This window comes from Pirellulales bacterium (assembly GCA_019636345.1).
Taxonomy (GTDB): Bacteria; Planctomycetota; Planctomycetia; order Pirellulales; family Lacipirellulaceae.
The window spans coordinates 403,701-444,332 of the sequence record JAHBXQ010000005.1 but is presented as its reverse complement, the minus strand read 5'-3'; the positions used below and the strand labels follow the sequence as shown (position 1 = coordinate 444,332).

The window sequence follows — 40,632 nt, the reverse complement described above, 5'->3', positions numbered from 1 at the left end:
CGCGATCGAGACGCTCGCCGGGGTCGAGCAGTCGGCGCTGGTCGGCGCCAAGACCTACATTCCCGAGCGCGACACGAAATGGAACTGGGACGACAAGCCGCCCGAGCAGAAGCGGACCGTCATGAACAACCGGGCCCGCACCCAGCGCGGCTACGGCAAGCGGCTGCAACGCAAACGGAGCGAGCGGGTCGAACGGAGCTTCGCTCACGTCTGCGAGACCGGCGGCGGCCGGCGAACTTGGCTGCGGGGCCTGGCGAACGTTCGCAAGCATCATCTCGTGAAGGCCGCCGCGCACAACCTGGGCCTGATCCTCCGCAAGCTGCTGGGAACGGGCAAGCCGCGGGCTTACGCGGCCTGCTGCGCGCTCGTGCAGTTACTGCATTTCGCCCACATTACGCTCCGCCGCTGCCTACGCTTTCTGGACGGCTCGAAACTGAACTCCCGGCACTCGCCGCTACGCTTGAGTGCCTAGTTTCACGACCCCGACAAAACCGGCTTCTTCAACGGCCTGCTAGGTGATCGAGATTCTCTTGCGCCGCCCGAGCCGCCGTCTTCTCGCACTCGGCGTGCATCGTCGGCAGTTTTAACGTTTTCAGGTGATGCTTCACCAGGACTGTGCACTTCGTCTCGGTCTTGCTCATGACGCGCCTCCTTCCAAGAGGGCGCCGTAGGCGGCGACGTCGGTCGTCTCAACCGCCACGGTCCGCAGATGGGGCCGACCGTCGAGCGAGAACAAGGCGACGGGCTCTTCCTGGCGGTGCTCGGCGATGACGCGAATGGCGTCGGCGTCGATGACGCCGATGTCCAAGGCGTAGTCGACCGCGTTGGTCAGTTGGCGCAACGGAAAACGTTCCAAGAGCCGCAGGACGCGGATGAATTCGCGGGTCCCCAGGCCGTCGGCCTCCAGCAGCCGCCGCAATTCGTCAAAGCATCCCGGCAACTGCCAATCTTCCAGGGGCTTGGCGTGGTCGAAGCCCCCGGGCTTCTTCTCCAGCGGGGCCAGGTAGTGGACCGGATTGTAAACATCCTGCTCCCGCTTCCAGGAGCGCGGATGGGTCGCCACGAGTCGGCCAGCGTCGATGAGCCGCACCTCGTCGACCGTGGCGACGATCGTGATCGGCCGCCGGGCGTGGGCGACCGGCACGCTGTAGCGGTTCGCGTCGAAGCGGACCAACGACAATCCACAGGCCGCGGCCTGCGTCACGCGGCGGGCGTCGAACGATTGCGACGGCAACGACCGCATGGCGGCTTGGTCCTCGACCAGCAGCTCGCGTTTGGAGCCGCTCTGGCCGCGGAGCGTCCGGTCGAGGTCGGCGTCGCACCGCCGGGCCAGTTCGTCGTTGAGCTGCTCCAGCGAGTCCACTTGCGGCACGGGGACGAGGAAGTTCCTTCTCCCGAAGCCGACCAGCCCCTCGACCTTCCCCTTCTCGTTCGCCCGCCGCACCAAGCAGAAGTGATGAGCGAACAGGTAATGGCTCGCCAGCCGCAAAAACTCCCGCGTCAGCTGGCGCTCCCGGCTCCCCGTGATCTTGGTGACCGCGATCTTCGAGTTGTCGTAGCTGATCCGCGTCGGCGCGCCGCCGAAGAACTCGAAGGCCCGCTTGTGGCCCTCCTGGAACGCTTCGGTGCATTCGCGCGGGAACGCCTGCATGTAGAAGGCGTCGCTGTACGGCAACGTCAGCACGAACAACGCGACCTGCGTCCGTTCGCCGGCCAGGTTGATCTCCGCATAGCCGAAGTCGACCTGGGCTTCCCCCGGCGGATGCGACAGCGGCAGGAAGACTTCCTGCCGCCCCTGACGCCAGGCCCGGACGGCCTCCTTGACGCTCTCGTAGCTGCCGTCGTAGCCATGTTCTTCGCGCAGCCGGTCGAAGATTCGCTTCGCCGTGTGCCGCTGCTTCTTGGGCGCCGTCTTGTCGGCCTCCAATATCTCCGCAATCCGCGGCAGAAACGGCTCCAGCTTCGGCCGCGCCCGCGGCGCCGTCCGCCGGTACCCGGGCGGTTCGACGTGCCCGACGATCTTCACGACCGTCCGGTAGTTCAGCTGATATTCTCGGGCCGCCTGCCGGCGGCTGATCTCGCCAGTCAGCACGCGACGCCGAACTTCTGTCCATAACTCCATGTCTTGCAGCACTTTCTGACGCGCCTCGCTTCCTGATCCACGATCCGTTGAGGATTCACGGCACGGGGCCTCCGGCCCCGACCACGATCCCTCACCATCGCAAATCAACAAGCCAAACGCACCAAACGCGCTGCACGATTACGGCGCCAATTACGGCCCGCCGGGCGCTGCACGATTCCAATGCCACTCACAGTTGTCGCTGATGATCCGCGGCGTGACGCCGGGGTGTTTTTCCAAAGCGCGTTGGACGATCGTCTCGACGTCCCGCTCGGTCATCGAGGAGCGGATCTCACAGTGGACGATGTAGCGGCTGTAGCCGTCCAGCAAGCTGCACAGGCAGTAGAACGTGCCGCCCAGGTTCAGGTAGCTGATATCGACGTGCCAGTGCCTGTGCGGCCCAACCGGCTGCACGAAACCGGTCCCTTTCTTCGAGGCCTTGCGGTTCCAACGATCGAGTCGACCGGCCGCTTTGAGAACCCGGTAGACGCTTGACGGGCTGACCGCCACGACGACGTCGTCGAGCATCATGAAAGCCAGCCGACGATAGCCTTCGAGGGGATGCCGGTCGTGGTAGTCGAGGATCGCTTGTTTTTCCCAATCTTCCAGCCATCAGTCGCGAGGAACCTGGCCGTTGTGCTCGTTGGCCTTGCCGTAGCGGCGTTTCCACTGGTGGTGCTTGCTCGTCGCCAGGCCGAGCCAGCCCAAGAGCCGCTTGGCGAGCAACTCGGTCCGCTCCGTCCAGTCCCTCACATAGTCGACGATTGCGTCCAGAGTGTCGTGGGGAACCCAGCGTCCCTTCAGAGTTCCCCATTGGCTTTTTTGCCTTGACGTTCTCCTCCATCAGCTCGGAGATCACCTCGTTCTTGTCGGCCAGCTTGGACCGCAATTGCTCGATCTGGCGGTCTTTGAACTGTTCGGCCTGGCGATTCCCCGGGGACTGCTCGAACGCCTTGTCGGCCTGATCGAGCACCTGCTTGACCCAAGTGTGAATCTGGCTGGGCTGGACGCCAAGTTCATCGGCCAAGTCGGAGACCGCCTCCTTCCCGCTCAAATGACGACGCACCGCCGCGGCCTTCTGCTGGGCCGTAAAGTGCCTGCGCTTTCTCGACATGGAATCTTCCTCCCGTGGGCGCTATGCTAACGTCCGCGGGATGAAATTCCAGTTCCATGAGAGGCAAGACAGAAGCCGTCGCCGATTCTGGGAAACAGGCCGTTGAGTAGCGTTGTTGAGGTCAATTCATTCGGATCAGGAGGGCTTGCTCAAGAATTTCCGTTCCAAGCCGTCACGACATGCACGCTCGAATCGCTGCTGTGGGCATCGCCGACTTTTTTTGCCAGGGAGACGAGGTGGTCGTGGTGCGTGAAGAAGAGCACTTGCGTACGAGTCGATAGTTCCATCAGCGCCCCCAAGGTCGCTTCCGCCCGAGCATCATCGAAGCTCAACAAGACATCGTCAACAATGAAGGGGACGGGCTCGTGATGATCGAACCAGTGTTCGAGTGTCGCCAACCGCAACGCGAGATAGAGTTGGTCGCGCGAGCCTTCGCTCATCCCTTCCACGCGTAACACGCCACTCCCGTCCGCTCGTACACCGACCAGGATGTCCTTGCCGGATTCGTCGTAGTCGGCTTTAAGGCCAGCGAACGCTCCGCAGGTCAATTCTTGGAAGCGATCGCTCGCCAGAGATAAGACGGGTCCTTGCGAGCGCTCTTGGTACCTCTCGATCGCGCGCCGCAAGAGAGTCGAGGCCACGGTTGTCACAGCGTATTCACGCACGTCGACTTCTACCTTGGCCAGCAGCGACTGTCGCAGGGCTTCTTTCTCGGCGGCTGCGTCGCCGCCGTCGAACCTCGCCAACGCGCTCGTTTCGCGCTGGGCCGCTGTTAGCGACTCTTCTCGCTTCTCCCTCAGTCCAACGATGACGCTTTCAAGCTCCGCGACCTTGCTAGCCAAGCGGTCAGGGTCTTCAGTCGCCGCGTCGGCCTGGAACTCTTCCAAGGTCTGCCCGCCGCAGTGGGGAGTCAGCTGAGTCTTCAACTCCTCGACTTGCTGTTGCAGCGACCGCTTTTGAGCCGAACGCTCGATCGCTTTCGACAGTTCCTGTGTGTTCGTGCACCCCGCTTCGCTGAGTAGCCCATCCAATACCGCCTGAGACTTCGCGGCGCTCGTCTCGGCGTTACGCACCAGCCCTTCCTGCGTTGCCCGTTGTTCGGTCAGCGTTTTGACCTGTTGATCGATGCGACGCGCCTCACTGACCCGAGTATTTAGCGTGGCGACTACCTCTTCTACCGGTCGACCCGCGAGGTCGGGAGCGATGACCGACGCGAGGTCGGCAGCAGCCTGCGCAAACTCTTCGGCGGTTTTTTTGATCCCGTAGATCCGTTTCTCAAAACCGTCCGCCTCGTCGAGTTCGCGAAACAGTTGCTCAAGATTCGAGAGCATCGACTCGGCTTCTTCAGGAAGCGCGTCGCCCGGCAACTGGAGCAGAGCCATCACCTCAGCCCAAGCCGTCCGCCACGCGCCAAGAGACTCCTCCGCTTCACGTAGTTCCTCGCCGGCTTCGTCAGATTCCACTTTCACCCGCTCGATGTCGGCCGCTAGCTGCTCTCGACGCGACCGCTCCCGTCGCGAACTTTCGATGTGTTCGTGGGCGTGGTCGGCGAGTCCATCCAGGTCCGTGGATACCGCTTCCATGCCGGCAGACTCTAGCTCTTTCAACAAGGACGTTCTTGCCGACTCGCATCGTCGCTCGTCCGCGTCAAGCGTCTCGGACTGCGAAGTGACCTCGCTAGCCGCTTCCAGCAGTTGAGCGTGCTGACGCAGCCACGAACGCATCTCGGGTGGTGATTGAGGAGTCAGACCGCTCTGGGCCCACCGGCTGTTCCACTCTTCGGCGTAGCATCGCTGCTCGTCTTCGGCGGCCGCGATGCTCGATGTGATAATTTGCTTCTGACGCCCGAGCGAGTCTTGCTGACTGACCAGTTGGGCCTTTGCAGCGACGTGGTCCGCCTCGCGCCGCAGGCGGTCGACCACCTCGTCGGCCCTCAGCACGCTCGGACCGAGGGCCGTCGATAACCCCTCTCCCTCTCCGGCCTCGCCGACGTATTCATCGACTTCCGTCGCATTCGGGACTCGCCCCTCAAGGGTATCGACCGCGAGGCGCACGCCACGGTCGCGGATCGCTCGGGCTTCCAGAAGCTCGGCTTCGGTCGGAACCGCGTCCCCTTTCTCGAGAGCCGCCAGCTTCTCCAACAGGTTGGCTTCGCTCTCGGTATTCTCTTGCAGTCGTCCCTGGAGAGCATTCAGTCGCGTGGTGATGTCGCGTCGCCGCTCGTCGAACTCTTCGACGGCCGCTTCTGCCGGCGTCTTCATCCGTCGCAGCTCATCCAGCGTGCCACTCCACAACGGAAGACGAGCCAGCGCTTCGTCCACTTCACGCCGGAGTCGGCTTATCGTATCCCGTCTCGCCTCGAGCCCTGCGAAGACTTCTAGCACCGCATTTGCCTCAGCCAACGACTGCGTGAGCGCCTTGATTTCGCTCCCGACCGATGCGCCGGCAAGCTGCTGCTGCAGTTCTTGAAGTCGCTTGGTCGACTTAGCGCTGAGCTTCTTCGCGCTGCTGAGCCGCTGGACGATCTCGCCGTGTTGTTTCGCCAGCGAGCGGATCGTGACCTTCTTGTGGTCCGCTAGGCGGCTTTTCTCGACCTCTTCGAGGGAGACGCTCCAGCCCAGCCTTTCGACCGTCTGCCGGGCGTTGTTCCGGGCCGCTCGCCTTCTCGCTTCCAGCGTGCCGCGGTCTTCGGCGTTCTTCTCGTGGCTTCCGAGTCGTCGGTAGAGCTGGTCGATACGTTCTTGCTCCCCCAGGACCGCCTCGGGCGTCTGAAGTTCTGCCAGCTTATCATTGACCCGCCCCAACTGCTCCTGGGCTAGCCGAAGAGTCGAGTGAGCCAGACTCAGCTGCTCGTTTGCGTCCGTGCGCCGCTTCTCGGCGTCCATGGGCAGCAAGATGGCTTCCTCCAACGCCTGGAGGTCTTCGCATTTCGCCCTCCAGCTACTGAGCGTCGGCCACGCCGCGCTGATCCGTGACAGCCGTTCCTTGGCCGCTTCGGCGTCGGCCAGTTCGGTTCGCAGTCGCTCCGCTTGCTCCAACAGCCTGGTTCTCTCGGCGTCGTGCCGTCCCCATTCCTCCAAAGAAACCTGGGCTTCTCGCACCTCGGCGCGGAGCTGGTCTAAGCGAGCCACCGCGCTGTTGATGCTCGGTTGCTGTGCCCTTGCCCTGAATAATTGCGACGTTTCCGTTTCGAGCTTCTGCTGGATCTCGCGCAGGTGGGAGACGCCGCCAGCGGCGAACAACAACTCGCCGACCCGACCTTCCCCGCGAATCACCTCTTCTCCCCCAGCTCGGAGCCGCTCGTGATCGATCCCAAAGACCGAGCGGAAGAAATCCGCGTCGACCGCTCCCAAGAACCGGTCGAGCACGCTCTCGTCCAGCTGTTTGTCGTCCTCACCGTCTCGCAGCGTCGCCTTATTCCCCTTACGTCTCACGCACTCCAGCCGCTGGTCGTCTCCCCGAACTAGCACGCCGCCGACCCGAAGTTGCCCGTAGCTATGCAGGAAATTATCCGCCGTCCGCGGGGGAAAGCCAAACAGCAACGAGTGGATCGCCCGCAAGGCCGAACTCTTACCCGCCTCATTGGGCCCGTACAAGATGTTGAGCCCCGGGCATAGACTCACGGAGCCTCCCGTGAACGGGCCGAAAGCTGTAAGTCGCAACTGCTCAATGTGCATGGTTCACCCCTTTAGCTCCGCCAGCAGCCGCGACCGAGCCTCGCCCAGAACGTCCCGCCACCAATCCGGGTCAGCCGTCCTGAGTGCGTCCGCAAGTTCGCTGGGTAGTTTCAGTTGGAGGTCGCTGAGGTCCACGCCGATGTCGGCGCCGGCAGTCGCCGACACCAATAACTCCTCAACCAGCGAGGCGACTTCCGCCCGCGGCGTGTCCTCTTCGGCTGCGGCCCGCCGATCGACCGGCGAGGTAGTCTCGTTCACCACTTTTTCAAGCCAGACCCTCTCGGCACCGATGTCGAGCGCCAGCGCCCGGACGTCCGCCACCCACTGGCGACCCGCGGCGGCAATCGCCTCAGAGAGGGAAGTCGCCCCCTCCAGGACCACGCGAACGGCAACGAGCCGGCCCTCGGCTTGTTCGACTAATTGACTGAGCGCGTCCCTCACTCGGTCAAAGGCGTCGCTGAGACTTTCGGCGTCCTCCAGTCCAATTCGGGCGACTTCCCACCTGAGTACGTCGAGCGGCTGAAACACCGGGTCAGCGGCTAGGTTGTCATTGACGTGTACGACCAAGCAGCCTTTGGGGCCGTTCTCACGGATGTGCCGCCCCTGAATGTTTCCGGGGTAGGCGATCGTCGTTGCGCCCGAGAGGACTTCCCGCTGATGAATGTGACCCAACGCCCAGTAGTCGTAGCCTCGGTCGCGAAGGCAAGCCTCCGAACAGGGAGCGTAGCTCCCGTGACCGTCTCGCCCCGTCATGCTGGTGTGCAGCACGCCGAGATTGAAGACGCCGGAGAGGGCCGCGGGATAGCTCTTCGCCAAGTCGTCTGTCGTGCATTGCTCCGCAAAACTCTGGCCGTGGATCGCCACGTCGACCCCGACAACGCGAACCGTCGTCGCCTCCCCGGTTGGGAACCAATGAACATTCTCGGGCAAGGGGAGGCTGCGTGTGATCCGGCTCGTCGCGTCGTGATTGCCACTGACCGCATACACAGGGATGCCCGCCTCCTTCAGTCTCGCCATCTGTTTGACGAAGAAGAGCCCCGTGTTGAAGTCCCGCCAATCCCCATCGTAGAGATCGCCCGCGAGCACCACGAAGGCGACGTCTTCGCGCAACGCGACCTTGACCAGATTCTCGAAAGCCCGGCGAGTCGCGCCGCGGATCTGATCGGCCGGCGCGCCCTCGTACCGATCCAATCCCCTCAAGGGGCTGTCCAGATGAATGTCCGCCGCGTGCAAGAACTTGAACACCGGTAACTACTCCCGCCCTACGCGTTGCAAGTAAAGACGATGAACTCGGGGAATTGAATGGATAGGTGCATCTTGCCCATGGCGGGCCGAACCAGCGTCGTTACCGATCGGTACTGCAAGACTCCAATGCTTCCTCCAGCCGCTCCCTTGCCGAGCGGGCGAGTCGCGCAAGCCCGATCTCCCGAGCCAACGCGAGCGCAGGATCGTCGCTCGCCACGAGGTCGGGACGCCCGCGAACGAGGCCGACAAGCTCCGGCATGGCGACCTCGTTGATGCTGCGACGCTCCGCGTCGTCTGCCGAGTAGCGAAAAGGGATCGATTCTTGGGCGGCGCCGCCGGGCCACAGGAACGTTCCTACCGGCTCGACAGTCGAGGTGACGCCGGGCAATAGCTGCAATACCCGCTGCTTGATCCGGGCGCTCGTTCTGCCAATCCCGTGCGCCCTGGCCACCTCCCGCGCCAACGCGTCGTCGAGAATTGGTCCTTGCGACTCGAGGACGGCCTGCGCCATGCCTTGAAGCGTTTCGGTATAGTCGTCGTCAAAGAAGCGGTCTTGATTAGTCGATGCGTCAGCCAACGCGGCGCGGACGTAGCGCGGCCGGTCTGCCCGGGGCGATTGCTTCGCGACAAGTTGAGGGCGTGCAACGGTCTCCGTCGCTTGCACCTCTCCAAACTCTGTAACGTCGTCGTCCGCCGGCAAGTCGCCCGGTTCGCTGCCGCCGGGCGCCTTCGGCAAAGAATCAAGTGGCTCCTCCCCATCGTTGCTCAGCGGTGTCTCGAAGCCGTCGGCAGGCGCCTCATCAGCCGCTGCTTGGCGAGTCAGTTCCAATTGCTCGTTGAGGGCCTCGTGGATCAGCTCAATCGCCGACTCCGGGTCGTACCACCAGTCGGTGGACCAGACCCGCAGGATCGTCCACCCCAAGTTCTCCAAAACCTGCTGCCTGGTCTTGTCACGATCCCGCGCCACCGCCGAGCGATGATACGTCGCGCCGTCGCACTCGACGCCCGCGAGGTAGGCTCCCGGCTTGTCAGGATGCAGGACCCCTAGATCAATCCGGAACCCGGAAACGCCCACCTGGGCGTCGAGGCGCCAGCCCCGCTCTTCCAGCGCCGCGGCGACCGCTTCTTCGAGCGGCGACTCGAATCCCCCCAACGACCCCTCGACCCGTGCGACGATCGCTTCGGGCCCTTTCTCGGCGTATTCCAGAAACGCCTTGAGGTCATGGACGCCGCGGGCGCCCGACCGTTCGGCGCGAAGCTGGTCGGGCAAGAAGCAGGAGAAGACCACCAGCTCTTGCCGCGCCCGGGTGACCGCCACATTGAGGCGACGCTCGCCCCCGTCGCGATTGATCGCCCCAAAATCGACCGGGAACTTCCCCGCCGCGTCGAAGCCAAACGTGATTGAGAACATCATCACGTCCCGTTCGTCTCCCTGGACGTTTTCCAGATTTTTTACGGCCGTCGGTTCGATGCGATCGTCGGAGAAGAACCACTCCAGCTCGGGGTGCTGCCGCTGCGCCTCATCGAAGAGGTCCTGAATCAACTCCTGCTGCTGACTGTTGAAGGTCACCACGCCATAGGTGAGCCTCTCGGCTTCTGGCTTGCCCAGGCAGCGCCGCATCCGCTCCACCGCGTCCGCGACGATCGCCTCCGCCTCTTGGCGGTTGGTGCGGCTCTTGCCCCGGTCGTAGAGCGCCCCTTTCACGTGCTTCAACGAGACGCCACGGTCCTCTGACTCGGCAGCGGGGAACGTCACGAGCTGGTTGCCGTAATAGTTCCAGTTCGAGAACGCGATCAGCGATTCATGCCGGCTGCGGTAGTGCCAATTGAGCTGAAGCGTGGGCAATCCCGACGCTTGCGCCTCGTCCAGGATACTCTCCAGGTCCTTTTCGTGGTCTTCCAGTTCCGCGCTATCCTCATCACTGTCGGTCCGGCCAAAGAAGTTCGTGGGGGGGAGCTGTTTGGGGTCGCCGACAATAATCGTCTGCTTGCCACGGGCGATCGCGCCGATCGCATCCCAGGTGGCGATTTGGGATGCCTCGTCGAACACCACCACGTCGAACAGCGCCTGGTCGGCCGGCAGGTACTGCGCAATCGACAGGGGCGACATTAGCAGGCACGGCGCCAGCTTACCGAACGTGTCGGGCATGCCCCCAATCACCTCGCGGATCGACTTGCTCGGGCGTTTGAGTCCCATCTGATGACGCAGCAGCCCCAGTTCCGACTTGCGCGGGACCTGGTCGGTCGGTGGCAGCCCGTGGACCACGGCGTGCCGAGCCCTCGGCGCCGCAGCGCGGCGGGCCTGGTCGTCCAGGCTGCAAAAATCTTCGATCGCATCTTCCTGGAGAAACTTTTGGAACGCTCGCAGCGGCTCGCGCTTGTCGACTACCGCCGGAAGCCACCAGCGAGCGTAGGCTAACTGAAACTGGGCCGCGGCTGCTGCCGCCGTCAGCTGTCCCGTCTGTAGCGCCTCGACGAACGTCCCCAGGCCAAGCTGCTCGGACCGCTTCTTGATCGCCACCCATGCCGTCCACTGCTTCAGCGCCGTGCGGCGAGCCAGCACGAGCTGCGCTTGGGCGGCCGCGTCGGCGACCACGGTTGTCGACTCGGGTGCGACCGGCTGCGAGAGGGCTTGTTTGGTGTAGGCCACCCAAGCGATTTGGAACGCCTTGGCCGCTCGGCAGCAGTCGGCGGCCGCCTGGCAGCGAGACTGCTCTTCCGCCGCCAGCATGGTTTGCAACGCTTGAGTTGCGAGATCGCCCGAGAAACCCAAGGGGGCAGCCGCCTCGCGGATACTCCGAGCCGCCTTCACCTGCGCGTCCAGTGCGCTGGCGTCCCGGGTTACCTCTGCCTGAAGCTCGGGAGGCAAGCCGAGCGCCGCGAGATTCTCTATCAGGCTCACGCGCAGGGTCTCGACCTCCCGCCCAGGCGGATAGAGCCGCCGCGCCGCCACCGTCAGCGGTTCGAGGGCGCCGCGGGATGTCTTGCCGACCCCGTCCGGGGTGAGTCCCGCCGCGATGATCGCTTCCCGCAGTCGCACGGCCAAGGGGAGCTGGGAGTCCAGCGCGCCGGCGTCTTTTTCAACGGCTGCTTGCAGGTGCGGCGGCAGGCCGAGAGTAGCGAGGTTTTCCGTCAGGCGGTCACGCGCCTCTCGGTATTCAACGAGCAGCGGCAGGTCGATGTCGGGTTGGGATGTTCCCTCCGCTTTCATGTAGGCCTTCAACTTCTTCTTCACGCCGCTCTTCTTCAAAAGCGACAGCGGCCAGAATGACCCGGAGGCCTTCGCCCACTCGGCTTCCAAGTCGTTGATATTGATTCGTTCGATGAGAGCGGGATTGAACCAACGCGCTTCGAGCGCCTCGAAAGCCTGATCGCGAATCCGCAGTTGCGCCGGCCGGTCAGCGAGGGCTTGCGTCAGGACCTCAAACTGCTGGTGGAACACGAGTTCGGGTGGCGGTAGCTCAGGTCGCACCAACTCGTTGGCGAGGCGATACAACGGGCGCTTCATGGCTTCGGGGACCTGCCCGCCGGGTGAGGCGCCGATCGCTTCGCAGAATCCGAGCAGCGCGCCCTCCAGCGACGCATTCGCGTGGTCGCTTTGTTCGACGAGCCCACGTCGTTCTTCTAATGCTGACTGGAGCGTGTCCAGACGTTCGTGGAGCAGGAGGTCAGCCGCAGGGAGACTTGGTCGAGTGAGCTCCTGCGCCAACCGGTAGAGGTGGGTCAGCTGCGTCGAAGAGATGTCCGCCAATTCCGGAGCTCCCAGTTTCGCTGAGAACGCGGTGATCGCCGCCGCCAGCGATGCGGATGCCGACTCGAGCTGTCGACAGGATTCCAATAGCCCGTTCTCCCAAGCCATCGACCACTCGGTCGCCTGCACCCGCGACAGCGCCGCCTCAGCCGGAACCGCCTGGAACGTCGCAGCGAGCTCCGCAACGGTCGCTTGGAGCCGCGCATACTCCGCTTGATCATGGAGGACCGACGCGGGCCAATCGAGGCGGGGCGTCTCCACCTGACGGCCCCGCACGCATTCTCCCATCGCGCGGTAAGCGGTCCAACCGTTAGGCTCGGCCGCATGCACCGCCGCTGCATAGGCATTGAGTTGGTCACGGCGGACTTGCAACCGCTCGTTGATTGTCACCCAATCGGACGCCTTCCCATTGCCACGATGTTTCCAGGAAACCTCCAGCTGATCGAGGAATCGCCTTCGCTCGGCCTTGTTCGAGTGGAGTTCGACGCAGCAGTCCCCCAGCCCGTGCGCCTTGAGCCGGCGGTGCACCACATCGAGGGCCGCCGTCTTCTCGGCGACAAACAGCACGGTCTTGCCGACGGAGAGGCACTGCGCAATCAGATTCGCAATCGTCTGACTTTTCCCCGTACCCGGGGGGCCGACGATCACCATGTCATGCCCTTCGGACGCAGCCATCACCACCGCGAGCTGCGACGAGTCGGCCGGGAGCGGGTGGACGATCTCCGCCGCGGCATACCGAGTGTCGATCTCGTGCGGTTGGGGCATCGGACCGATGCCGTCCGCCGCAAACGCTTTGTCGGGCTCATGGATCAAGTGCCGCACGACGCGGTTGTGCTCCAGTTGCCCTACCCGATCGACCAGGTCCTTCCACATCAAGTACTTGGCGAACGAGAAGGGCGCGATCGCCGCTTCTTCCACCACCTCAAACCCCGGGATGTCGCGCACCGCCTGCCGCATCCTGTCTAGCACCAGCGGCACATCCACTCCGCTGTCGTCCGTTGGCAATTCCGACTCGAACTCCGTAAGGTCGCAGTCGAAGTCCTTTTTCAATAGTTGGAGCAAGGTGGCGTTGAACCGGACCTCGTCTTCGTGGTTGGCAAGGTAGTAGGGAGAAGAAGCGCTCCGCCTTGTTAACTTCACGGGGACCAGCAGCAGCGGTGCGCGGTAGGTCTTTTCGTCGGTGGGATTTTGCTTCCAGCGCAGAAACCCGACAGCCAAGTACAGGGTGTTCGAACCACCTTCCGCTAGGTCGCTGCGCACCTTCCGATAAAGCGCCGTTAGCCGCACGTCGAGGTCCCGCAGCTCCACCGGGGAGACCACCTCGTCTCGGTCAAACGCCTGCCGAGCAAACTCCCAGTCAATATCTTTCTTAGTCCGCTTCTGGTGCAGCTCCGCGTCCCGCTGCCCCAGGGGGTTCCCGTCGGCGAGCGACACCAGCCGCAGGCGGGCCCCGACTGCCAGCCGATCTTCCAGCCGTGACACATCGGGGCACAAGATCGGAACCGTCTGCTTAGAAGGGCGAAAGTTGAGCAGTCGATTGCGTAACGACAGGTCGAGCAATTTTCGCTGCCAGCGCTCGATGCGGCCAGCAGGCGTCTGGGGACGCTCTTCGGTCTCGACCGCCGGCACCGATTCGTAACCGGGCGACGCCGGCAAGGGGGGCGGCCCCGACTCTAGCTCGTCGGAAACTTCTTCCTTCCGGGCAGCATGAGAAGCCAGCGGCAAGACCTGAGACATCCGGGCCCGCGATACGTCGATGACCGCGACGAACTGGTGTTCTTTCTCTTCGGAAATGGCGCCTGTCGCCATTGTCACCGCATCGGGAAATCGCCCAGGCGGTTGGTGGGTCACCATCGTTGTCTCGAAGACGAGCAGTTCTTTCGCCGCAATCGCTTTTCGCGGCTCGCTGCAATCCCTTTCGACGAGCCGCTTGAACGACTTATCGACTAACCAGACGCCGACGAAGCAGTGCCCTTGGGTCATAGTCAAAACGGGATTGAGCCCCACTGCTTCGAGGGCCGACGCAAACAACAGCGACGTATCAAGGCAGGTCGCTAGTCCATCGCCTAGCACCGTTCCGACGCGACGCGTCTTCTGCCCAACTTGCTCGAAACTCCCCGGCGGGTTGGCGTAGACGAGTGACCGGCCCGCCACGGCGGACCAGAGGGACGCGGCGAGCAGATAGGCGCGATTGGGGTCGCCCGACTGATAACCGTCCAGGGCGGTCGGGTGACCGTGTTGGCCGAGCAGCGTCGCGGCCGACCGGAGCAGCGCGGCCAGCGCGGGGTCGTTGGGGGTGACAAACGCCGGCAGCAGCTCCCCCATCGAGGACATGCCCCCCCACTCGTCGCGGGCAAGCACGCGCAGCACGTGGGTCGTCTCGTGGAGGGCTTCGCCCTTGTGTAGCAGTCGAAGCGTCAAGACGCCTCGCTCGGCCTCGTCCAGGCCGTCGAGGTAGGCTGGGTCGATTTCGAGGTCGACGTCTTTTAGCGTGAGCGTCTCACCCGCCCCGATGCGGTCGACCATCCACCGGCGGTCGCGGGCGAATGCCGGCGAGGCTTTCAGCTCGACGACGAGTGAAGAGAGTTCAGCGCCCCCTGAGTTGTCGATCGTCACCCTTCGCAGTAGTGGCACAGCGTTCTGCCAAGCGGCGTAGTTGAACGAATCGGCCGCGTCGATAACCAGTTGCGGGCTTGATTGAATTACAGTGGGCTCGGCGTCGTTGTGAGGGCCAGGGGGAGAGGCCGAGCTGCCATCTTGCATCTGTCAAACCTTTCGTACAAAACGTCCGATCAACGCCATCTCCGTACTAGCACTTGGCGTGAATGCCGCGGTGGCATGGACCGACAAGAACCCTATCGTAAACGACCGGGGTTCTGGTTGGAACTAGACCGGAGTTGTGGCGATTGGCGAACTCAGTTCCGGCTCGGCAGAAGGGGGCTACGCCGCCTCCCGCCATCCCCCTCACGTCGGCCCAGACGGCGGGGCGAGGCCGACGTGAGGGTGACAGCGGAAGGGGCGCAGGGGGGGCGTTTGTGGGGGTGAAGTTCAGTATGGATCAGCGCGGCGGGCCTGCAGGACCGTGAATGGTGTGCAGCTGATTGAGGGGCCATCGTCGCCCTTTTATAATCCGGGGCATTGTCGAGGTAAGCACCCCCTGACGAGGGCAATCGCATGATCCGCTGTTTCGCCTGCTTTCTCCTGGTAAGTCTTGCTGCCGGTCCCGCCACGGCGGAGTACTACACGCTCCGGGTTCTCAGTCGCTCGGACACCAGGGCCAGCGCCCACTAACATCCATTGCCGGCAAGGATTTGCATCAAGAATTCGGGGCTCCATCCGGCCATTCGTCGTTTCATGATTTGGCTTTGCTTGCCGGGGTGCTTCTTGACGAGGCTCAGCGTGAAGCGGCGGAGCCACGCGAGGTTCTCGGCGAAGGTGCGGTGGCGGACGCGGCTGTCGTCTTCGCGGTAGGTCACGTCGAGGGACCAGTGGAGCGAGTTTTCAATTCCCCAGTGGCCGCGGACGGCGGCGGCGAATCGCTCGCCGTGGCGGCGCAAGCTGCTGACGTAGGAGCGGGTGTCGGACTTCTCGACGCCGTTCTCTTCGTAGGTGCGCACGACCGCGCCGATCGTCTTGAGGCCCTTCCATTCGGAGCGGCCGTGCAGCCAGTCCGGCGCGGACATCTGGAAGTACGTCCGCGATTCGAGCCGCCCGTGTCCTTGTTCGACCTCGACGCAGCGGCTGACCGAGCGGGTCGCGACGTCGTCCTCGAGGGGACCAGCGAGCGCGAAGCGGACGTCGTTGAACAGCTTGCCGTGATTCCCCTTGAGCGCCAGCACGTAGTCGCCCCCCTGCTGCACGATCTGCGCGGCGATGGCCTTTTGGCAGCCGGCCGCGTCGATCGTCACGATCGTCTCCTCGAGGTCGAGAATCTCCAGCAATTGCGGGATGGCCGTGATCTCGTTCGATTTCTCGTCGGTGGCGACCTGCCCCAGCGTGACGCCGCAATCCGAGGCCCAGGCGCTCACGACGTGCAGCGGCCCCAGGCCGTTCTTCCGATCGTGCGAACGGCGGAGCGTCTTGCCGTCGATGGCGACGTGCCGCTGGGCGGACGGCGGGGCGTCGTCCGCCGCCGTGCACAGCCCGTCCAACCAGGCGGCGAAGCACTGCTGGAAGAGTACCGGATCGAGCAAGGTCAAGACGCGGCGGAACGTGTCTTTGCCGGGAATGCCGTGATTGAGCGCCAGATGCGTCTTGAGCCACGTCTCGTTGAGCTCCGCCCACTGCGCGATCGCCGTCGGCCCGTCGGCCAGGGCGACGACCGCGCAGATCGCGATGACGATCACGTCCCCCAGTCGATGCAGCCGATTGACGCTCGACCGCGGGTCGGGCAAGCCGTCAAAGAAACGAACCAAGTTGACCGCTTCGCGGTCGCCGATCGTGAGCATGAGAAATCCTTTCGCGTCGAGGAACCTGACGCGAAACAACTTGCCACACAAACAATTACCGCGCCACCCCACTTTGCCTAGAGTGCGCGCTGGCCCTGCGAGTACAGCACGATCAAGGCGTTGGGGCAGGAAGTGGCGGCTTGCTCGACGGTCTACTTCTGGCCGAAGGAGAACCGGCCCCTTGGTGACAGCAACAAAGTCGGCATCTTGCACGTCAAGTGTGTCGTGGCCGATGGGGAATGGCTGTTCCTTTCGCCAGCCAACCTGACCCAACAAGCATTCACGATCAACATGGAGTTGGGAATACTGGTCCGAGGCGGGACAATGCCGAACCGAGTGGAGCAGCAGTTCGACCTGCTGGTTGAATCGCAAGTGTTAGAGCCGGTCGGATAATGCACGCCTCCTCTCGTCGAACCCGCCGCCGAATGGACGTGACTATGCTGAATGGCCTTGTCGACTCACCCATCGCTGCCAGATCCTCGAAACCAAAGGCGAGAGCTATCGACTCAAGGACGCCCGCCTGTGCCATCGATCTAACGATAAGGAGGAATCGGCAACGGCTTCACCTGGGACGGCCTGAATCATTCCCGCACTTAACACCGCGCTACACTATTCGGGCGCCGGGCGCTACGTTTTTGGAATGGCGGTCACACCTGTGGTGCAGGTTTTGGGAGCAGGCCACGATCAGCCGTCTCAACGACCGCTTCGCTGCCCCAGGAATGACGCACCTGACAGAGGCGTGCTTGCAGATCATTCGGTGAAGGGGGCGTCCGGTCGGGCCGTCGCCGCCGGACATCGTGTCCAGCACGCTTCGCGACGCAGAGTTCGTCGATCGTTGGAAAGCAAATTGTCCCTACGTAGGGACAATCTTCCCCCATCGACGGTCGTCCTGGAGTCGATCGCTCTCGGGTTGAAATCGAGGCTGCAGCAGCTGCGGGCGAGTCGGTCGAGGGGGGGGGCAGGGGGGGCATCGCCACGGATCACATGGACGTCGGTCAACTTGCCGGACGCAGCCCAGCCTTCGAGACCCCGTCACTCCGCTCGTTCGCAGTCGAGTTTCAAGAGATCGACCGATCGCTGCGGGCGGGGAGAATATCGGCCCGCAACGCCGGAGCGAGCGGCGGCGAAGCACGGCGACCGTTGCCTGGCTCAGGAATTCCAACCGTCCCGTTTCTTCCCCCGGCGCCGCTTCTCGCCCAGGGTAAGCGTTTCATCGACGGGCGACACGCGATATTTGATCGCAACCCGGACAAGCAAGCTCGCCTTAGTAACGCCCAGGAGGTGATAGAGCCGCGTCCGATGGTTGTCGACCGTCGCCGGAGCGAGCCCGAGAATGTCGGCAATTTCGTTTACGGAACAACCGAGGCTGAGTAGCCGCAGGACTTCCCGCAACCGGGGAGAAAGTTCGGCGACGCGCTTCTTGAGGTCTGGCTTGGGCATAGCTCGGCTCAGGTAGGGTCTAACGACCCAAGTGTAGTTCGGGAATCGCGGTTCTGCCGGGAATTGCGTGTGCGGCCCCCAGAGGTCCGGACACGCATCACAGCGGAACCCGACCGCAGAGCTGCACGGAGGCGTCGGACCGCGGGAGGCGAAGGCTGGTGCGTCCGGTTCCTCTACGGACCCGGTTCTCGTCCGATCCGAGCCTTGGCGACGCGGATTCGCCGTCCTGAGGGGAGACGTCGCCCAATTGACGCCGATGCGACTGCTCATGCTCGACCCGGCCTCGAGGGGCCGTGGCCGGGACGCATGACCTGGAACGGGGCGGCCTGCCGATCGTCGGCACGGCGCCTGGTTCAGCGGTCCTGGCGATCCTGTAGCCCAGGCTACACGCATGGGGCGTCCGCATCATTTCGATAATCCGGTAAACTACCGGATTATCCCGGGCGAGCGTCGCCGAATACCGCAATTTGTCGCGAGAACTGCAATGAAGTGACACGCCTTGCAATGGCGGGTCGAAAGCGTAGAATGCCGGCAACCACCGAGGAAAACGCTGGTTGAAGCTTTAGCACTAACGAGCCTCCGAAGCCGAAGGTTGTGGGTTCGACCCCCGCCCCGGGTACTTGCTTGTCTCGTCCTTGTCTTGTCGCCGAGCGCTTCGGCATTGTGCTCGCGAGCAATATTCACGCACTGTTTTGTGCAAAACTCCGGGCTGTGGCGCGGGGGCCTCGCGCCAACCCGTGTGCCGGCAACGACTTGCGGGCGACACGCTCCGGGCCGGGCCGGAGTTTTGCCAGCAAAACTCGCGGGGGAGTTGCAAAACCCCGGCCCGCCTCTGTCGTCGCCCTCCGTCGATGCCCCTGCCGTCTTGCGCGGAGGTCGCCGCGGGCCGCGCGGCGTCCCGCGCCGCCTCCACGCTTCGTTCTACGCGACGCGCTGGCCCATTTTCTACAAGAATGTTCCAGCTTCGCCGAACTTGTTGGGCGAGGCCACGGGGCGACGCCTCATCGAGGTCCTGGGGGTATTGCCCCATCATTTCGCAACCGCGGGACAGGTCGCGGGGGAAACCAGGAGTGCGACCGCGTCTCGCCCGAACTCGGCACGCTCTGCGGCGCTACGCCGACATTGCAAAATCTTGTCGCGGCGCTCGGCCGCCGATAGGATGTTGCCATGAGAGGAGTTCCGCCGCTGTCCGAAAGTCCTGGGCTACCGCAATCGCAGGTCGCCAGTGGAATTCCAAATCGACGCCAACTCCCGTCGCCAAGTGATGTGTGGCGAATTGCGTGAAGCATCTTGTGAGCAATTCCGTGTCTATTGGCAAATCAGTCTTTTATGCGAAATCGTGGTATCATTATGTCACGGCGATCGGGTTCACGATGCTCGCCCTGTTGTGTGCAATCCTCGGCCCGCTCTTCTTCTTCGAGATCGTGAAGAAGGCAGACGGAAAGCCGGGAATCGAGGCGGGCATGACATTCTCCATCATCGCCATTCCAATGACATTGATCGCATTGCTTGGCTGGTTCAACGTTTTCGCCCGCCTCAAACCGCTCTTGCGGATTTGCAGCGAAGGATTGGAAGTCAACGTTATCGGCGAGTCAAGCTTGGATGGAGTGCCTCAGGTCCCCGGATTGATCCGAGATGCTTGGCTGATTGTGTCGCTGCAAGGATTCAAGAAGCAAATCGGCTGGATTCCTTGGGAGACGTTCCGTGACGTCAAGGTTGCCGGTTTGCCGATGATGCGGTCATTGGTGATCAATGCGACAATCGCTTATCCAAAATGTCGTGAAGATGCCTCCGCTGCGCGAATCGGCGATAGCGTTGCCTTTCGTGACGCTGATTTCAAGGATCCATTGGATGTCATTGCCTCAGCGATTCAGGCATTCTACTATGATCCGGGAGCAAGAAGCGCATTGCCAAGCTTGTTCGAGTAGCGGAACACGCGGAAGCGAGCGTTGAGACGAAGTCGCGGTAGCCAAGCGACATCGCAATGGAAACTCAGCTTCCGCGACTCGGTTATCGCGGAGCGTTCTACAGCCGAGGCGCATCGCGGTGTGCGGCGTGTTCCGCTATCTGAACACCGACCTGGAGCTGATTTCGGCCGACGATCTGACGGCGCTTGCCGTCGCGTTCGAGGTCGGCGGCGTTCGGCCCCTGCATGCCGCACAGGGCGCGGATGGGTTGTGGTACGCCTGCTTCGAGACGGAGCAACAGCACGCCGAGCCGGAGCCGAACGTCGCGGCCATGCTCGCCCTTGTCGAGTCGCTCGTCCCGCCCCTTCGGTCGGTCTGGGCACGATGCTCGCGGCAAGAGTTCAACATCGGGTATGATTGCGGCCGAGAACCTTGGGCGTTCAACCAAGGGCTGTCGGCCGAGCTGCTGGGGCGGATGGCCGCGGCGGGCGCGTCCCTGCGAGTCACTCTCTATCCCCGCCGCGAGCCAGGGCCGCCGAACTAGCGCTGTGCCGGCTCGAGTCTGCTCGAGTCTGTTCGAGTCTGTTGGGTTGGGAACGACGCAACCTGTTGCCAGAGCGAGAGGGTGCGCTGTTCCCACCCAAATGTGAGAGGGTTGGAAAGCACTAGTAGTCAGTCGACCCGCCGCACCAACGGTCGATGTGGCGTACTCCCCTCAGCGGCGGTATACTGGCGCTCAATCCGCTCTCTGGAGGGCGGGCAACTGAGCTTTTTCGTTAGGCCCATAAAACGAGCAGGCATATGGACCCCTTCGGCCAAGTTTTCCTAGTGGTGTCAATTGTCGCTGTGGTAGCGGCACTCGTCGGATTTTGGTTTCTCTCGCGTCGCGGTCCCCGCGGTTCAGTCTTAGCTGTGGCCGCAGCGCTGTACATCGCGAGCTATGCCTTCGACCCCGGTCGATCGCGCGAGCTTGTCGGTTTGGCGGGCATCCTTCGCATCACGGGCTTCGTCGGCGGGATCCTTGGCGTCATTGACCTTGTCCGCCGACCCCGAGATTCAGCGGATGGTTCCGCCTAACAAGCCGCTGCAGTCGACCCGCTGACAACGCAGCCGGTTTGGCGGTTTCGTCTGCCATGCTCTACTGGTTTCAACGGGTCGCTCAGGTGCGAGCGGCTGAGGTCGGTCGGATCGGAACGGGACATAGCCATGCATAACGAATTTACCGCCGTCGTCGAACGTGACGGGGAATGGTTTATCGCATACTGTCCAGAGGTTCCGGGCGCCAACGGGCAGGGGCATTCGCGAGACGAGTCGTTAACCAGTCTGCGAGACGCAATCGCGTTGATTCTTGAAGACCGTCGCGAGGATGGTTTGCGCGGCGTCCCGGAGGATGCGGACCGAACCGTCGTGACCGTGGAATGAAGCGGACAGCGCTGTTTCGGCGCCTGCGCAAACATGGATGTCATCTGAAGCGCGAGGGCAGGTCGCACTCCTTGTGGACGAATCCTGCCAATGGCAACGTAGAAGCGGTTCCGCGCCATGTCGAGATTTCTGACAATCTCGCTCGCAAGATTTGTAAAGGACTGGATGTGCCTGATCCGAAGTGAGCGGTCGTGCCTAACAATTCGCTGCAGTTGACCCGCCAGACGTTCGTACGGTTCGGAACTACTTCATTGCAGCGATAATTCTGCTGTGTGCAATCCCGCCACTTTGTTTTGGCGGACAACTGAGCTTGGTCGTTCTACAGCCGAGGCGCATCGCGGTGGACGGCGTGATCCGCTACCTGAACACCGACCTGGAGCTGATTTCGGCCGACGATCTGACGGCGCATGCCGTCGCGTTCGAGGGCGGCGGCCTGCGGCCCCTGCATGCCGCACAGGGCGCGGATGGCCGCGGCGAGCGCGTCCCTGCGGGTCACTCTCTATCCCCGCCGCGAGCCAGGGCCGCCGAACTAGCGCTTTGTCAGTTCGAGTCTGTTGGGTTGGTGACGACGCAACCCGTTGCCAAAGCGAGGGTGCGCAGTTCACACCCAAAAGGTAAAGAGTAGGAAAGCGCTAGTGGTGCCCAGAAACTCAAAAATGAGCGGCGGGCGCTAGCCCCCGATGAAGCTCGATCGAGTCTTTGGCGGCAGTTCACCGGCTGCTAGCGCCGTCCGCTCATGGAGTTGGGACGCCGCCTCGTGCCGTAGTCGACCCGCCGCTGTGGCGTTTTTTTCTCCACCGCGAGATACTGACGCTCAACCCGTTCGCTTGAGGGCGGACTACTGCGCTTGATCGTTCGGCGTCAACATTGTCGTTCGCGGCGAGGGGACGGACATGCCCGACTTCACCAAGGTTCGATACACGCTTGCCGTCCTTGACTTGGCCAAGTCCACGGATTACTACACGTCTGTACTCGGTCTGGGCATCGACTTTACGGCGCCTGGCTGGACGTTTCTGTCTCGCGGCAGTTTTCGCGTGATGCTCGGCGAGTGCCCGGACGCCGTTCCGCCTGCGGAGCTTGGCGACCACTCGTGGTACGGCTACGTCACCGTCTCGGACGCTGCCGCGTTGTTCGCCGAGTATCAGGCCGCGGGCGCGGAGTTCACGCAATCGCTTGCGGACAAGCCCTGGGGCATGCGAGAGTTTGGCGTTCGCACAGTCGACGGCCATCGGATCATGTTCGGACAGGAACTCTAGGTTGTGCCAAAGCACGCAGCCAAACCGGCCATCCTCAACGGGCTTAGCAAGAACCAAGTGCCATTCGTCGATGACGCCTCTGCCGACAATTGCCGGCGCCTCGACGACGCGGGGCGTCTCGCCTCTGCGCGCGGCGAGGGGGCAAGTAGCAGCCGAGCCGGCCTGGCCCACGGCAAGTTGATTGCTCTCGTCGTCGCGGATCACTAGATTGAGGCCGTGGCGAGGCCCTCCGTCTCGCGGACCTCCGTTCGGATCAATGGCGAGAGCCAGGACTACGAAAGAATGAAGATTTTGTCGGCGTCTCTTTTGGCTGCCCTGGCTCTTTCCGCCGAGATATCAGCGCAGGGCGGGTTTCTGTTCTCGACCTTCAGGGACGAGACGACCCCATTGTCCGAGCAGATCTACTTCGGCGTCAGCCGGGACGGCAAGCAGTGGGACGCGCTCAGCGGCGGAAATCCCGTGTTGGTAAGCGATGTGGGCGAATGCGGCGTGCGCGATTCATTTCTTCTGCGATCGCACGACGGGCCGAAAGTCTGGCTCATTGCCACCGATCTGTGCATCAACAGGAATCGCGACTGGCATCGGGCCACGCATGCGGGCAGCCGGTCCATCGTCATCTGGGAATCGACTGATCTTGTGCATTGGTCGCCGCCAAGGCTGGCGCTGGTCGCCCCCGAGGAAGCCGGTTGCGTCTGGGCGCCCGAGGCCATCTACGATGAAGAGGCCGGGGACTATCTGGTCTACTGGGCCTCGACGACCAAAAGAGACAACTACGCCAAGCAGCGCATCTGGGCGGCGCACACCAGGGACTTCCACGCGTTCGACAAGCCGTTTGTCTATATCGAAAGGCCCCATCATGTCATTGACGTCCATATCGCGCGGGACGGAGACGTCTATTATCGTTTCATGAAGGACGACGAGGAAAAGTCGGTCAGCATGGCAAGCAGCAAGAAGTTGACGGGACCCTGGCAGGAGATGGAGCAATTCACGGCGGGGAAGGGAAAGAACTTTGAAGGTCCGATCTGCTATCAGCTGGAAGCTGCCGCCGACGCTCAGGCGCCGGCGTGGACTCTGCTGTTGGACAACGTCAGCGATCGAATCGGCGCCGGCGCGTTCGGCTACATGCCTTTTGTCAGCAACGACCTCAGCACCGGGCAATTCGCGCCGGCGACGGATTTCCAATTCCCATACGCATTTCGCCATGGTTCCGTGCTGGCGATCACGAAGGATGAACTGGAACGCCTCAAGTCGGCCTATCCTCACCCTCAGAAGTCGGCTCGATAAGCGGTTGCATCTGACCTAGGCCGGCCCAAGAACCAGCCGCTCCGCTTGGTCGCGTCCGGTCAACGGCACTACGTTCGGCCATCCATGAGGGCGTGCCGTTGGCGAGCAAGAGAGAGCGGCTCAACCTGCGTCGAGCCGACATGCCGGCACAGTCGCGCGGCCGGGCCGGCGGACCGTCGGCGGCGCCGTCGACGGCCGAGCAAGAGGCGCCGCTCGGCCGTTCCGCTAGTCGCATTCGCGCTTTGCCCCCAAGCGCAACAATGAGCGGCGGGCGCTCGTCGCCGCTGAACGACGCGACGACACAGCCGTTCGTGGGGACGAAACGACGGGCGGCCCTGTTCGCGCTTCACCGGCGGCTAGCGTCGTCCGCTCAGGGGGGTGGGACGCGGTTTCGTCCGGCGTCGGACCGCCGCGCGAATCGCCCGCCGTTGTCGCGTTTACAGATTGCCGAGCCGGCCTGTCGAGTCGCCGAATCTGGGCAGGTCGACTCCCATGCGGTCGGCGAGCGAGAGGAAGAGGTTGCAGAGCGGTTGGCCGCCGTGGTCGACGAACCGGCCCGGGGCGAGCGTTCCGCCGCCGCCGCCGGCCAGCACGATGGGCAGGTTGACGTGGGTGTGGGCGTTGCCGTCGGCGTTGCCCGAGCCGTAGACGATCATCGAGTTGTCGAGGACGGTCCGGCCGTCGACGTCGGGAATGGCGTCGAGCCGCTCGAGCAGCCCCGCGAAGCGGCGGGCGTACCAGTGATCGATCTCGGCGACCTTTTGGACGCGTTCGGGTCGGTTCTGATGGTGGCTCAGGTCGTGATGCCCCTCGGAGACGCCGATGTCGTGGAACGGGCGGTTGCTGCCGTCGTGCGACATGAGCAGCGTGGCCACGCGGGTCGAATCGGTTTGGAACGCCAGCGCGAGCACGTCGAGCATCAGGTCGACATGCCCGGCGAACTCCTGGGGAATGCCGGCGGGGGCCTCGATCGCCGGATCGAGCGTGGCGGCGAACCGCTCTTCCTGTTCGATGCGGCGTTCCAGTTCGCGGACGCCCGTGAGGTACTGGTCGAGCTTGGCGCGATCGCTGCGGTCGAGTCGTCCGTGGAGCGACTTTGCGTCGTCGGCCAGATAGTCGAGGATCGACCGCTGGCGGGCCCGCCGTTGGACGAGACTACGGGCTCGCTCCTCGGGCGAACCGGCGCCGAACAGCCGCTCGAACGCCTGCCGGGGGTTCGGCTCGGGGGTCATGGGGGTGGTCGCGTCGTGCCACGACATGTTGAACACGTAGGCGCACGAGTAGCCCGAGTCGCAGGTGCCGCTTTTGCGAACCTGGTCGCAGGTGAGTTCCAGCGAGGGGATGCGCGCGGCGTGACCCATGCGCTGGGCGACCGCCTGATCGATGCTTTGGCCGGCGCGGACGTCGGTGGCGCTTTTGCGGAGCCGCACGCCGGTCAGGAAGACCGAGCCGCCGCGGGCGTGGTCCCCCGCGCCGTCGGGCCCCCCTTGGGCGTTCCGCTGGTCGAGACCCGCGAGGACCTGCAGCTTGTGCTTCCAGGGGGCGAGATCGGCCAGAGTGGGGCTCAGGCTCCAGTCGTTCTCCGCGCGCGTCGGCGCCCACATCGCGGGGATGGCGCCGTTGGGAAAGTACACGTACGCCATTCGCAGCGGGGCGCCCCCCGGGGTCGTCGCCAACGGCGGAGCGCCCGCGGCCGCGCTCAGGGCCGTGCGTTGCAGCGACTGCCACGCCGGCACGGCCAGCGCCGCTCCCAACCCGCGCAGCAGGAACTGGCGTCGCGGCAAGGCCGGGGCGGACGTTTCTTGACGGCGGAATCGGAAGTCGTGCATGGCGTCCCTCGCTTCGGGCTTGCTCGGACCGGGTACGGCTCAAGGCGTCGGCGTCGCCGCCACGGTCGTTTCGACGTCGGCGCGGCGACGTTGGAACGGGGCCGACTGGACGACCCCCGTCAGCAGCGCCCGGGCCGTGCCTCCTTCGGCCTCGATCCGGTCGACGATCGCGTCGACCGTCCCCACGTCATGGTACTCCAACCCGCGGCCCAGGCCGTAGGTCAACAGCTTTTCGGTGAGACAGACCAAGAACTCGCGGCGATGGCCGTGGGCGAGTGCGCGCTTGAGATCGGCGGCCCCGGCGAGTCGTTCGCCCGACGCCATGGTCGCGGAGGAGTCGATCGGCTCGCCCCGCTCGGTGTCGCGCCAAGCCCCCATCGCGTTGAAGTTTTCAAGGGCCAGCCCCAGCGGGTCCATGCGGGCGTGACAGGAATGGCACGTCGGATCGGCGCGATGGAGTTCCATCGACTCGCGAACCGTGAGCGGCCGGCCGCCGGCGCCGGCGGCCTCGGAATCGAGCGGGGGGACGTTCGCCGGCGGCGGGGCGGCGGGGGTCCCCAGGATGTTTTCGAGGATGAACTGTCCCCGTTTCACCGGCGAGGTGCGATCGGGGTTCGACGTGACCGTCAGCAGCGAGCCTTGCGTCAACACGCCCCCGCGGGGAGTGCCGGCCGGCAACTCGATCCGCCGGACGCCGTCGGTCGGCAAATGCTCGACGAGGCTCTCCAGGCCGTAGTGCCGGGCGAGCCCTTGATTGAGAAAGGCGTAGTTTGCGTCGAGCAATTCCACGAGCGGGCGATTCTCGACGACGACGTACTCGAAATGCCGCTCGGTCTCTTCGCGCATCGACTCCCGCAGTTCGTAACTGAACTGCTGGTCGCCGAATTTGGCGCGGAAGTCGTTCATCTCCTTGCGCAGCGCGGCGAGTTCGGACCGCTCGGCCTTGGTCAGCCGGTCCTGGCGTTCGCTGCGGCGGCGCAACTGGCGGAAGCGGTTCCGTTTGACGTCGAACTCGGCGAAGCGCGGGTCGTCGCGCAGCGAAACGAACGCCGGATCGATCGGCACCGACTCGACGTCGCGGGTTTGCAGCCATTGCCCGACGAAGTTGCGGTAGAACTGCTCGCTGCGTCCGTCGGCCAGCATCCGTTCGAGCTGGGCCGGCAGTTCGGCCCGCAGCCGGCCTTGGGCCGCCAGCTCCAACAGCGCGGCGTCGGGCATCGTCGACCACAGGAAGTACGACAGCCGCGAGGCGAGCGCGAACTGGTCGACCAGCGGGTGTTCTCCCGCCGGCGCCGGCTCGATCTCTTCGATCCGAAACAAGAATCGCGGGGAGGCGAGCACCGCGGTCATCGCGCGCGTCAACCCTGCGGCGAACTGCTCGCCCTCGGACCACTGCGCCTCGGCCAACGCGACGAGCCGTGCGACGGTCGCGTCGTCGACGGGTCGTCGAAACGCCCGCGATGCGAAATGGGTCAGCGCTTGCTCGGCCCGATTGCGGCGCTGGTCGGCCGGCAGGTCGGCATCGGCGAAGTACGCGGCGCCGTCGACGGCGTGCCAGGCGACGAACGGATCGGGGGGCGGCGCGTCCGCTTCCGGTTGATCGTCCGGCGGGACGGGCTGGGATCGTCGGGCTTGTTCCGCCGCCGCCGCGACGACGTCCCCCGCGGCCTCGACGTACTTCTCCAACAACAGCGGCGACGTCGTGAGGACTTCCCCCAGAGTGTCGAACCCATGCCCCGTGTCGTCGGGGGGGAAGGCGTCGGCCGCGTTGAAATCGACCCCCAACAGATCGCGCACCGTGTTGCGGTACTCGGTGCGATTGAGCCGGCGAATCGTCACTCGTCCCGGGTCGGGGCGCTCGGGATCGAACTGCAGAGCGTCGCGCACGATCCAGCGTTCGAGCGCGGCGAGCTCCGCGCCTTCCAGCGCGTCGCCGTCCGGGGGCATCAACCCGGCGCGCAATTGCCGCAGGGCCCGTTGCCAGAGTTGCGGATCGTCGAGCGGCGGATCGCCTGACTCGCCGCCGTCCAGCGCGACGCCCGCTTCGCTGGCGCCGTGGCCGTGGCAGTCGTAGCAGCGGTCGGCGAGGATCGGCTCGACCGTTTGGCGAAATCGCTGGCGTCCCGCGTCGTCCATGGCCGTCGCGGGCGTCCCGACGGCGACCAGGGCCAGCCCTGCGCTCGCTACCCGCACGGCATGTCGCAGCAGAACCAACACGAGGGGCGATCTCGGGGCCGCGGGGCAACGGTCCCAAACGCTTGGGACAAGATATCTTGAGAGTACGCCCCGCCGCGCCAGGCGACAACCCGCCGCGTCGCTGCCCGAGCCCGCCAGGGGGCGACGGAGGTGAGTCAAACCACACAGGGGGCAGCTTGCCCTGGGAACCCCCGCTGCGCAGTTGACGCATTCACGCCGGCCGCGCAGCGGACCAGTCGAATTGCGCACGTCGCGCCGACCGGCGCGCCGCTTGCTTGCGGCGTACGGTTCAGCCCGGGGCGCCCGGCGCAGGGCTCGCCTTGCGCCGCCAGAAGTAAACGCCGCTCGCCGCGACCGCGGGGACCGAGACGGCGCTGACGACGTACGCCAGCTGCATCAAGAACGAGGTCGAGGTGGCGTCTCCCCACGAATGGTCTTTCAGCAGCAGCGCCGCCACGCTGCCGACGTAGGCGATCGCGTCGGCGACGTAGATCGCGAACACGGCGGTCCCCACGGTCTGCGTCGCGGCGAACAGGCGATCGAACAACATGGCGTTGTAGGGGACGTACGCCAAGTAGGCCCCCGTGCCCAACAGCGTCATCCACCACAGTCCGTCGATGGCGCCGATTTGTTTGAGATAGGTCGCGCCGCCGATGAGCGCGAACCCCGCGACCATCGCCGACAGCACGACGGCGAGCCCGCGGACGTTGTTCCGCACCAGGATCAGGCTGCCCATCGCACCGAGCACGACGAAGGACACCAGCAGTTCCATCCGCGAGATCGCCGAACCGTGCTCGTCGTAGGAGTAGCCCAGTTCCTGGAGCACGTCGACCATGTAGTTGTCGCGAAAGTCGCGCAGCGCGGTCAGCAGGAAGTAGCCGAGCACCAGCAGCGCGAGACCCGGCCAGAACCGGCGCAGGAACGCGCGGCGATCGGCGGCGTCCATGGGGGCGCGTTCGCACCGCTCGCGTCGGTCGGCGGCGGTGGGATCGGGGAGGTGATCGAGCAGCCAGATCGCCAGCAGCGCCAGCGGCAAGAACAGCGCCCCCGCGACGGCGGGCATCCAGAACTCGGTCGCCGGCGGAATGGCCGCCAGCGCCGCAGGCCGGGCGTCGCCCGCCGCCATCAGGCCGCGCCCCACGTCCTTCACCACGCCGCTGGCCAGGATGAACGAGCAGCAGAGTCCCGCGAGCAGGAAGTCGGACGTTCGTCGCCCTTCCAGATACTGCACGACCAGCCCCCAGACCATTCCCAGCGGCAGGCCGTTGAGGAACATCGCCAGCGGCTTCCACTCGACGGGGACGACGGCCAACAGCACCAGCGCTCCCTCGGCGGCGGCGATCATCGCCACGAGCCAGAGCGCCCGTCGCCCGCGGCGCGCCTCGCTGCAGAACTTGATTCCCAGGAACTTGGCCGTGGCGTAGCCCAGCACTTGGCTGACGACCAGCGTCGTTTTGAGCTGCAACGTGGCGCCGAGCGCGGTGGTCGTGAGCCCCTCGTACGTCGCCGCGGCGAACGGCTTGCGGAAGGCGTACATGCAGAAGTAGGCGGTGAACGCCGCCCCGACGGCGTACAAGTTGAGCGCCGCCGGGCTGCCGGCGGCCAAACGCCGGCGAAGTCGTTCCGATCGCCACATAACGCCTCGGCTACTCCAACTCGCGCGTCGTCACCTCGAACGAGGCGAGCAGATTGCCCGCCTCGTCGCGGTATTTGTAGACGAGCGTCACGTCCTGATCGCGCATCGTCTTCATCTCGGGCGCCGTCCGATAGTTGTTGATCATCAGGGGTTTCATCATCGCTTCGAGCTCCCCGGCGGTCGGCGGCGGGTCGAGGTCGAGAATCGTGTACAGGTAGCAGAATTTCTTGCCCGGCAAGGCGGCGGTCGAGTCGAGCCGCGTGTTGCGATCGATCGTCATCGGCAGCGTCGCGTTGATCTGATTGGCCGCCTCGACCAGTTCGCGGTCGATCGAGGCGTCGCTGCGGAAGTAATGCTGCACGGCCTCTCGGCCCGCCTGCGAGCCGAAGATTCCCCCCACGATCCCGCCGACGATCCCCGCCGTCAGGCCGATTGACTTCCGCACGGACTTGCCCGACGACGCAGGTTGCATGACGCGATTCCTTGTTGAGTGTCTGCGGGGCTTTCTCGCAGCGGTCGGAAAACCGGTCGATTCCGGACGTCGACTCTGCGGAGACGCTACGCCAACCCCAGCATCGCCTCGGCGGCGGACAACCCGCTGAGGAACGCCCCCTCGACGCGCGGCCCCCCGCACCAGTCGCCCGCGGCATACGCCTGCAAGCGGTCGTCGCGCAAAAATCGTTCGGGGCGAGGCTCGACGGGGCTCGAGTACAACCAGCGATGGGCGACGAGCGAGCGCGTCGGCGCCGGCGACACGCGGGCCGCGACGAAGAACGCCGCGAGCAATTCTCTTGCGACCTCCTCGGGGGCGGCGTCGAGATGCGCCGCGCTCCACGCGTGCGAGCCGTGCAGCACCCAACAGTCGCCGCCGGCCAGGGCGACGCGGCCCGGCTTCGAGGTGTCGCGCGCCAACCAGGACAGGGGGCCCTCGTTGACGAACGCCCCGTCGAACTCGGCCAACAGCGGCGCGTCGAACTCGGCCATGACCGCCCAGCACTGGTGCATCTGCACCTGCGCGGCGGCTGCGGCGACGCCGGGGACGGCTGCCAACAACGCCGCGGTTTGCGGGGCCGGGGCCGTCGACAGGATCTGATCGAACTCGCCCAGCGCGCTCCCCGCGTCGTCAGTCAGCCGCCACCGCGAACCGACCCGCTCGACCGCGCCGACCCGCACGCCGCAGCGCACGTCGAGCCCATCGGCCAGATGCTTGCAGACGGCGTTCATCCCGGGGACGCCGACGAAGCGATCGCGGAGAATGGGCGAGGTGCGGATGCCGCCCCCCTCGATCACCGCGATCCGTCCGTGCCAAGGGGCGACGACCCCCGCTTCGAGCCAGTCGTGGGCCTGGGTGCGGAATCGTTCGTCGCGGACCGTGAAGTACTGGGCCCCGTGATCGAACCGCGCCTCGCCGGGCGTGCGCCGCGTCGCCATCCGCCCGCCGACGCCGCGCCCTTTGTCGAACACGACGGCGGCGACGTCGGACGCGCGCAAGCGACGCGCGGCGATCAGCCCGGACAACCCGGCGCCAATCACGGCGACGGAACGATCGGCGGCACGGAGATTCTCGCTCATGCCGCTAGCCTACGTCCCGAAGCGCGCGTTGCCAAGCGCCGCGGCGGTCAGTTCGGCGCTACCGCAATCCCGCCAATTCTTGCAGCGTGTGCCAGTTTTCGAGCCGGTCCTCGCGGGCTCGCAGCAGCGTCTCGCTCGGGTTTCCGGCGCGGTCGAAGTGCTTGACGAACCGCCCCTCGCTGCGGCAGAAGTCGATGAAGTCGACCGTTTCGCCCGTCTTCGGGTTCTTGAACCAGTCGTCCTTCATCGCCGGGTTGCCCTGCAGGCTCAATCGCTCCTTGATCCGATCTCCCTTCGAGGGATCGAACACCAGCAGCGGAAACGCCCGCGTGTCGACCGCCAGCCGGGCCTGCTCGCCCGCCATGTTGTCGGCCACGCCGTGCTCAGGCTGGCAGGTCGTGTAGCAGTTCACCACCGCCGGGCCGTCGAACTCCAGCGCCCCGAGGACCGCCTTGTAGAAATGATTGACGTGCGCCGCGGTCGTTTGGGCGACGTAGGTGCGGGGGTGCATCATGGCGATCTGGGCGATCTCCTTGCGGCGCTCCTGTTTGCCGGCGACCGCCTTGCCGTGGACGCTCATCTTGGTGTTCTGGCCGGTGTAGGTGCTGGTCGACGCTTGTCCCCCCGTGTTGCTGTAGACCTGCGTGTCGAGCACGAACACCTTGACGTTCATCCCCGAGGCCAACAGCCTCGACAGCGACTGAAACCCGATGTCGAACATCGCTCCGTCTCCCCCGATGCACCACAGCGGGCGGTCGCGCCACCCCAGTTGGTCCCACCGGCTGCGAACTCCCATCGCGTCGGCCGGCGCGTTCTCGAACAGCGAGTTCGTCCACGGCACGAGATACGGGTTGTACGGATAGGTCGAGGTGTAGACCGTATTGCACCCGGTGGCGGCGATGATGCCCCATTGGTCGCCGTACTTGGCGCCGGTGGCTGCGCACATCATCCGCAACGCGGTCCCCTCGCCGCAGCCGGCGCAGCTTCCCGCGCCGCCGACGTAAATGTGGGTCTGCTCGCGCAGCATCATGTCGACGAGCAAACTGTCGTTGATGTAGGCCTCGTTGCTGGGGCCGCACTCTTTGAACTGCCGATGCCCGCGGCGGATGTCGCGCATCACCGGCTCGGTCTTGGGGATCATCTCGAGCGCCAGATCGTCGCACACCGTGACGCACTCCGCGCACCCTTTGCACTTGCTGGGGTCGATGACGATGGCGAAGACGCCCCCTTCCAGCCCCTTCTTCTTCGGGCCGTCGTAATACTTGCGGGGCTTCGACCACGACTCGGCGAATTTGGCTCGTTCGTCCGCGTCGGGAATCGCGGCGAGCTTCGCCTCTAGCTCCGACTCGCTCAGCACCTTGCCCAGGATCGCCGTGTCGGGACACTCGGTCACGCAGTCCATGCAGCCGGTGCAGTTGTCGCGGATGTAGCGGGGGATCTCCGGCGCCACGTAGCTGAAATCACGCAGCGTCGCGGTTCCCGCCGGGATCAGCGACCGGGCGGTCGACAAGTCGGCCGGCAGTTCCTTCTCGCCGTACCCCTCCTCGTAACCGCGGATGATCCGATCGTTGAAATCATGGACGTCGAGCACCGGGAGCGCCGCCCCGACGTACCCCCGATCCACCAGCGTCCCGTAACTGTTGTTGTTGAACGGATCTCGCTCGCTGGCGGAGTTCATCGAACGAACGGAATCGACGGCGGACATGGCGGCACCGGTGGGTGAGTGGCGATAGTTGACGGGCGATCGGAAACAAGCCATTGATTGCCGACGACCAGCGAGATACGCCGGCGGAGGACGCTCAGACGCCGATCATTCCATGAGTCCTCGCGACACTTCCTGCATTTCCTCGTACCCGCGCTTCACGCAGGCGAGGTTGTCCTGGACGACTTGCTCGCCCCGTTTGCCGAAGTACTTGCGGAGGGCCTTTTCGACCCCTTCGTAAACTTGGGCGTCGCTCATCCCCGACGACTTGGCGTAGGGGGTCAGCTTCAAGAACGCCCCCAACAGCACGATCCCCTGCATTCGCATCTCGAGGTCGGCCACCGAGGCCACTTCGCGGGCGATCTTCACCATGTCGGCGAAATACACCCGCAGCCGCTTCTGCCGGATCGTGTTCTTGTGCTGCTCGGGAATCCGGGCCCATACGTCCACGGGGTTTTCGTACGGGCTCTGCATGAAGATCGCCCCGCCGTCGACCATCCCCGCGAGCGGATTGCCGCTGAACATCGCGTTGGTGTCGTTGAGCACCACGAGTTCGACCGCTTCGAGTTCGCTGTGGGTCGCGATGTGCGAGTCGGCGATCGTCAGGTAATACGTGGTCGGCAGCCCCTTCTTCTCCGAACCGTACTTGGGATACGCCTGCACGTCCTTGCCGAACACCTGCCCGGCGATCGTCGCGATGACCTTGTTGGTGGTCACCGATCCGAACCCGCCGACCGAGTGCCCGCGCATCGAGAACGCCCCGGGGGGCCGCAGGTCGGGGTCCTCGGTCACGTCGAGGGCCAGCTTGTGCTTGACGCCGACGCAGAACACGTCCTGCGTGTCGTGGCGCATGTTGTCGAAGATCGCCAGAATGTCTCCCGCGCGAACGTCGCGACTCCCCAGCCCGCCGCAGCCGGCGTAGATCCGCGGGATCCGCTCGACCTTCTCCAGACTGTTCTGCCCGATCAGCGCGTCGCAGAACGCGGCTTTGATCTCGCGCGCCAGATGGTTGCCGGTCGTCGACAACGGGTCGTCCATCCGCTCGAGCACCGAGAACGCGACGCAGTCCTTCAGCGCCGCGACGATCTGCTCGGCCGGGAAGGGGCGGAAGCAGTAGACGTTGAGGCACCCCGCCTTGATCCCCTTGCGATTGCGCAGATAGTCGACCGTCGCCTGGGCGGTCTCCATGAAGCAGCCCATGCCGACCAGGATGTACTCGGCGTCGGCGCAGCGGTACGCATCGACCATGCCGTATCGTCGACCCGTGGCGCGGGCGAATTCGTCGAACGCCTCCTGCAGCGCGGGGGCGACTTGGTCGTAGTACCACCGTTGGGCGATCTTGCCCTTCATGTACGAGTCTTGGTTCTGCACGACCCCCGACATGATCGGGTTGGCCGGGTCCATGAGATTCATCAGGCGATCTTCGGGCTTGCCGACGAACTCCTTCATGAATTCCAGTTCGGGGAGCTTCGCGCTTTCCACGGTGTGGGTCGTGAGAAATCCGTCCTGGACGTTGAAAAACGGCGTATGCGAGGCCTCGGCCGCGCGGCGGGCGATGAGGCACAGGTCGCACGCCTCCTGGGCGTTGCGGGCCAGCAGCATTCCCCAGCCGACGTCGGCGACGCTCATCACGTCGTCGTGCCCGGCGTGGACGTTCAAGCTGTGGCTGGTCAGAGCCCGGGCGCCGATGTTGAACACCGCCGGCAAGCGCTTGCCGGCGATCGTGTACAGCACCTCCTTCATCAGGACCAAGCCTTGCCCGGAGGTGAAGTTCGTGACCCGTCCCCCCGCGATGGCGAACCCCTCGCAAAACGTCGCCGAGGAGTGCTCGCTCTCCGGCTCGACGAACACCAGTTGATCTCCCCACAGGTTCGGCTGTCCCGCGGCGACCGCGGCGTTGAACCCGCCCCCCATCGTCGTGCTGCTGGTGATCGGAAAGGCGCCCGAGCCCTGCGAGATGCGGGTCTCGACCCAGACGACCGCCTCGGCCCCGTCGCAGGTCGTGGGGATGCCCGGGTACTGGTACTTCCCCCCCGCGGGGTCGAACTCGGGGACGTCGGTGACGCGATCAATCGAGTCGGTGGCCATCGTGCGGGTCGTCCTTTCGCGAAATCCGCGCACGCGACGCCGCCTGGCAGTCCCGCGGATCACGGGGCGGCGGCTGGCGCGGCAAGTCCACAACCTGTGCGGGGCGCCGATGTTCGACGCGACCCGAAGTCAATTCCGTCCTCGACGACCACGGCGATTCGCGGCGTGAAGCTCAGATCAGGCTGTCGTTCGTAAGAAAAGGCAGTCGACGAGCTTCGCCCGCTGCGTCTTCACCAAGGCGAAAGAACGGCCAGCGGCGAGCGGTGTTGCAAAATCCGAACTGCGGCATCAAAAAAGGGGGAAGGGCAAGGGGCCCCTCGCGGCTGTCTTAATTCTACGGGCTGCCGCACCAGGACGCAAAGGGAAACTGCGCCGGACCGCGACGCCGTTTGCGCTAAGCCAGCGGACAGCGGGGATTGATGCGCAGCGCCGGCAGGCAGGACGTCGCCTGGGGGCTCGCTTCGCTTCGACTCCAGCTACGTCGCAGGAACGGCAAACAAGCGTCACTCGCCCCGCGCTCGGCGGACATTCCTTACGATTCGGTCATGCGCCATGAAGACCATCGACGCCATCTTTGAGAATTCCCCCCACTCGCTCGACGATCTTGCCGCCGCATGCGGTTTGGCGGAGGAACGCGTCGCCGCGATCCTCGACGGCCGGTGGCTCCCCAACCCCGGCGAGCGCGCCGCGCTGGCCGCCGCGTTGGGCGTCGACGTCGCCCAAGTCAGTTGGGGTCACACGATGAACCCCCGCAACGTCCGTTATCACCGGTACGGACTCAAGGAAGATTTTCGCCGCGCGGCAGGGGACTCTGACGCGGCGCCGTCATGACGTGCACCGCCAGTGCATGCCGAGTGAGATGTCCGTGAGCCGCGACCTCCCAGGTCGCCGGGAGCCTCGGCGAGCGTTTGCAGCGCCAAGCTGCCGTTGCGCCGCCGGCGACCTGGGAGGTCGCGGCTGGGCTTGGGGTATGCAGCGCAGAAAAAAAAACGGCCCGCGATCGGATGATCGCGGGCCGTGATTGTTGCGCCACGGCGTTGCGGCTCAGCCCCGCGGCCTCGCCTGTCGAGCACGTTCCGCTTACTCGCCGCCGGCCGTCTTGAAGACGATTCCCAGCCATTCCTGCACGGCGGGCGAGAACTTCACCACCAGCGGGCTGAACACGACGCTCACCATCGCCATGAGCTTGATGAGGATGTTCAGCGACGGGCCGCTCGTGTCTTTGCACGGGTCGCCCACGGTGTCGCCCACGACGCCGGCCTTGTGGGCTTCGGAGCCCTTGCCGCCGTAGTGACCGCGCTCGATGTGCTTCTTGGCGTTGTCCCAGGCGCCGCCCGCGTTGTTCAGCATCGTGGCCAGCACGAAGCCGCTGGTCAGCCCGCCGGCGAGCAAGCCCAGGACCCCCGGTACGCCGAGCACCAACCCCGTCGCCACCGGCACCGCGATCGCCAGGATCGACGGCACGATCATCTCGCGCTGGGCACCCGCGGTGCTGATCGCCACGCAGCGGGCGTAGTCGGGCTTGCCCTTGCCTTCCATGATGCCGGGGATTTCCTTGAATTGCCGCCGCACTTCGTTGACCATGGCGCCCGCGGCCCGACCGACCGCCTTCATCGTCATTGCGCAGAAGACGAACGCCATCATCCCCCCCAGGAACAACCCGCACAGCAAGAGCGGGTTCATCACGCTCAGGTCGTACGCCTCGACAAAGTCGCGGATCTGTGCGGTTCCGATGAAAGTCACGTCCTCGGCCTGACCGATCGAGGCGTCCTGGGTGAACTTGATCGTGCCGACCTGGAAGATCCCTTCGTTCTCCGCGGCCAGCTTGCTGACCCAGATCTTCACTTCCTCGATGTAGGCGGCCAACAGGGCCATGGCCGTCAGCGCCGCCGAGCCGATGGCGAATCCCTTGCCGGTGGCCGCGGTCGTGTTGCCCAGCGAGTCGAGGGCGTCGGTCCGCTCGCGGACTTCGGGGGCCAGATGCGCCATCTCGGCGTTGCCGCCGGCGTTGTCGGCGATCGGCCCGTAGGCGTCGGTCGCCAGCGTGATGCCCAACGTGGCCAGCATCCCCACGGCGGCGAAGCCCACGCCGTACAGCCCCATGTTCATGTCAGTGAACCCGCCCGCAAAAGCGAACGCGCACAAAATGCCGACGACGATCGTGATGACCGGGATGCCGGCCGAGTACATGCCGGTCGCCAGCCCGTCGATGATCGTCGTCGCCGGCCCCATCTGAGCCTGCTTGGCGATCCCCTTGGTGGGTCCGTATTCGTCCGAGGTGTAGTACTCGGTCGATTGGCCGATGATCACCCCCGCGGCGAGCCCCGCGACGACCGAGCCGACGATCCCCCAGCTCACAAAGCCCGTGCCGGCCAGCCCCATGAGGGCCAGCAGGATGAGCGCGCTGGAGCCGAGCGTGCCGATCAAGAGCGCCTTGAGCAGGTTGGCCTGCGTGGCGCCCTCGCGGCATTTGACCATGAAGATGCCGATGATCGACAGCACCGTGCCGATCCCCGCGACGATCATCGGAGCGGTGACCAGCCCGACGGCCGTGTTAAACGCATCGTTGACGTCGATCTCGGGATTGACGGTCGCTTCGGCGACCCGGTGCGCCCCGACCGCGGCGCCGAGGGCGGCCGTGGCTAGGATCGATCCGCAGTACGATTCGTACAGGTCGGCGCCCATGCCGGCGACGTCGCCGACGTTGTCGCCCACGTTATCGGCGATCGTGGCCGGGTTGCGGGGGTCGTCCTCGGGGATCCCCGCCTCGACCTTGCCCACGAGGTCGGCGCCGACGTCGGCCGCCTTGGTGTAGATGCCGCCGCCGACGCGGGCGAACAAGGCCTGGGTCGAGGCGCCCATGCCGAAGGTGATCATCGTCGTCGTGATGTGGACCAGCTTGTCGATCGGCGTGGTTCCGGGGGCGACCATCGTCATCCCCCAGAACGTCCAGCCCTGTTCCATGTTTTCGGGCGAGTAGACGAACTGGTCGAGAATCCAATACCACAGGCAGATGTCGAGCAGTCCGAAGCCCACGACCACCAGCCCCATGACCGCCCCGCTCCGGAAGGCGACGGTCAACCCGCGGTTGAGCCCCTCGCTGCATCCCTGGGCGGTGCGGGCCGAGGCGTTGGTCGCCGTGCGCATGCCGATGTAGCCGCACAACCCGCTGAAGAACCCGCCGGTGAGGAACGCGACCGGCACGAACGGATTCTGAATGCCGTACTTGGCCAGCACGGTCAGAATGATCACCAGCACGACGAACACGATCGTCACGACCCGGTATTGCCGCGAGAGATACGCCATGGCGCCCTCGCGGACATGCTGGGCGATCTCCTTCATCAGGTCCGACCCTTCGCTGGCGGCCATCATCTTCTTGTAGAAGTACACGGCGAAGCCCAAAGCGGCGATCGAGGCGACGGGCGCGATCGCCCAGTATTTGGTGATAACGCTGCTGTCCATGACGGTGATCAGATCCTAAGGAACGAGGAAGGTGTGTACGCCTGCCGACGGGCGTCGCTCCGGCGGGACGAAGCAAACGGCGCGCTCGCGACCAGGGGGGAAAGAACCCCGCGACGCGTCCGCCCTCCCGCAATTGGCGTACCCGGCGACAAGAAGAGGCTAATTTAAGCCAAGTCCCCCGTGTCTGCCTACCGCAGAGTGCCGGCGCCGGAAGCGGATTCGCACGCCCCCGACGAAAAACGGCCGCTCCTCGCGCGAGGAGCGGCCGTGTGCGAATTTGACATGGCAGGGCCCGGCGCCGCCGCGGCGACGCCCAGGGCGGTCAATACACGAGGCCCGTCCGGACGCCGAACCCGTGAAATCCCAGATCCCCCAGGAACCCCGAGTCGCTTTCCCAGCGCTGGGCTTCCCAGAAGATTCCGGTGAACATGTCGCAGGCCTCGAATTGCTTCGTGTGCTGCAGGCCGAATTGGAACTCCCAGACCTGCACGAAGTCGTCGCGGATCGTGTACCGGCCGCCGTTCGCGCCCAGCCAACTGGGGAAGGCGGTCCACCAGTCGGTGTCGCCGTACAAGAGGGCCGTCCTGGCGTTCGCGAAGATCGACAGACCGTCCAGCAGGATCGGCCGCGCCCCCTGAACCGACAGCGTCGGCCCGGCGCCCTGGAACTGCACGCCCGTCGATCCGCCCCAGACGAAGTCGTTGAGATCCTCGAAATTGATCTCGCTCTCACGGAGGCTGACGTCGGCGATCCGCACCCCGGCGGTCCCCATCCAGTTCCAGTTGGCGAAGTTGCCGCGTTGCAACAGTTCCAGGTCGACCGCGTCGACCTCCAACTGCGTCGAACCGAACAACTGAATCGGCGGTCCCCCTTCGTTCACCTCGCCGACGTAGTCGACCGTGTTGTCGAACGTGAACCAGCGGACCTGGGCGCCGCCCCCGCCGTCGCCTTGATAGCCGACGAACACGCGCTGGGCGAAGTTCAGCGGCGAGCTCAGCGAGCCCCCGTACTGCGACGCGGACGCGAGCCCGTCCCAGAAGAAGATGGAGGCGACCCCCGCTTCGCTGATCTTGGGGGACAGGAACAAGAAATCGACGCCTCCGAACCATCCCTCCTGTGTCGACGCGGTTTGGGCGCTGGCGCCGCCGCCGATCAGGGCGGCCGCCGACAACGTCAACAGCGCCCTCCGGGCCATGCGAGAGTTCATTGGGAAATCCTTTTCGCTGGGGACGAGCCGGTCTGCTTGCGCGACTGCCGGGAGTTGTCGCGCAATCCGTGCGCGACGCCGCCGCTCTGGCAACTATGCTCGGCGCTCCGCGGGTCGGCGAATCAGAATCGTCGATCCCGTCGGCATGACCGGCGCCCCAGGCAGGGCCCGCAAAACCGGCAAAGTCCCCCGGCTCTCGGCTCCTCGCCCCCCGGTTACTTCGTCCGCCGCACGTCGCCCTGCATGAACGTGATCCAGGCGCCGTCGGGGCCCTGCATCTCGGAGCGAATCTTGAAGCGGTCGGGGGACTGGAACTCGTAAACGTCCCGGTACTTCACCGTCCGGTCGGGATCCGCAAAGTCAGGGCCGTCCGCGTTCAGGGTCAGCGTCTTGCCCGCGGCGTCAAGGGAGCCCTCGTAGAGCCACATGTGGTTGAACATCGAGTCGACCCACGTGCCGACGTATTTCTTCTTCTTCGGATCGTAACCGAGCGTCTGCTGGGCCTCGACCGCGACCCCCATCGCCTCGCCGCGCGAGGAGTTGACGATCCACAAGTCCCCCAGCGCCCGGCACGACATCGTCCCCTTGCACTTGGTCGGCGGCTCGTCGGGGCCCATCGACCCTTCGGCCTCCGACTCCCACTCGCCGAGGAACTGTTTCAGCCACTCGTGCTCCTTGGTCGCCGGGCTCGTCGGGGGCGCCTCGGGCGCCTGGCCGACTGCGCTGCGAACAAGCGGAACTGCGACCGCCGTCGCGACGACCAACGCAAACATTCGTGCACAACGCATGACATTTCCTCCAGCGGTCCAGGGGCGTCCAAGAGATCGGCGCGATGCGACGGAACGATCGACCGGCAAGAGTCGCCGCGCCGGCGGCAATCTACCACCCCCTGCGCAGCCGAGCAAACGCCCGCTCGCCGACGTACCGGCCTCCGACTCGTCCGGGCCCTACTGCACGACCGTGCGGCTCATCATCGCCCCCAGTTGACTCAGCGCACGGCTCGCGTCGCCGGGCGCCAGGTGCACGTGCAGGATGCTCGGCCCGTCGGTCGCGTTCCACGCGGCGCGCAACGCCGCGTCGAAGTCTCCCTCGGTGCGAATCTCGTAGCCCTGTCCCCCGCCCAGCACCCGCGGCAGGTCGTGATACCGCCACGAGTGGATTTCGTTGAACTCGTAGTCGCCGGGGTGCAGCAGCCGCTCGGTGCCGTAGCCCCCGTTGTTCAGCACGACGACGATCGCGGGCAACTTGCGGCGCACCAGAGTCGACAGCTCCATCCC

At 64.9% G+C, this 40,632-nt stretch carries 29 protein-coding genes (1 of these 29 cut by a window edge); 9 read left to right on the top strand and 20 right to left on the bottom strand.

The window, feature by feature from the left end; genetic code table 11:
• On the top strand, nt 1–472 hold a 472-nt coding region (locus tag KF688_14610), incomplete at its 5' end, for a transposase (GenBank protein MBX3426908.1).
• Nucleotides 473–500: 28 nt separating this feature from the next.
• Here the strand turns inward: KF688_14610 and KF688_14605 are convergent.
• The 4 genes from KF688_14605 to KF688_14590 form a co-directional block, all read right to left on the bottom strand.
• Nucleotides 501–641, bottom strand: a complete 141-nt coding sequence (locus KF688_14605) for a hypothetical protein (protein ID MBX3426907.1) — start codon at nt 639–641, stop codon at nt 501–503.
• Nucleotides 638–2,122, bottom strand: coding sequence for an IS21 family transposase (gene istA, locus KF688_14600; GenBank protein MBX3426906.1), 1,485 nt, complete (start codon nt 2,120–2,122; stop codon nt 638–640). Before istA ends, KF688_14605 begins: the two co-directional genes overlap by 4 nt.
• 150 nt (nt 2,123–2,272) lie before the next feature.
• Entirely contained in the window at nt 2,273–2,533 is a 261-nt protein-coding gene (locus tag KF688_14595) for a DDE-type integrase/transposase/recombinase (protein ID MBX3426905.1), read from the bottom strand.
• Nucleotides 2,534–2,731: 198 nt separating this feature from the next.
• Nucleotides 2,732–2,872 carry a hypothetical protein gene (locus tag KF688_14590; protein MBX3426904.1) on the bottom strand — a complete coding sequence of 47 codons (141 nt, stop codon included), beginning with the start codon at nt 2,870–2,872 and terminating at the stop codon, nt 2,732–2,734.
• A 22-nt stretch (nt 2,873–2,894) separates the two neighbouring features.
• On the opposite strand from KF688_14590, the gene KF688_14585 reads away from it, so the two are divergent.
• On the top strand, nt 2,895–3,263 hold the full coding sequence (locus KF688_14585) for a hypothetical protein (protein ID MBX3426903.1): 369 nt from the start codon (nt 2,895–2,897) through the stop codon (nt 3,261–3,263).
• A 119-nt stretch (nt 3,264–3,382) separates the two neighbouring features.
• On the opposite strand, the gene KF688_14580 is transcribed toward KF688_14585, so the two are convergent.
• The 4 genes from KF688_14580 to KF688_14565 all read right to left on the bottom strand — a co-directional run bounded on the left by KF688_14580 (nt 3,383) and on the right by KF688_14565 (nt 16,354).
• A complete protein-coding gene (locus KF688_14580) occupies nt 3,383–6,910 on the bottom strand; it encodes an AAA family ATPase (protein MBX3426902.1) in 3,528 nt (1,175 codons plus the stop codon).
• 3 nt (nt 6,911–6,913) lie between these two features.
• A complete protein-coding gene (locus tag KF688_14575) occupies nt 6,914–8,155 on the bottom strand; it encodes a DNA repair exonuclease (protein MBX3426901.1) in 1,242 nt (413 codons plus the stop codon).
• A 100-nt stretch (nt 8,156–8,255) separates the two neighbouring features.
• On the bottom strand, nt 8,256–14,669 hold the full coding sequence (locus KF688_14570; GenBank protein MBX3426900.1) for a DUF3320 domain-containing protein: 6,414 nt from the start codon (nt 14,667–14,669) through the stop codon (nt 8,256–8,258).
• Nucleotides 14,670–15,193: 524 nt separating this feature from the next.
• Nucleotides 15,194–16,354, bottom strand: coding sequence for an ISAs1 family transposase (locus KF688_14565; GenBank protein ID MBX3426899.1), 1,161 nt, complete (start codon nt 16,352–16,354; stop codon nt 15,194–15,196).
• Between the two features lie 120 nt (nt 16,355–16,474).
• On the opposite strand from KF688_14565, the gene KF688_14560 reads away from it, so the two are divergent.
• Nucleotides 16,475–16,747: a hypothetical protein gene (locus KF688_14560; GenBank protein ID MBX3426898.1), complete on the top strand. Its 273-nt coding sequence runs from the start codon at nt 16,475–16,477 to the stop codon at nt 16,745–16,747.
• 756 nt (nt 16,748–17,503) lie between these two features.
• Here KF688_14560 and KF688_14555 read toward each other — a convergent pair.
• Nucleotides 17,504–17,794 carry a response regulator transcription factor gene (locus tag KF688_14555; GenBank protein MBX3426897.1) on the bottom strand — a complete coding sequence of 97 codons (291 nt, stop codon included), beginning with the start codon at nt 17,792–17,794 and terminating at the stop codon, nt 17,504–17,506.
• Between the two features lie 1,304 nt (nt 17,795–19,098).
• Between KF688_14555 and KF688_14550 the strand changes: the two genes are divergently transcribed.
• From KF688_14550 to KF688_14530, 5 genes are all read left to right on the top strand, one after another.
• Nucleotides 19,099–19,722, top strand: coding sequence for a hypothetical protein (locus tag KF688_14550; GenBank protein ID MBX3426896.1), 624 nt, complete (start codon nt 19,099–19,101; stop codon nt 19,720–19,722).
• Between the two features lie 127 nt (nt 19,723–19,849).
• Nucleotides 19,850–20,245 carry a hypothetical protein gene (locus KF688_14545; protein MBX3426895.1) on the top strand — a complete coding sequence of 132 codons (396 nt, stop codon included), beginning with the start codon at nt 19,850–19,852 and terminating at the stop codon, nt 20,243–20,245.
• A 1,227-nt stretch (nt 20,246–21,472) separates the two neighbouring features.
• Nucleotides 21,473–21,748: a hypothetical protein gene (locus KF688_14540; GenBank protein ID MBX3426894.1), complete on the top strand. Its 276-nt coding sequence runs from the start codon at nt 21,473–21,475 to the stop codon at nt 21,746–21,748.
• A 268-nt stretch (nt 21,749–22,016) separates the two neighbouring features.
• Nucleotides 22,017–22,379: a VOC family protein gene (locus KF688_14535; GenBank protein ID MBX3426893.1), complete on the top strand. Its 363-nt coding sequence runs from the start codon at nt 22,017–22,019 to the stop codon at nt 22,377–22,379.
• Between the two features lie 282 nt (nt 22,380–22,661).
• Entirely contained in the window at nt 22,662–23,663 is a 1,002-nt protein-coding gene (locus tag KF688_14530) for a glycoside hydrolase family 43 protein (protein ID MBX3426892.1), read from the top strand.
• Nucleotides 23,664–24,100: 437 nt separating this feature from the next.
• Here KF688_14530 and KF688_14525 read toward each other — a convergent pair whose 3' ends face one another.
• From KF688_14525 to KF688_14495, 7 genes are all read right to left on the bottom strand, one after another.
• Nucleotides 24,101–25,492 (bottom strand): DUF1552 domain-containing protein, encoded by a 1,392-nt coding sequence (locus KF688_14525; GenBank protein ID MBX3426891.1) that lies wholly within the window; start codon nt 25,490–25,492, stop codon nt 24,101–24,103.
• Nucleotides 25,493–25,531: 39 nt separating this feature from the next.
• Nucleotides 25,532–27,709: a DUF1592 domain-containing protein gene (locus KF688_14520; GenBank protein MBX3426890.1), complete on the bottom strand. Its 2,178-nt coding sequence runs from the start codon at nt 27,707–27,709 to the stop codon at nt 25,532–25,534.
• Nucleotides 27,710–27,977: 268 nt separating this feature from the next.
• The gene (locus KF688_14515) at nt 27,978–29,324 is read right to left on the bottom strand and encodes a hypothetical protein (protein ID MBX3426889.1); all 1,347 of its coding nucleotides are present in this window, start codon (nt 29,322–29,324) and stop codon (nt 27,978–27,980) included.
• Nucleotides 29,325–29,334: 10 nt separating this feature from the next.
• A complete protein-coding gene (locus tag KF688_14510) occupies nt 29,335–29,796 on the bottom strand; it encodes a hypothetical protein (GenBank protein ID MBX3426888.1) in 462 nt (153 codons plus the stop codon).
• A gap of 86 nt (nt 29,797–29,882) precedes the next feature.
• A complete protein-coding gene (locus KF688_14505; GenBank protein MBX3426887.1) occupies nt 29,883–30,896 on the bottom strand; it encodes an NAD(P)-binding protein in 1,014 nt (337 codons plus the stop codon).
• A gap of 58 nt (nt 30,897–30,954) precedes the next feature.
• On the bottom strand, nt 30,955–32,601 hold the full coding sequence (locus tag KF688_14500) for a hypothetical protein (protein ID MBX3426886.1): 1,647 nt from the start codon (nt 32,599–32,601) through the stop codon (nt 30,955–30,957).
• Between the two features lie 105 nt (nt 32,602–32,706).
• Nucleotides 32,707–34,686, bottom strand: coding sequence for a 2-oxoacid:acceptor oxidoreductase family protein (locus KF688_14495; GenBank protein MBX3426885.1), 1,980 nt, complete (start codon nt 34,684–34,686; stop codon nt 32,707–32,709).
• Nucleotides 34,687–35,238: 552 nt separating this feature from the next.
• On the opposite strand from KF688_14495, the gene KF688_14490 reads away from it, so the two are divergent.
• Complete coding sequence (locus tag KF688_14490) at nt 35,239–35,517, top strand: helix-turn-helix transcriptional regulator (GenBank protein ID MBX3426884.1); 279 nt, start codon at nt 35,239–35,241, stop codon at nt 35,515–35,517.
• 249 nt (nt 35,518–35,766) lie between these two features.
• Here KF688_14490 and KF688_14485 read toward each other — a convergent pair whose 3' ends face one another.
• From KF688_14485 to KF688_14470, 4 genes are all read right to left on the bottom strand, one after another.
• The gene (locus KF688_14485) at nt 35,767–38,148 is read right to left on the bottom strand and encodes a sodium-translocating pyrophosphatase (protein ID MBX3426883.1); all 2,382 of its coding nucleotides are present in this window, start codon (nt 38,146–38,148) and stop codon (nt 35,767–35,769) included.
• 322 nt (nt 38,149–38,470) lie between these two features.
• Nucleotides 38,471–39,355, bottom strand: a complete 885-nt coding sequence (locus tag KF688_14480; protein ID MBX3426882.1) for a hypothetical protein — start codon at nt 39,353–39,355, stop codon at nt 38,471–38,473.
• Between the two features lie 215 nt (nt 39,356–39,570).
• Entirely contained in the window at nt 39,571–40,143 is a 573-nt protein-coding gene (locus tag KF688_14475; protein ID MBX3426881.1) for a DUF1579 domain-containing protein, read from the bottom strand.
• Nucleotides 40,144–40,302: 159 nt separating this feature from the next.
• On the bottom strand, nt 40,303–40,632 hold the final stretch of the coding sequence (locus KF688_14470; GenBank protein ID MBX3426880.1) for an alpha-keto acid decarboxylase family protein. 1,341 nt of this gene lie beyond the right edge of the window; the window shows 330 of its 1,671 coding nt (coding positions 1,342–1,671); the start codon falls outside the window, past its right edge; it ends in the stop codon at nt 40,303–40,305.

Bases quoted from the DNA above. Each gene is read 5' to 3' on its own strand.
- KF688_14605 (MBX3426907.1), bottom strand. From the start codon at position 641: ATGAGCAAGACCGAGACGAAGTGCACAGTCCTGGTGAAGCATCACCTG.
- istA (MBX3426906.1), bottom strand. From the start codon at position 2,122: ATGGAGTTATGGACAGAAGTTCGGCGTCGCGTGCTGACTGGCGAGATC.
- KF688_14580 (MBX3426902.1), bottom strand. From the start codon at position 6,910: ATGCACATTGAGCAGTTGCGACTTACAGCTTTCGGCCCGTTCACGGGA.
- KF688_14570 (MBX3426900.1), bottom strand. From the start codon at position 14,669: ATGCAAGATGGCAGCTCGGCCTCTCCCCCTGGCCCTCACAACGACGCC.
- KF688_14565 (MBX3426899.1), bottom strand. From the start codon at position 16,354: ATGCTCACGATCGGCGACCGCGAAGCGGTCAACTTGGTTCGTTTCTTT.
- KF688_14555 (MBX3426897.1), bottom strand. From the start codon at position 17,794: ATGCCCAAGCCAGACCTCAAGAAGCGCGTCGCCGAACTTTCTCCCCGG.
- KF688_14535 (MBX3426893.1), top strand. From the start codon at position 22,017: ATGCCCGACTTCACCAAGGTTCGATACACGCTTGCCGTCCTTGACTTG.
- KF688_14530 (MBX3426892.1), top strand. From the start codon at position 22,662: ATGAAGATTTTGTCGGCGTCTCTTTTGGCTGCCCTGGCTCTTTCCGCC.
- KF688_14525 (MBX3426891.1), bottom strand. From the start codon at position 25,492: ATGCACGACTTCCGATTCCGCCGTCAAGAAACGTCCGCCCCGGCCTTG.
- KF688_14515 (MBX3426889.1), bottom strand. From the start codon at position 29,324: ATGTGGCGATCGGAACGACTTCGCCGGCGTTTGGCCGCCGGCAGCCCG.
- KF688_14510 (MBX3426888.1), bottom strand. From the start codon at position 29,796: ATGCAACCTGCGTCGTCGGGCAAGTCCGTGCGGAAGTCAATCGGCCTG.
- KF688_14505 (MBX3426887.1), bottom strand. From the start codon at position 30,896: ATGAGCGAGAATCTCCGTGCCGCCGATCGTTCCGTCGCCGTGATTGGC.
- KF688_14500 (MBX3426886.1), bottom strand. From the start codon at position 32,601: ATGTCCGCCGTCGATTCCGTTCGTTCGATGAACTCCGCCAGCGAGCGA.
- KF688_14495 (MBX3426885.1), bottom strand. From the start codon at position 34,686: ATGGCCACCGACTCGATTGATCGCGTCACCGACGTCCCCGAGTTCGAC.
- KF688_14490 (MBX3426884.1), top strand. From the start codon at position 35,239: ATGAAGACCATCGACGCCATCTTTGAGAATTCCCCCCACTCGCTCGAC.
- KF688_14485 (MBX3426883.1), bottom strand. From the start codon at position 38,148: ATGGACAGCAGCGTTATCACCAAATACTGGGCGATCGCGCCCGTCGCC.
- KF688_14480 (MBX3426882.1), bottom strand. From the start codon at position 39,355: ATGAACTCTCGCATGGCCCGGAGGGCGCTGTTGACGTTGTCGGCGGCC.
- KF688_14475 (MBX3426881.1), bottom strand. From the start codon at position 40,143: ATGCGTTGTGCACGAATGTTTGCGTTGGTCGTCGCGACGGCGGTCGCA.